The sequence below is a fragment of the Paenibacillus sp. FSL L8-0644 genome (genome assembly GCF_038008165.1).
GTDB lineage: Bacteria > Bacillota > Bacilli > Paenibacillales > Paenibacillaceae > Paenibacillus > Paenibacillus polymyxa_D.
In genome coordinates this window covers 2,132,745-2,190,415 of record NZ_JBBOYN010000001.1, presented here as the reverse complement: position 1 = coordinate 2,190,415, position 57,671 = coordinate 2,132,745, and the positions used below count along the sequence as shown (strand labels likewise).

55 protein-coding genes (2 of these 55 cut by a window edge) are annotated in these 57,671 nt (G+C 45.8%); 18 read left to right on the top strand and 37 right to left on the bottom strand.

From position 1 onward, the window contains the following. The 6 genes from fabD to NSS94_RS10015 all read right to left on the bottom strand — a co-directional run. Positions 1 to 267: the 5' portion of an ACP S-malonyltransferase gene (fabD, locus tag NSS94_RS10040; RefSeq protein ID WP_165147628.1), read on the bottom strand. 678 nt of this gene lie to the left of the window's left edge; only the first 267 of its 945 coding nucleotides appear in the window; its start codon is at positions 265 to 267; its stop codon lies beyond the left edge, outside the window. Positions 268 to 348: 81 nt separating this feature from the next. Next, positions 349 to 1,338 carry a beta-ketoacyl-ACP synthase III gene (locus NSS94_RS10035; RefSeq protein ID WP_029515009.1) on the bottom strand — a complete coding sequence of 330 codons (990 nt, stop codon included), beginning with the start codon at positions 1,336 to 1,338 and terminating at the stop codon, positions 349 to 351. 8 nt (positions 1,339 to 1,346) lie between these two features. Next, positions 1,347 to 2,339 carry a phosphate acyltransferase PlsX gene (gene plsX / locus NSS94_RS10030; protein WP_029515010.1) on the bottom strand — a complete coding sequence of 331 codons (993 nt, stop codon included), beginning with the start codon at positions 2,337 to 2,339 and terminating at the stop codon, positions 1,347 to 1,349. After that, on the bottom strand, positions 2,323 to 2,919 hold the full coding sequence (gene fapR / locus NSS94_RS10025; RefSeq protein WP_039274761.1) for a transcription factor FapR: 597 nt from the start codon (positions 2,917 to 2,919) through the stop codon (positions 2,323 to 2,325). The genes plsX and fapR overlap by 17 nt, the downstream gene beginning before the upstream one ends. 281 nt (positions 2,920 to 3,200) lie before the next feature. Beyond that, positions 3,201 to 3,374, bottom strand: coding sequence for a 50S ribosomal protein L32 (gene rpmF / locus NSS94_RS10020; RefSeq protein WP_007429979.1), 174 nt, complete (start codon positions 3,372 to 3,374; stop codon positions 3,201 to 3,203). Positions 3,375 to 3,560: 186 nt separating this feature from the next. After that, positions 3,561 to 4,079 carry a YceD family protein gene (locus NSS94_RS10015; RefSeq protein WP_029515015.1) on the bottom strand — a complete coding sequence of 173 codons (519 nt, stop codon included), beginning with the start codon at positions 4,077 to 4,079 and terminating at the stop codon, positions 3,561 to 3,563. Positions 4,080 to 4,435: 356 nt separating this feature from the next. Here NSS94_RS10015 and NSS94_RS10010 point away from each other — a divergent pair, with 356 nt between their 5' ends. Further along, entirely contained in the window at positions 4,436 to 5,662 is a 1,227-nt protein-coding gene (locus NSS94_RS10010) for a nucleotidyltransferase (protein WP_341039241.1), read from the top strand. Here the strand turns inward: NSS94_RS10010 and NSS94_RS10005 are convergent. Beyond that, positions 5,652 to 6,683: a YlbL family protein gene (locus NSS94_RS10005; RefSeq protein WP_029514737.1), complete on the bottom strand. Its 1,032-nt coding sequence runs from the start codon at positions 6,681 to 6,683 to the stop codon at positions 5,652 to 5,654. The genes NSS94_RS10010 and NSS94_RS10005 overlap by 11 nt on opposite strands. Positions 6,684 to 6,880: 197 nt before the next feature. On the opposite strand from NSS94_RS10005, the gene NSS94_RS10000 reads away from it, so the two are divergent. Beyond that, positions 6,881 to 8,164, top strand: coding sequence for a nucleoside recognition domain-containing protein (locus NSS94_RS10000; protein ID WP_069011387.1), 1,284 nt, complete (start codon positions 6,881 to 6,883; stop codon positions 8,162 to 8,164). Here NSS94_RS10000 and coaD read toward each other — a convergent pair. The 8 genes from coaD to NSS94_RS09960 form a co-directional block, all read right to left on the bottom strand. After that, the gene (gene coaD, locus NSS94_RS09995) at positions 8,127 to 8,648 is read right to left on the bottom strand and encodes a pantetheine-phosphate adenylyltransferase (protein WP_029514739.1); all 522 of its coding nucleotides are present in this window, start codon (positions 8,646 to 8,648) and stop codon (positions 8,127 to 8,129) included. The genes NSS94_RS10000 and coaD overlap by 38 nt on opposite strands. Beyond that, positions 8,641 to 9,282: a 16S rRNA (guanine(966)-N(2))-methyltransferase RsmD gene (gene rsmD, locus NSS94_RS09990; RefSeq protein WP_029514740.1), complete on the bottom strand. Its 642-nt coding sequence runs from the start codon at positions 9,280 to 9,282 to the stop codon at positions 8,641 to 8,643. Before rsmD ends, coaD begins: the two co-directional genes overlap by 8 nt. A 312-nt stretch (positions 9,283 to 9,594) precedes the next feature. Then, positions 9,595 to 9,717, bottom strand: coding sequence for a cyclic lactone autoinducer peptide (locus tag NSS94_RS09985; RefSeq protein ID WP_023988155.1), 123 nt, complete (start codon positions 9,715 to 9,717; stop codon positions 9,595 to 9,597). 5 nt (positions 9,718 to 9,722) lie between these two features. Further along, on the bottom strand, positions 9,723 to 10,238 hold the full coding sequence (locus NSS94_RS09980) for an accessory gene regulator ArgB-like protein (RefSeq protein WP_029514741.1): 516 nt from the start codon (positions 10,236 to 10,238) through the stop codon (positions 9,723 to 9,725). After that, the gene (locus tag NSS94_RS09975; RefSeq protein ID WP_341039240.1) at positions 10,231 to 10,863 is read right to left on the bottom strand and encodes a hypothetical protein; all 633 of its coding nucleotides are present in this window, start codon (positions 10,861 to 10,863) and stop codon (positions 10,231 to 10,233) included. Before NSS94_RS09975 ends, NSS94_RS09980 begins: the two co-directional genes overlap by 8 nt. A gap of 171 nt (positions 10,864 to 11,034) precedes the next feature. Further along, positions 11,035 to 12,153, bottom strand: coding sequence for an acyltransferase family protein (locus tag NSS94_RS09970; protein WP_069011385.1), 1,119 nt, complete (start codon positions 12,151 to 12,153; stop codon positions 11,035 to 11,037). A 138-nt stretch (positions 12,154 to 12,291) separates the two neighbouring features. Further along, a complete protein-coding gene (locus NSS94_RS09965) occupies positions 12,292 to 14,109 on the bottom strand; it encodes an APC family permease (protein WP_029514744.1) in 1,818 nt (605 codons plus the stop codon). A gap of 193 nt (positions 14,110 to 14,302) precedes the next feature. After that, positions 14,303 to 15,139: an AraC family transcriptional regulator gene (locus NSS94_RS09960; RefSeq protein ID WP_029514745.1), complete on the bottom strand. Its 837-nt coding sequence runs from the start codon at positions 15,137 to 15,139 to the stop codon at positions 14,303 to 14,305. Positions 15,140 to 15,277: 138 nt separating this feature from the next. Here NSS94_RS09960 and NSS94_RS09955 point away from each other — a divergent pair, with 138 nt between their 5' ends. The 3 genes from NSS94_RS09955 (at position 15,278) to NSS94_RS09945 (ending at position 19,448) form a co-directional block, all read left to right on the top strand. After that, positions 15,278 to 17,305, top strand: coding sequence for a beta-galactosidase (locus NSS94_RS09955; RefSeq protein ID WP_029514746.1), 2,028 nt, complete (start codon positions 15,278 to 15,280; stop codon positions 17,303 to 17,305). A gap of 69 nt (positions 17,306 to 17,374) precedes the next feature. Continuing rightward, positions 17,375 to 18,601 carry an MFS transporter gene (locus NSS94_RS09950; protein ID WP_341039239.1) on the top strand — a complete coding sequence of 409 codons (1,227 nt, stop codon included), beginning with the start codon at positions 17,375 to 17,377 and terminating at the stop codon, positions 18,599 to 18,601. Positions 18,602 to 18,812: 211 nt separating this feature from the next. Next, positions 18,813 to 19,448, top strand: a complete 636-nt coding sequence (locus tag NSS94_RS09945; RefSeq protein WP_341039238.1) for a hypothetical protein — start codon at positions 18,813 to 18,815, stop codon at positions 19,446 to 19,448. A 74-nt stretch (positions 19,449 to 19,522) separates the two neighbouring features. Here the strand turns inward: NSS94_RS09945 and NSS94_RS09940 are convergent, their stop codons facing one another. The 5 genes from NSS94_RS09940 to NSS94_RS09920 form a co-directional block, all read right to left on the bottom strand. Continuing rightward, positions 19,523 to 20,353 (bottom strand): DegV family protein, encoded by an 831-nt coding sequence (locus NSS94_RS09940; protein WP_341039236.1) that lies wholly within the window; start codon positions 20,351 to 20,353, stop codon positions 19,523 to 19,525. A 21-nt stretch (positions 20,354 to 20,374) separates the two neighbouring features. After that, complete coding sequence (locus NSS94_RS09935) at positions 20,375 to 20,812, bottom strand: MarR family winged helix-turn-helix transcriptional regulator (protein ID WP_029514750.1); 438 nt, start codon at positions 20,810 to 20,812, stop codon at positions 20,375 to 20,377. A gap of 387 nt (positions 20,813 to 21,199) precedes the next feature. Beyond that, a complete protein-coding gene (locus NSS94_RS09930) occupies positions 21,200 to 21,781 on the bottom strand; it encodes an NAD(P)H-dependent oxidoreductase (protein WP_341039234.1) in 582 nt (193 codons plus the stop codon). Positions 21,782 to 21,859: 78 nt separating this feature from the next. Further along, a complete protein-coding gene (locus NSS94_RS09925) occupies positions 21,860 to 22,282 on the bottom strand; it encodes a MarR family winged helix-turn-helix transcriptional regulator (RefSeq protein ID WP_039274799.1) in 423 nt (140 codons plus the stop codon). Between the two features lie 212 nt (positions 22,283 to 22,494). Further along, the gene (locus NSS94_RS09920; protein ID WP_341039233.1) at positions 22,495 to 23,616 is read right to left on the bottom strand and encodes an NADH:flavin oxidoreductase; all 1,122 of its coding nucleotides are present in this window, start codon (positions 23,614 to 23,616) and stop codon (positions 22,495 to 22,497) included. 180 nt (positions 23,617 to 23,796) lie between these two features. On the opposite strand from NSS94_RS09920, the gene NSS94_RS09915 reads away from it, so the two are divergent. Further along, the gene (locus NSS94_RS09915; protein ID WP_080710762.1) at positions 23,797 to 24,459 is read left to right on the top strand and encodes a TetR family transcriptional regulator; all 663 of its coding nucleotides are present in this window, start codon (positions 23,797 to 23,799) and stop codon (positions 24,457 to 24,459) included. A 95-nt stretch (positions 24,460 to 24,554) separates the two neighbouring features. Here NSS94_RS09915 and NSS94_RS09910 read toward each other — a convergent pair whose 3' ends face one another. After that, positions 24,555 to 25,706: an iron-containing alcohol dehydrogenase gene (locus NSS94_RS09910; protein WP_341039231.1), complete on the bottom strand. Its 1,152-nt coding sequence runs from the start codon at positions 25,704 to 25,706 to the stop codon at positions 24,555 to 24,557. A 253-nt stretch (positions 25,707 to 25,959) separates the two neighbouring features. Here NSS94_RS09910 and NSS94_RS09905 point away from each other — a divergent pair, with 253 nt between their 5' ends. The 4 genes from NSS94_RS09905 to NSS94_RS09890 all read left to right on the top strand — a co-directional run bounded on the left by NSS94_RS09905 (position 25,960) and on the right by NSS94_RS09890 (position 29,219). Next, the gene (locus tag NSS94_RS09905; protein WP_318626687.1) at positions 25,960 to 26,994 is read left to right on the top strand and encodes a C40 family peptidase; all 1,035 of its coding nucleotides are present in this window, start codon (positions 25,960 to 25,962) and stop codon (positions 26,992 to 26,994) included. A 270-nt stretch (positions 26,995 to 27,264) separates the two neighbouring features. Continuing rightward, entirely contained in the window at positions 27,265 to 27,795 is a 531-nt protein-coding gene (locus NSS94_RS09900) for a GNAT family N-acetyltransferase (protein WP_340885064.1), read from the top strand. 202 nt (positions 27,796 to 27,997) lie between these two features. Further along, positions 27,998 to 28,369, top strand: a complete 372-nt coding sequence (locus NSS94_RS09895; protein WP_029514757.1) for an iron chaperone — start codon at positions 27,998 to 28,000, stop codon at positions 28,367 to 28,369. A gap of 172 nt (positions 28,370 to 28,541) precedes the next feature. Beyond that, on the top strand, positions 28,542 to 29,219 hold the full coding sequence (locus tag NSS94_RS09890) for a tetratricopeptide repeat protein (protein WP_029514758.1): 678 nt from the start codon (positions 28,542 to 28,544) through the stop codon (positions 29,217 to 29,219). 102 nt (positions 29,220 to 29,321) lie between these two features. Here the strand turns inward: NSS94_RS09890 and NSS94_RS09885 are convergent, their stop codons facing one another. The 10 genes from NSS94_RS09885 to NSS94_RS09840 form a co-directional block, all read right to left on the bottom strand. Then, positions 29,322 to 29,966, bottom strand: coding sequence for a GDSL-type esterase/lipase family protein (locus NSS94_RS09885; RefSeq protein ID WP_039274815.1), 645 nt, complete (start codon positions 29,964 to 29,966; stop codon positions 29,322 to 29,324). A 71-nt stretch (positions 29,967 to 30,037) separates the two neighbouring features. Then, positions 30,038 to 30,460, bottom strand: coding sequence for a GNAT family N-acetyltransferase (locus NSS94_RS09880; RefSeq protein ID WP_039274816.1), 423 nt, complete (start codon positions 30,458 to 30,460; stop codon positions 30,038 to 30,040). A gap of 43 nt (positions 30,461 to 30,503) precedes the next feature. Next, complete coding sequence (locus NSS94_RS09875; protein WP_039274819.1) at positions 30,504 to 31,058, bottom strand: nucleotidyltransferase family protein; 555 nt, start codon at positions 31,056 to 31,058, stop codon at positions 30,504 to 30,506. A 19-nt stretch (positions 31,059 to 31,077) separates the two neighbouring features. Further along, the gene (locus NSS94_RS09870; protein ID WP_029514763.1) at positions 31,078 to 32,331 is read right to left on the bottom strand and encodes an MDR family MFS transporter; all 1,254 of its coding nucleotides are present in this window, start codon (positions 32,329 to 32,331) and stop codon (positions 31,078 to 31,080) included. 56 nt (positions 32,332 to 32,387) lie between these two features. Then, the gene (locus NSS94_RS09865; protein ID WP_341039230.1) at positions 32,388 to 34,103 is read right to left on the bottom strand and encodes an ATP-binding protein; all 1,716 of its coding nucleotides are present in this window, start codon (positions 34,101 to 34,103) and stop codon (positions 32,388 to 32,390) included. Between the two features lie 49 nt (positions 34,104 to 34,152). Next, entirely contained in the window at positions 34,153 to 35,217 is a 1,065-nt protein-coding gene (locus NSS94_RS09860) for a cobalamin B12-binding domain-containing protein (protein WP_069011378.1), read from the bottom strand. A gap of 192 nt (positions 35,218 to 35,409) precedes the next feature. After that, entirely contained in the window at positions 35,410 to 35,871 is a 462-nt protein-coding gene (locus tag NSS94_RS09855) for a MarR family winged helix-turn-helix transcriptional regulator (RefSeq protein ID WP_029514766.1), read from the bottom strand. 199 nt (positions 35,872 to 36,070) lie between these two features. Beyond that, complete coding sequence (locus NSS94_RS09850; protein ID WP_341039229.1) at positions 36,071 to 36,520, bottom strand: VanZ family protein; 450 nt, start codon at positions 36,518 to 36,520, stop codon at positions 36,071 to 36,073. After that, a complete protein-coding gene (gene rpiA / locus NSS94_RS09845) occupies positions 36,520 to 37,188 on the bottom strand; it encodes a ribose-5-phosphate isomerase RpiA (protein WP_068940619.1) in 669 nt (222 codons plus the stop codon). The genes NSS94_RS09850 and rpiA overlap by 1 nt, the downstream gene beginning before the upstream one ends. A gap of 60 nt (positions 37,189 to 37,248) precedes the next feature. Beyond that, a complete protein-coding gene (locus tag NSS94_RS09840) occupies positions 37,249 to 37,719 on the bottom strand; it encodes a GNAT family N-acetyltransferase (RefSeq protein ID WP_341039228.1) in 471 nt (156 codons plus the stop codon). 466 nt (positions 37,720 to 38,185) lie between these two features. On the opposite strand from NSS94_RS09840, the gene NSS94_RS09835 reads away from it, so the two are divergent. The 3 genes from NSS94_RS09835 (at position 38,186) to NSS94_RS09825 (ending at position 44,914) form a co-directional block, all read left to right on the top strand. Then, a complete protein-coding gene (locus tag NSS94_RS09835) occupies positions 38,186 to 39,955 on the top strand; it encodes a methyl-accepting chemotaxis protein (protein WP_029514770.1) in 1,770 nt (589 codons plus the stop codon). Positions 39,956 to 40,100: 145 nt separating this feature from the next. Beyond that, complete coding sequence (locus NSS94_RS09830) at positions 40,101 to 43,796, top strand: non-ribosomal peptide synthetase family protein (RefSeq protein ID WP_341039227.1); 3,696 nt, start codon at positions 40,101 to 40,103, stop codon at positions 43,794 to 43,796. Positions 43,797 to 43,915: 119 nt separating this feature from the next. After that, positions 43,916 to 44,914 (top strand): polysaccharide deacetylase family protein, encoded by a 999-nt coding sequence (locus NSS94_RS09825; protein ID WP_069011374.1) that lies wholly within the window; start codon positions 43,916 to 43,918, stop codon positions 44,912 to 44,914. A gap of 91 nt (positions 44,915 to 45,005) precedes the next feature. Here NSS94_RS09825 and NSS94_RS09820 read toward each other — a convergent pair whose 3' ends face one another. Both NSS94_RS09820 and NSS94_RS09815 read right to left on the bottom strand, forming a co-directional pair. Next, on the bottom strand, positions 45,006 to 45,626 hold the full coding sequence (locus NSS94_RS09820; protein ID WP_209948001.1) for a TraX family protein: 621 nt from the start codon (positions 45,624 to 45,626) through the stop codon (positions 45,006 to 45,008). A 22-nt stretch (positions 45,627 to 45,648) separates the two neighbouring features. Then, positions 45,649 to 46,326, bottom strand: coding sequence for a CBS domain-containing protein (locus NSS94_RS09815; protein WP_049816861.1), 678 nt, complete (start codon positions 46,324 to 46,326; stop codon positions 45,649 to 45,651). A 219-nt stretch (positions 46,327 to 46,545) separates the two neighbouring features. On the opposite strand from NSS94_RS09815, the gene fsa reads away from it, so the two are divergent. From fsa to NSS94_RS09800, 3 genes are all read left to right on the top strand, one after another. Then, on the top strand, positions 46,546 to 47,193 hold the full coding sequence (gene fsa / locus NSS94_RS09810; protein ID WP_013309811.1) for a fructose-6-phosphate aldolase: 648 nt from the start codon (positions 46,546 to 46,548) through the stop codon (positions 47,191 to 47,193). 197 nt (positions 47,194 to 47,390) lie between these two features. Further along, on the top strand, positions 47,391 to 47,846 hold the full coding sequence (locus tag NSS94_RS09805; protein ID WP_029516787.1) for a MarR family winged helix-turn-helix transcriptional regulator: 456 nt from the start codon (positions 47,391 to 47,393) through the stop codon (positions 47,844 to 47,846). Between the two features lies 1 nt (position 47,847). Beyond that, entirely contained in the window at positions 47,848 to 49,047 is a 1,200-nt protein-coding gene (locus NSS94_RS09800; protein WP_029516786.1) for an MFS transporter, read from the top strand. Positions 49,048 to 49,139: 92 nt separating this feature from the next. Here the strand turns inward: NSS94_RS09800 and NSS94_RS09795 are convergent, their stop codons facing one another. Together NSS94_RS09795 and NSS94_RS09790 are read right to left on the bottom strand one after the other, a co-directional pair. Next, positions 49,140 to 50,450 (bottom strand): MFS transporter, encoded by a 1,311-nt coding sequence (locus NSS94_RS09795; RefSeq protein WP_029516785.1) that lies wholly within the window; start codon positions 50,448 to 50,450, stop codon positions 49,140 to 49,142. A 90-nt stretch (positions 50,451 to 50,540) separates the two neighbouring features. Further along, a complete protein-coding gene (locus NSS94_RS09790) occupies positions 50,541 to 52,259 on the bottom strand; it encodes a methyl-accepting chemotaxis protein (RefSeq protein ID WP_069011371.1) in 1,719 nt (572 codons plus the stop codon). Positions 52,260 to 52,531: 272 nt separating this feature from the next. On the opposite strand from NSS94_RS09790, the gene NSS94_RS09785 reads away from it, so the two are divergent. Continuing rightward, positions 52,532 to 53,485: a serine hydrolase domain-containing protein gene (locus NSS94_RS09785; protein WP_341039226.1), complete on the top strand. Its 954-nt coding sequence runs from the start codon at positions 52,532 to 52,534 to the stop codon at positions 53,483 to 53,485. Positions 53,486 to 53,629: 144 nt separating this feature from the next. Here NSS94_RS09785 and yicI read toward each other — a convergent pair whose 3' ends face one another. Continuing rightward, on the bottom strand, positions 53,630 to 55,954 hold the full coding sequence (gene yicI / locus NSS94_RS09780; RefSeq protein WP_341039225.1) for an alpha-xylosidase: 2,325 nt from the start codon (positions 55,952 to 55,954) through the stop codon (positions 53,630 to 53,632). 180 nt (positions 55,955 to 56,134) lie between these two features. On the opposite strand from yicI, the gene NSS94_RS09775 reads away from it, so the two are divergent. Continuing rightward, a complete protein-coding gene (locus NSS94_RS09775; RefSeq protein WP_029516781.1) occupies positions 56,135 to 57,055 on the top strand; it encodes an AraC family transcriptional regulator in 921 nt (306 codons plus the stop codon). Positions 57,056 to 57,070: 15 nt separating this feature from the next. Here the strand turns inward: NSS94_RS09775 and brnQ are convergent, their stop codons facing one another. Continuing rightward, positions 57,071 to 57,671: the final stretch of a branched-chain amino acid transport system II carrier protein gene (brnQ, locus tag NSS94_RS09770; protein ID WP_069011368.1), read on the bottom strand. It continues 758 nt past the right edge of the window; the window shows 601 of its 1,359 coding nt (coding positions 759-1,359); its start codon lies beyond the right edge, outside the window — the gene reads right to left on this strand; its stop codon occupies positions 57,071 to 57,073.

The window sequence follows — 57,671 nt, the reverse complement described above, 5'->3', positions numbered from 1 at the left end:
AGCTACATAATCGGGATGAATGTCCATTTTTTCCTTGAACGCTTCATACAGCGCAATGCTCGCCGTTAACAGTGCAGGCTGCGTATTGGATGTTTGCTTCAAAGCTGTGTCTGGCCCTTCAAAAACCAGTGTGCTTAGTGCGAACCCTAACCGTTCGTCCGCTTGGCGAAATACTTCTGTTGCAGCTGGAACTGCTTCATAAGCATCTTTAGCCATACCTACAGCTTGTGAACCCTGACCGGGGAATATAAATGCCGTTTTGCCCATCGTGTATGCACCTCTCTATATCCAATGCTTGTCCTGTAAAACACTACACAAATTCAATATTATATCAAAAATTCCATCTTATTACCAGACAAGAACCGACGCTCCCCAGGTCAAGCCACCGCCAAAGCCCACCATTAATACACGGTCGCCTTCCTTCATGCGGCCTTCCTCAGCTGCTTCTACTAGGGCGAGAGGGATTGATGCTGCGGATGTATTCGCATATTTATGAACATTAACAACTACCTTTTCCTCTGGCAAATCCAGACGTTGCATCGCCGATTGGATGATGCGAACATTGGCTTGATGTGGAACGAACAGATCAATATCATCTTTGGACAGCCCTGCTTTTTCCAACACATCAACCGTTGCCGTTCCCATAACACGAACCGCGAACTTGAACACTTCGCGTCCGTTCATGTAAATATAGTGCTGTTTATTCTCCAGTGTGTCTGCACTCGCAGGCAAACGCGAGCCACCAGCTTCCAGCTTAAGCAAGGTTCCACCTGCACCTTCAGCCCCGAGATCAAAGGATTGGAATCCTCTGCCTTCAGGCACTTCGCCAATCACTACAGCTCCTGCACCATCTCCGAATAGGACACAGGTATTGCGGTCGGTATAATCTGTAATCCGAGAAAGACAGTCTGCCCCAATGATTAACGCATTATTATAAATACCTGTCTTAATGAAGCTCGTTGCCGTAGCCAGTCCGTATACAAAACCCGAGCATGCCGCAGACAAATCGAAAGCCGCTGCGCCTTTGGCTCCCAGTTTGTCCTGAAGAATGCAGGCAGTTGACGGAAACGCCATATCCGGTGTAACCGTAGCTACAATAATTAAATCCAGATCCTGTGCCGTCATACCCGCGGACTCCAACGCCTTAATTGCTGCTTCATAAGCTAAATCAGATGTAGCCTGCTCTGGAGCTGCAATATGGCGCTCCTGAATCCCTGTACGGCTGACAATCCATTCATCACTTGTTTCTACGATTGCTTCCAAATCTTTATTCGTCAGAATTTTCTCAGGTACGTATTTCCCTGTTCCGATAACACCAACCGGCCGTAATTTATTCATATCGTCACTCACTTCCTGCTGATTTCCTTGGATATACTTTCCACCAACCGGTTTTGCAGGGCCGTACGAGCCTGCCTTACCGCATTTTTGACGGCAACGCCGTCAGACGAACCGTGACTTTTCAGGACGAGTCCACTCAAACCCAGCAAAGGAGCCCCACCATGCTCTTTATAATCCAATTTACCTTTCAGACTGCGGAGCTCAGGCATAATCAAGGCTGCCGCAAGCTTGGTCTTCAAGGATTTGGTGAATTGCTCTTTTAAGAGAGAAAATATGGCCCCCGCTGTACCCTCTAGTGATTTTAGCATGATATTTCCAGCAAATCCATCACACACCAGTACGTCGCAATTCCCAGTTAACACATCTCTCGATTCAACATTACCCACAAAATGGACAGGTAACTGCTCAATAAGTGGAAATGCCAACTTCGTCAGTTCATTGCCCTTCCCAGCTTCGGTCCCCACATTCAGCAGACCCACCCTTGGAGAAGCCACACCGTGAACTTTCTGACGATACAAGCTCCCCATCAGTGCATACTGGGCAAGATGCTCAGGCTTGGCATCCATATTGGCTCCCAAGTCAAGCGCCAGAATACCCTGATCGTCAATCGTCGGTATCATCGGCGCGAGAGCCGGACGTTCAATGCCCTCCATTCTTCCAACCACCAACAACCCCGTGGTCATTAGCGCGCCTGTATTACCTGCAGATATCATGGCATCCGCTTCGCCTTCTCTGACCATTCGACCAGCTACGACCATTGAAGCATCCTTTTTGCGGCGCACTGCCTTTACAGGCTCGTCCTGCGCATCTATCGTTTCGGATGCATGGCGAATGCTGAGGTTCGTCGGCAACGCTCTACCGTTCAGAACCGATTCAATTCGTTCCCGGTCACCAACCAGCGTAATGTCCGTATCCTTCCATTCCGCCGCCGCAGATAGCGCGCCCTCTACTGTCGCCTCAGGAGCATTATCTCCCCCCATGGCATCAATGGCGATCCGCATGCTGACTTCCTCCTTCGCTATACTCTTCCTCCGTGGAGCGATAAATGACAAAGTTGCCTTGGAACACCATTTCTTCTCCTACGTAGGCGAAAACTTCCACTTTAGCCTTCCCTTTTTGTTCTGGATTTGAACGTACATATGCCTTGGCAATGCACTTTTCACCTAAATGAACCGGGCGGACAAAGCGTATATCCGCTGATGCAGTCAATGCTATCTCATCATTAATCACAGCAACGGCCAATGAATTGGCCTGAGCAAATACATAATGCCCCCGCGCAATGCCAGTACGCGAAAAAACATGTTCCTCTTTAATCTCAAAAATCGAAATACCGCTTCGATCCAACTGCAGATCAACGATATCCCCGATCACTTCATGCAAAGGCAAGGAACGAACCTGGTCGTAGGAGCGCTCAGCCATCAGCTTTAGCCGTTCCCGCAATTCCGGGATTCCCAGCTCCATCCGGTCCAGCCGAATAGTCTGAATACTCACCTTCAGCTGTCTTGTCAATTCCTGATCCGTTACGAATGGATTATCATCAATTAATTGAGTCAGCCGCTGCTGTCTCTGTCTCTTCGGCAAACGTTCGATGTCAGTGACGCCTCCTTTCCCTACAATAAACCATCGTTCAGACGACAGTTCGGGTTACTTTACTTCACTTTCTAACGGCGAAACTTCAAGCCGATTTGTCTTCTTGTATGTATAAAGGAACCCCTTCGGCCCTTCTTTCTTAGAACCTGGTACTAAAACAGTATATAGCATGCTGACGTAAAAAGGAAGCATGCAGACAAAAAAAGTAGCGCCTCACTGAAGTGAAGCGCTACTTTTTCTGCGAAGATTCCAAAGAATCCGCTTATCGGACATTATTGAGAGATGATCTCTCTAGCTTTGTACGTTCCGCAAACTTTGCACACATGGTGAGCAAGTTTCAATTCGCCGCATTCGGAGCATTTCACCATACCTGGTACTGCCAGTTTAAAGTGAGTACGACGTTTGTCGCGACGAGTTTTGGATGTTCTCCGTTGAGGTACTGCCATTATTCCCACCTCCTTAACCAGATCAACCCCGCATAACGGGTATGACTTCTTATCTCATTCAAGACTGAAGAAAATGCCAGAAGCAATTATCTTACAGCCGGTGAATCAAGCCTGCAACATCCACGCATCGGTTCTGTAACTTTCCGGCACAAGCGGATGATGATTTTTCAGAATTGAACTCAATTCTCATTTAAAAAAATCCTTAAGCCCTGCCAGACGCGGATCAATCTTTTCCGTATCGCCATCGCTACTGTCATCGGAGCCAATACTCCAGTTTTGTCCGGTCTTTGGTGCGATTCCCTGACAATCCTCACTGCACAAAGGCGCAAACGGCACATGCAGTACAAACAGTTCTTCACAATACGGTGCAATGTCGAAGGAGTCCTCCGTCACTGCGATAAAATCGCCATCTTCATCCTCCTCTTCAACACTCGAAGAGGTTTGCTTGAACCGTTCACGGAATTCAATCTTTAAATCCTCGTGCATCGGGCTTAAACAGCGTGAGCAGAGCATGTCCAGACCTGCGGTCAACGTGCCTTCCACGCTCATCAACCCTTGACCCAGACTAACGGCGACCAAGTCGGTCTCCAGCGGGGAAACGGCCGTAACATCAGCACGATCATCCACCAATTCACTCACATTAAGAGATTCACGGATAGGAAAAGGACCGTCACTTGTTGCTACTTTGCGAAAAAATAGTTGCATCACTATCACTCCAAACAAACAAAAATTATTATACCGACTGATCGAGTCGTTTGTCAACACCTTTCACTTTACACCACTCACAAATCCACCGGTTTTCCAATGGTTCGACAAGTTTTATGCAGAAGCAAAAATGCATTGTGCTAAACATGTACTGATGAGTATTCGTACCCCCGCCACTCTTCGTGTACAATAATGCGAGTATAAAGCTTTTTCGTCCAGGTCTCAATGGTCTTGTTCATGCCGATGCTGAAAAATCAGTATAGCTGCCCTGAAAACAATCATTCACGGGTACTTAACCATTATTGTCAAAATAGTTATCCAATAAGCTACTATAAGAAAGGAGCCGACATACGGTCTTGAAAACACTCGGTATGATTGTAGAGTACAATCCCCTGCATAACGGACATGTCCATCACTGGGAGGAATCTCTTCGCATCACTGGTGCACAGCGCACAGTGGCTGTGATGAGTGGTCCTTTCCTTCAGCGAGGTGAACCCGCGATTACAGACAAATGGTCCCGCACCGAAATGGCACTCGCCATGGGTGTGGACCTCGTTCTGGAGCTGCCTGTGGCCTATGCCGTCCAGCCTGCAGAATGGTTTGCCCGCGGAGCAATCGCCCTGCTCCATGCGACAGGCATCGTAGACGCGCTCTGCTTCGGCAGCGAGAGCGGAGACATCGCCCCGCTGCGCGCGCTGGCCCGCGTGCTGGCGGCAGAGCCGGCCGAGCTCAAGGCCGGCATCGCGCAGCGCCTGAGTAGCGGCGCGAGCTATCCCGCTGCCTACGCGGGAGCCGCAGCCGCGCTCGCGGCCGAAGGAGCGGACGGCGCTGCGCTCATGCAGCAGCCCAACAATACGTTGGGGCTGCATTACTTGATTGCGCTGGAACGGCTGGGCAGCACAATCAAGCCCTTCACGGTAGCCCGCACGGGATCGGGCTACCATGAAGCCGTGGCCCCTGCGGACGGAGTCATCGCCAGTGCCACGGCCATTCGCCGTCTGCTGCTGGACGGCGGGCCGGAGGCCGCGTCGCCATACATACCTGCGGCGACACTGGGGATTTTGCGGCGCGAGTGGCAAGCCGGACGCGCACCGCTGCATTGGGAAGCGTTCAGCCAGCCGCTGCTGAACGCCCTGATCACACGTAGCTCGCAGCAGCTGGCGGAGCTGCACGAGGTCACCGAAGGGCTGGAGCATCGTCTGCGACAATCGCTGTACACGCTGCCCCAGCCCTCTGTGGAGGCCCTGCTCGCCGCGATCAAGACAAGGCGCTATACTCGTACGAAGCTTCAGCGGATGTGTGCACATATTTTGCTGAATCATGCCAAAGCCGATATGACTCCGGCTGAGCTGGCGAAAGGTCCGGGCTATATCCGCGTGCTTGGCTTTAACAGGGCTGGACGCGAACTGCTTGCACGTATGAAGCAGACAGCTACCCTTCCGGTATGGGTCAAGCTGTCTACCGGATCACATCCTCATCTGGACTGGGATACCGCCGCAGCCGCCATACATGCAGCCGGGATGCCACGCCCCGCCATCCGCGACATGTATGCTGATTACTTGCGACCGCCCATTATGGTTTGATGGGCAGCTTTTCCATATAATTCAGCGCATCGCCAAGCTTGCGAACCGGAACAAGCTTCATCCGGGTTCCAATTTGCTCAGCTTTGGTCTTGGCCTCTTTATAATTATCCGCAGGGACGAAAAACAAATCCGCACCCTGACGGTCAGCAGCAACTATTTTATACTTTGCACCACCAATCGCTCCAACCTGACCGTCCTTATCAATGGTACCCGTACCGGCTACACGATATCCCTTACTCAAATCACCTGGTGTCAGTTGGTTATAGATTTCCATGGTAAACATCAAACCTGCCGAAGGACCACCAACATCCGTAGATGTAAAATGAATCGTTTTACGTCCATCCTTCGGCTCTACCTTCTGTACCGTGGCAATACTGACGCCAAATCCGGAACGTTGCTTGCCCGTCTCACTGTCCGTAATGGTCGTTAAAGGAGCTTGCACGGACAGCAACTTTCCATCGCGCTTTAGCTTCACTTTAGCCATTATTCCCGGTTTTTCGTCCTCCAAAGCCTTCCGAATGGAACGATTATCGGTCACCCTCACGCCGTTCAGCTCCAATATTTCATCCCCGGGGTCAAACACGCTGCTCGATCCCGGGACCTTAAATACATACACGTAATCCGGCACAATGCGATAGGGGACATGGGCACGGGTGTAGGCAGCCTCCATCGCGGAAGATTGGGAATCCCCCATATACCATAACTGTTCTGCCGCATACTCGTCTTCACTTTTTCCATGCAGACGATCCTCTTTGCGCTGAATCTCCGAATTGCGGTCCAACTTGGACAGACCCAACATGATAACATTGGCATAACGCGCCGATACCGTCGTCATCATAAAGGCCCCCCGTTCGATGCTGTCACCCTCCCGGACTCTAACCATCGGTTTGATCTCATTTGCCCCACCTGGTCCGTAGATCAGATAAGGGGTTGGCATATAGACCAGCACATAGACCATTGCAGCCAGCATTAAGACATAACCGGTTGTAAAAAAAGCTCTTTTCCGGTTTATTCGTTTCATTGCTTCTCCCCCCTTCCAGCCTAACTTCTCCCATCTTATCCAAGTGCCTCTGTGCACCTGTTCTCAAGCCTTTCAAAAAAGCATACATTATTTACGACAACGTATACGAACAACCTATCCCAAGACAACGAACGTGAATAAACGCTGGAGATAGCATCCGACTCTCCTTAGCATATTTATGAGAGGTGAATTTTTTGATGCAAAAGGAAGCCCATTCCGCTCCTTATTGGACAACCGTACTGCTTGGCCTCGGAGCCATTTTGCTTGTACTGGCTGTTGTCGCCTCACCAGAAAAAGTATTTCAAGCCTCTACTCAAGGCCTTAAGCTATGGTGGAGTATTATTTTCCCAGCTATGCTACCTTTTTTGATGCTGTCCGAAATGCTCATCGCCTTTGGTCTAGTACATGGACTAGGTGTCCTGCTGGAGCCGTTTATGCGATTCTGGTTCCGTCTACCCGGACGAAGTGGCTGGGTGTTGGCCCTCGGCCTGACCGCGGGATTCCCGGCTGCTGCGGAAGCAGTACGCCAATGGTCACAACAGGAAGATATGACCGCGCTTCAGCTTCGACGTCTAACCGCCATCGCTCATTTCTGCAATCCGATTACCATCCTGCTCGTCATCGGGACAGGGCTACTGCACAATGCTGCCGTAGGCGTGATGTTACTTGCCGTTCACTGGATTTCCGGGCTGCTGGCAGGCTGGATCACCGCCAGACTACCTGTATCGTCCAAAGAATTGCAAAAACGGGAAACGCCAGCTGCCCTTCGGCGCACCTCAGTTTCCCGTACTTCTCCCTCCCTGATCCGATCCGCATGGGAAGCTACCCGTTCTGCCAGAGAACGGGACGGCCGCAGCTTCGGAAAACTGTTGGGCGAAACCGTATCCCATGCTGTACAGACGCTGATGGTGACAGGTGGATTCATTATTTTCTTTTCCGTACTGATTCGACTGCTGTCCATATACACAGGCCAAGGATCGCTTTCTTTCATATGGCCTGCTTGGATGGAAATCCATCTGGGTTCCTATGAAACCAGCCGTCTGCCCTACGATCTCCGTACACAAGCAGCGCTGATCAGTGCTGTGTTGGGCTGGGGCGGCCTGTGCGGCTGGCTTCAAATTACCGCCGTCACCAGACCTTCCGACAAGGGTATCACCTTCACCTTGTCACGAGTGCTCCATGGGATCATTGCTTTTGGACTTACCTTGGCGACATGGGTCCCGCTTAACCGCATCGTCAGCAATACAATTCCCGCTTACGTCAGTCGCAGTTCTGTGTCTTCTTTTGCGGAAAGCGTAAATGAATCCGGCACGCATCCTGTCATGGCCGAAGCCAGCAGCTTACTAACACAAATAGAAGGAACATCTATGTACCCCTGGCAACTAACCGTACTGTCCATTGCGCTGCTGGGTACAATTATAGTTACCCTGCTGGCCTTTTCCTTTATGACTTCATGGTGGAGCCGCCGCGATTTGCGTTGACCTTTGCACGCAGCGCGTCTTCCACCTCCGGTGCCACCAGATCTACAACCTTGCCATCAAAATGCGCAATTTCCTTCACCATACTGGAACTCAGATATGAATAAGCCGGATTGGTCATCATAAAGATCGTTTCCGCATCCGGGTTCAGCTTATGATTTGTAGAGGCTAATTGCAGCTCATATTCAAAATCAGTCACCGACCGGATTCCTCTGACAATAACTTGGGCCCCTTTTTGACGTACATAATTAGCTGTCAAATCACGGAAGCTGTCCACCTCAACGTTCGGGATATTGCGAGTTACCGTTCGCAGCAGCTCCATTCGTTCCTCAAGTGAAAACAGCGGATTTTTACTAATATTGTTAAGAACCGCGACAATCAATAGATCAAACTGTCTGGCTGCTCTTTGAATAATATCCTGGTGCCCCATTGTCACAGGATCAAAGGTTCCCGGATATACGGCAATACGTGGTTTGTGCTCAATCATGATGGTCCTCCCCGTCTGATTCGATGATGCCGAACTTGACCACTCCGGCTTCTGTATGTTCTTCGACATCCGATAAAGCATCGGCTGCAAAATGATAAATGGATAACGCCGTTTCCCCATAGACTGCTTTTCTAACCTGTTCGAACGGCCCGAAGCTTTCCGGATATTCATGTCCCGATTCATACTCCAGCACGATGATTGCATCTGAACGAAGCAAGTTCAATTCAACCATACGGCTCATCAATTCATCTCCGTGTTTGAGACGATAGGGCGGATCCAGAAAAACAGCATCAAAAAGAGCTCCACGTTTTGCCAGCGCCTTGAGCGCTCGTCCGGCATCATTGCGGAACACTTCGGCCTGTCCTTCCAATCCAGTTTTTCGCAAATTTTCTTTAATGACATCAATGCTTTTGGATTCCATATCAATAAAAACAGCCTTGTCCATCCCCCGGCTAAGCGCCTCTATACCCAGGCCGCCACTGCCAGCAAACAGATCAAGTGCGACTCCCCCATCAAAATAAGGACCTATCATGCTAAATAGCGCTTCCTTGACCTTATCCGTGGTTGGCCGCGTCCCTGTGCCGGGAACTGCCTTTAACGGCCTTCCTTTGGCACTACCTGATACCACTCTCACGCTGAAACTCACCTATTTTCTATATGTGTTCATAACCATAGATTATGACGCTATCGTACCACATGCACCGCCGTTTGAAAAACTTAGGATGAGGCAGGTATAAAAAACCATTCCCTGGGCATCCTTAGGATATCGGCATTCAACCAATGTCGTAGACAACCGCGGAGAAGACTTACGTTTCCCCATAAGCTCTTCGTCCGGTTTCTCCTCTCCCATTCGGGCGCTCTTTAAATGGAGCGCCTGATTTTTTCGCATAAAAAGAAGCTGCTTAATAGCAGCTCTATGTATCATTTTTCTATCTCGGCATTTTGTTTATTTCAGTAGTTCCTCGGGTGTATCCCCTTGATAAACATACACGTAACTCGCCACTGATACAGCAAATGTAGCAAACATAGACAACGATGTGGCTAACCCATATACCATTTTTCTCATCATTCCACTCACCTCCTTCCCCGGATCAATGTTAGGCTTTGGACCAAAAAAGCAACAGCCACTACAGAGGAACCGATTACAAAATTAGTACATACAAGCAAGGAGGATAACAGCCGCAAGAAGGGATAAAACCGTACTGGAATGCGCGACTGCTTTTCAATTCTGGACGGGGCAAAACATAAAACGAAAATGAGAGCTATTCCGGTAAACAGGTTTGTCCACCCACTATTTAAGGCAATGCAGGATATGTAAGTAAAAGCTGCTGAGGTCACCAACACACATGTCATGCCCGTTTTCAAATGAATGCCTCCTGACATTTGGCGCAGTAGGGCGAAAGCGACGAGAATCGTAACAGCCTCTACCATACGCCCCGTGAAGAATGAGGCGAATAGTGTCAACACAATGATCAGGGACGCATTCAGAATGAGAGCAAGTGCGTATTTAAGTACCGCGACAGAGGCCGGATGATCAGGCACAGTACGTTTGATCTGGTTAGCAAGTTTGAAAGCCATCGCTTCAATCATCCCGGTATTCCTTTCCGATTGCATAATAGATGAAAAATCCCGAAACCAGTGCAAAAAATATCATACTTAACCATACCTCGTTATAGTAGAGCACAATAGAAGTTGAAATGAGAGACAGGATAATCAGCGTGATGACAATGCCATATTCCTCTTTGAACTTAAGCTTCTTGAAATTAGGGGAAAAGCCGATCCCTTTTCGATACAACATCAATGAAATAAGCAGTCCTACTGCTGCGCTTACCACTTGTAGCAGATAGCCCTTCAAGGACCCATCCTGCAGCTCAGAAACCGGAAGATTGCCGAACATGACTTTTAAGAGTACCGACTGAACAACGGCATATGCAAAATAACCTGTAACCGTCATAATACCGGACCACACAATCGGAATCTTCACGACCGTAGCGAGTAAAAAAATAAAAAGCAGCATATTTACGACAGGCACCAAATACGAAAGGGAAAACTCTTCTCTAAGCATATAACTTTGCATATTCATAATCAGGTTAACAAAAATGGTCTGCCATAGATAAGGGGTCATTTTAACTTTAAAAATACTCAAAATAAGCGCAAAAACAGCGACTCCCTCAAGTGTGGAGAAAAGCAAAAAGCCGATTGGCTTCAAAAGCATGCGTGCATCTCCTTTACAATTCCAACAAACCTCATCGGTGTATTCAAAAACTTGGATGTACATCGAATATAAAGGGCTGGGAGCTACTTTTCAAGAGGTCTTTTCAATTATTTCATAAATTTATTCAAGCACTTCAACCAAATGTTATCGGATGCTGCTTCAAGTTGTAGCTTAGGCAACACTTTCTTTGACCGAATCTCCCTGCTTGCGCACAGGCTTCATACGTGATATAAGCTTTTTCCCCCAACGGATACCGGGCTGTTCAATCCACGAGTAGGTAAACCAAGATAGTCCGATGGTGACTAGCAACGTCATGATAAACATAAGTGTGAGGCTGACTAGGGGAGCAAAAGGTATTTTAACCTGTACGATTAGTCCCAGAGCCAGCATATGCGTTAAATACATGCTGTAGCTAAGGCGGCCGATCCATGACCATACCCGATTAAGCAGCCATATCGGCTGCCAGTGATACAAAGCATACGCTCCCAGCAGCAACCCGACACCTATGAGAACATCGGTCATGCCTTCTAAAAATGAAAATAGCACAGAAACAAGCAGCAAACCTCCACTGACTCGGTCTATACTTTTCCAATGCCGCTCGTCTTTCCAAATGAAAAACAACAATATACCTAGCCCAAAGACAGGCAATTGATTCGGAAACCATAAATACAGATAGTGCCCCCATAAAGAGTGATCACTAATCCATGGATATTGAACACTTACCGTATTTAGCCCCAAGCTTACCACAAGCGCCATCACGACAAACCACGTCGCATGGCGGACGGATCGGATCAGCTTAAATAATAGAGGGATAAACAGATAAAACATACATTCCACCGCAATGGACCATTCCACACCGATAATGCTGTTGATCCAGTACGGATTCAGACCATTCAAAAACAGGACATGAGCTGCGATATTGGCGGCAGTGACTCCCTCCTGATCCCCAAGCCAAAATCGTGGACCTGTCCCGTTCACAACTAAATAGATTCCTAACATCACGTAATACAAAGGAGCAATCCGAAAAAAACGACGCATCAGGTAAGCTGAAATTCTTTCACTCTTGTTACCCGAACGTCTGCTTAAGGACAAAAATAGCGTAAAAGCGCTGGCCATATAAAATAAAGCGACACCTTTGGCTCCTATACTCAAGCCTTTTTGCAACCAACCGTTTAATCCGTCCACATGCTGGCTGACATGCACAAGTAAAACTCCAATAATAGCCAGCGCCCTTAGCGTATCTACAAATTGCAGCTTGTCATCTTCCATTTTCCCCTTAGCTTCGGGCATCGTATCCCTCCATAACAGCCTCAAATGATACATTTTGTATCTATAATACACAAAATGTATCACTAAAGTAAATATCCTCGTTATGCAAAAAAACACCTTCCGACCGCAAAGAAATGCGGCCAAAAGATGTTCATTTTGTCATTTGTTTAAATGAAAAGGTACGGTCGTTACGATCACGTCTTTATAATTAATTAAATAAGCTCTCATCAGTAAGCTGGTCTGATTGTGTAGAATATTTTCCCACCAGTGCTTGGTGATGAATTGTGGAATGAGAACAGTGATATGGTCCTCGTCTGCTTTTTTCCACTCTACTGTATCGATGAACTTGCGAAGCGGATTAATAATGCTGCGATAACGGGATTTCAGTACGACCAAACGTATACCGACATCCCACTCTTCCCATTTCTGTTCCATTTTGCGAATTGCATCATCATCCACACCCACATATACGGCAACCACATTGTCCGACAAGGTTTTGGCATAGCTGATCGTATTCATGACGACTCGCGTAATGCCTGCCACCGGAATAATAATCGTATTGCCTTTCACCATAGGTTTATCCTTGGTAATATCAATGCGCAGTTGTTCAGCCGTATTTTTGTAATGCCTGTTGATCTTCATAAAGAAATACAGAACCAAAGGCAGGAAGATAAAGACTACCCACACCTGGCTAAACTTGGTGAAGATAAAGATGAGCGTAATCGACAGCGTGGTCAGCATCCCAACCGTATTAATAGCAAGTTTGACAATCCAGCCTGGCGGTTTGAGCTTGATCCAGCGAATCATCATACCAAGCTGTGAAAGGGTAAACGGGATAAATACCCCTACTGCATAAAGCGGGATCAGATTTTCTGTGTTGCCGCCAAATACGATGACCAGCAATGCCGAGAAGATACTCAGAAACAAAATACCATTAGAGTATCCGAGCCGATCTCCACGAACCATGAACATGTGCGGCATGTATTTGTCCTTCGCGAGCATAAAAGCAAGCAATGGAAAGGCCGAATAGGCTGTATTCGCCGCCAAAAACAAGATGAGCGCCGTTACACCCTGAATGATGTAATACATCACACCGCGCCCGAAAGTGGCGTTCGCAATTTGCGAAATGACCGTTTCATGCGGATTAGGACGAACACCGTACCAATAAGCCAGCAAACTGATTCCGATAAACATACACCCGAGAATCAAACCCATCATCATTAGTGTAGTTGCTGCATTTTTGGCAGCTGGCTTGCGGAAGTTCGGAATGGCATTCGAGACAGCTTCTACCCCAGTTAACGCCGAGCAACCCGAGCTGAACGCCTTCAGTAACAGGAACAGGCTGACGTTGGATACCGTAGCTCCAAATTGCGGTGCTGCAGCATGAGCTCCCCCTGCCACGTAATGAATGATACCGCTAATAATCAAAACAAATATGGCAACAACAAATAAGTAAATCGGTACAGCCAGCACTGAGGCAGATTCTGTTACTCCGCGCAAGTTCATAATCGTCAAAAAGATGATCATAATTAGAGCAATGGCGATCCGATGATCATGTAACGATGGGAACGCCGATGTAATGGCATCTGTACCTGCTGATGAGCTAACTGCTACCGTCAGAATATAATCGACCAGCAAAGAACCGCCTGCAATCAGACTCGGACTCTTTCCCAAATTGTCCTGTGCAACAATGTACGCTCCTCCGCCACCAGGATAGGAAAAAATGGTCTGTCTATAAGACAGGATCAGAATGATCAGCAAACCCAATACCGCAATGGATATAGGAATGGAATACCATAGGGCAGCAAAGCCGGCTGTAATTAAAACCAGCAGAATTTGCTCCGTTCCATAAGCTACAGAGGATAAGGCATCTGAGGACAGAATGGCCAGTGCCTTGAGCTTATTCAGCTTCTCATCTTCAAGGGCCGTCGACTTTCGCGGACGACCGATTAATAATCTTTTGACTTTGCTCAGCATTTCGTTGACTCCTTCTTTGGATGAGGGTTTTGCAAAAGAATTATGGATCTTATGTTTATTATGTCACCTGCACATCAGATTGATGAAACAAATGAACTATTATTTTATACTCCCTCTTCCTGAAAAAAACAATAAGGAATGCTCCCTAAAAAGAGCATTCCCGAGTAAGAAAGAGCATTTCGATAAAATACCTTTATGTATACAGTAATTTGAACCTTTCCGGGGTAATTCCTTCAGCTCGGCGAAAAGTTGCCACAAAATGACTGGTATCTCGGAAGCCCACTCGCTCCGAAATCTCCTTTACTGTTAATTGCGGATATTCCGCCATCATTTCCTTGGCCTTCCGCAGCCGAATCACAATCAGATAAGCATACGAAGTCACACCAAACGCTTGCTTAAATAATGTATTTAAATGACGGGAGCTGACATTCATCATAACTGCCATATCACCTAGGCCCACATCTGGACTGGCATAATTTTGCTCCATAAAGGCCAGTACAGGGGTTAATCGTTCCACATTATGGGATAGGGAAGGCATCGAGCTATGTTGTCCATGTTTACGCAGCAGAGTCAGAAAACGATACATATTGGCCGAAGCATCTAATCCAGACAAATCACGTTCACTAACCATGGAATGAAGCATCGTTTCCCCAAAACTGTGCAGCTCGCTATCCGGGTCCCAATGATACCCACGCGTATGCTTCAACCCCAGTGCAGTCAGTACAGCAGCGGCGATGGGGCCGTCAAATGTAATGTATAACGTTCGCCATACCTTGGTCGCCCGTCTGTATGCATGGGATTCCCCAGGTAGCAGCAGAACTCCAGACTGCTCCCCCAGACGAAAGGTCCCCCCTTTAAATGTAAACATCCCTTCACCAGACACCGTCTGAATCCAGTGAAAGCACGGATAGCCCTCTGGACGGGACACATCTTCCTGCCTGCTGTTAAATCCGATACTTTCAATAAAAAGGGGTAAAGAGTGCTCACGCGTAGTCAGGAAAAATCGCAAATGATGGGGAGTTAAAATCATAAAAAGCACCTCCGGCGTATGCGGGTATGTATTTCTCATGTAGATCCATATTGTTATATACACGTTCATTTTATTATATTTAAAAGCAGTTATTTGTATTATAAGATAGAATTATTCTTATATACAGAGGTGATTGGCATGATAAGCAGTAAACTACCTAAAGTATTTTACGGTGGAGATTATAATCCTGAACAATGGGATGAGGCCACGCATCAGGAAGATTTACGGATGTTCAGGCAGGCAGGGATTGATATCGCCACGGTCAACGTATTCTCATGGGCCAAAATTCAATCCGACGAAATCACATATCATTTTGAATGGCTGGATCAATTGATTGACAGTCTTTATGAAAGCGATATCTTCGTTTGTCTAGCTACTAGCACGGCAGCGCATCCTGCTTGGATGGCTACTCGCTACCCCGACGTTCTCCGGGTGGACGCTGACGGACGGAAGCGGAAGTTCGGTGGTCGCCACAATTCTTGTCCGAACAGTCCTACGTATCGAAAATTTGCGGAGCAGATGGCTGGCCAACTTGCAGAACGATACAAAAACCATCCCGCGATCCTCGTGTGGCACGTGTCCAATGAGTACGGTGGGGATTGCTATTGTGATAACTGTGCGGCCGCATTCCGGGTGTGGCTCAAGCAAAAATACGGATCACTGGAAGAGCTAAACCGGGTGTGGAATACTTCCTTCTGGGGTCATACCTTCTATGATTGGGATGAAATCGTGCCACCAAATAATTTGAGCGAGCATTGGGGAGAAAATCACTCCTCCTTTCAGGGCATATCCCTCGATTATGCACGTTTTAATTCAGACAGTATGCTGGATTGCTATCTGCTGGAATACAACGCGATTAAAAAACATATTCCCCATGCCGTGATAACGACCAATCTGATGGGATTTTTCAAACAACTGGACTATTTTAAATGGGCTAAGCACATGGATATTGTATCTTGGGATAGTTATCCTGCGGCTAATACCCCGCCAAGCTATACCGCGATGGCACACGATCTGATGCGCGGCTTGAAGGATGGGCAACCCTTTATGCTGATGGAGCAAACACCGAGCCAGCAGAACTGGCAGGCGTATAATTCGCTTAAACGGCCCGGCGTTATGCGGTTATGGAGTTATCAGGCAGTCGCGCATGGCGCGGACACGGTCATGTTCTTCCAGCTTCGCCGCTCAATCGGCGCATGTGAGAAATTCCACGGGGCTGTTATTGAGCATGCCGGGCATGAGAACACACGTGTATTTCGCGAGGTGGCACAGCTTGGCAGTGAGCTTGGCGCATTAGGCAACACGCTACTTGACGCGACCGTCAATGCCAAAGTAGCCATTTTGTTTGATTGGGATAATTGGTGGGCATTGGAAAAATCAAGCGGTCCTTCTGTCGCCTTGAAATATGTGGATCAGGTGCATAAGTATTATGCGACCCTCTTCCGGCGTAACGTACAGATAGACCTGATTTCCGTTGATGCAAATTTCCAGAAATATGATCTCATTATCGCGCCTGTACTCTATATGGTCAAGCCAGGTACCGCCGAGAAGCTGGAACAATTCACAGAGCATGGAGGCACCTTCGTAACGACCTTTTTCAGTGGCATTGTAAATGAAAACGATTTGGTCACAACCGGAGGATATCCTGGTAAACTGCGTAACTTGCTCGGGATCTGGGTGGAGGAAATTGACGCGCTTCTGCCGGAATCATACAATCGCATTGTATTAAAAGAAAAGGTGGGCGTATTACAAGGTGAATATCAATGTGGTCTGCTCTGCGACCTGTTGCATAGCGAAGGTGCCGAGGTGCTGGCGGAATACGGCGATGATTTCTATCAGGGCATGCCAGTGCTGACACGCAATCGTTTCGGTCAAGGCGAGGCATGGTACGTTGCTTCAGATCCTGAAGAGACTTTCCTTGATGGCCTGCTGGGCTACATTTGTGAGCAAAAAGGGATTCCATCCCTGCTGCGTGCTCCTGCGGGTGTAGAAACCACTGTACGGACCAAAGATGGAAAATCATATCTGTTCATTCTGAATCATAACGCCCAGACGCAGCAATATCATCTGGATGATCAGAAAGGGAATGAGCTAATCAGCGGTAAATACCTGGAAGGAGATATTTCTATTGAAGGCTACGGCTTTCAGGTACTGGAGCTATCATAATCACTCAGATTTGACACATACAGTTCACTTTGCTGCATGAGTATAATCTAGGTATCAAAGGAGTTCATCATGAAACGACTGCTATGGATCGGCAGCTTGTCTTATTTTTTAATCGGCCTGGCACACGTGGTTGTAGGCTCCCTACTGCCTGTGTTGTTAGAGCATTACGGTAGAAACTATACGGATGGCGGTAGTCTAATCTTCGCTCAATTTTCCGGTTTTCTGGTTGGAGTCCTGCTGTCACCGTGGCTTGCCCGAAGTTTCGGCAAACGCCGAAGCCTGGTATTCGCCCTACTCTTGCTGTGCGCGGCTGAAGTGCTATACTCATTGCTGCCGCCTTGGGATTGGCTATATGTCGTCGGTGCAGCAGCGGGGTTTGGCTTCGGCATGGTAGAAACACTCATTGGCACGATTATTATCAGCGGTATTACTCAAGGAACGGGCGCGGCGATGAGCCGTCTGGAAGTCTTTTTTGGGATTGGCGCTTTGGCTATGCCCGCTATCGCCAGCCAACTTATCGCTCTCGGTTGGTGGCGATTGGCCTTTCCCATCATTTCCATGTTTGCAGCCGTGACCATTATAGCTTGGTTGCGCGGGTCCTTCGGCACGCTGGACACTGTATTGGACCCACAGGAACACCGAGATAACAGCCTTAAGCATTCGACTAATTCTCTGAGGTCACCCACGGAGAAGGCTTCTGAAGGTAGCCCTATTGGCAATCGGAAGCTACTTACACTATTTATCGTTTTTTTCTTTATCTATGTAGGAACAGAGATGAGCTTGGCCAATTTCCTGCCCTCCATGTTCATCGAACGGCTGGGCCTCACTCAAGCGGAGGCAGCACTCAGTGTCACCTGCTTCTGGCTAGCAATGGCTACCGGACGGTTGTTCGCAGGAAGTATTGCTGATCGGTACGGCTATGGTGTCTTTGTAGCCCTAAGCTCGCTGGCGACGACCGTACTGCTGTGCGTGTTCCCACTGATCAAGGGAACTACCGTTGCCTTTGTACTTATCGCACTGCTGGGGCTGGGCATGTCGGGCATTTTTTCCATCGCACTTGTTTTTGCCAGCAAAATGATGCCAGGCACCGAAGAATCTACCACCAGCCTGCTTATAGGCGCAGGTGGAGTTGGGGGAGCTCTGCTGCCTTTATGGCTCGGAAATAGCATGGATCGTGGTGGAGCAGTCTCATCGGCGTGGTTGCTGGCAGGCTTCACATGTATCCTGTGCCTGCTTGGGGGCATCTTGTACGTCCTATATGTGCGCAAAAAGCGGCTTCAAACCGCCTCATCATGATATACACCTCTACTGGTGCCTTTGTCTGTTCCTTGGTTGTCATCCAAGTGCACATTCAAAGGTGCTTTTTTTACATACTAGACGAATGTACCTTGTACAGTAGCCTGTTTTTAGTCAAAATAGATCGTTTCCTATGAATCAGAGGACAGATATCCATGCCTCCTCTAGATGAATGGAGTAGTATACAACAAACCATATGGAGGTGTTTGTATTGGGTCATCCTGAATTAAAACGAAAAAAAGGCCGTAAAAAAAATGTTTTTGTCCGTGCCTGGTTTGATAAGTTAGAAAAAAAGTTTGAGGAGAAGCCCCCAAAGAGAAAGAGCCGCTCAAAACGGAAAGGGTTTGGGAAAGACATTATCGTCAAAAAGCAACTTGTAAGTGTGAATATTAATCAGGGTGCTTTAGGACCTGAAGGGGATTCTGGAACCATAGGTGATTTAGCGCAGTTTGGTTATATTTACAATGTAAAGCCCCAAGTTGTTCCGATTGAAGGGGATGTCATTTGGGATACGAACGGTATACTTACACCTGGAATTGCTCATGTTCCAGGAACTACACAGATTGCTGTATCCGATGCTGGAAAATATGAAGTTCACTTTTCGGTGTCCGGTGTGGAACCTAACCAATTCGCCATCTTTATTAATGGCGCACTGGCTGTGGGAACTGTATACGGCTCAGGAGCCGGGACACAACAGAACACAGGGCAAGCCATCCTTGCTCTGGCATGCGGTGACGTCCTTACTCTGCGAAACCATAGCTCTACTACTGCTGTTACCCTGCAAACACAAGCCGGAGGAACTCAAGCCAGCATAAACGCTTCTGTCCTCATTAGAAAATTGAGATAGGCTTGAACTCCCGCAAAGCCTCAGTGTACTAAAAAAGGGTTTATCCATACAGCGAGGATAAACCCTGAATATTTTTAAAAGGCCATAATGATCCCTTTGTCATTGGCATACATTGAACTAATCCCTCTGGTGGACACAATATGAATATCTTTAAATTGATAGCGTTTCCTCAGCGCATTCATTAATTTTTCCGCCAGCCCAGGATTATTGCAGTGAGTAATGACAATGCTTTCTCCTTCGGTAGCCCGGCCACTTTTTTCAATAGTATCTGCGAGCTTTTCGATAATTTGATTCTGACCGCGTGCTTGAGTAAAAAATGCGATATTACCGTCACCATCCGAGCCTAAAATAGGCCTGATATGCAAGAGTGAAAGTATCTTTCCAGTGATTTTATTCATCCGCCCGTTCTTAACCAAATTATCCAGATTTTCTAAAACAAAGTAGGTTTTCATCTTGCTGATAAAGCTCTCCAAGGATGAAATAATTTCGCTTTTATGATATCCCTCGTCAATCAACTTGCGCAGTTTTAGAGCTAACAAGAGCTGTCCAGCCGAAGCGCTTTTCGAATCAAATACATGAACATCCGCCCCCTCTTCTTCCGCCATATCTTTTCCTACCAATGCACTGGAATACGAACTGGACAGGTTGCTGGATAATGTAATGGCAAAAGAAGTATGCGCACCTTGAAAGGCTTCCTTATATAGCATAGGTGACGGTGATGCGGATCCAATTTTGGTTGTACAGGCTTTCATTTCTTCCATAAACTGAGGTAAGTCCAATGTGTCATCATCTACGAAGCATTTATCTCCCAGCGTCATATTTAACGGGATCGTAGTAATCTGCATCTCTTCTCTAAGCTCTCTCGTTAAATCACAGCAGCTATCTGCTATTATTTTATATCTCACCCGGTACACCCTCACATTATGTTATTTTTCAATAGAACGCGCGTTCATAATACTCAAAGAAAGCTCAATTAACCGTATAAATTCTTTCACATTCTTCTCACCCAAACCTACTACAAGCGCTTCAAAATAACCTTCAATTCTCTCTTGCTTCTGTCTGATCAAGGATTCACCATTTACTGTGAGCCTTACACACATTCGTCGTCTGTCATGCTCAGACATTTCCATAGTCACATAGCCTTTTTTCCTTAATCCCGTAAGCGCTGCCGTAATTCTTGATCTGGATACATGCAGATCATCGCTGAGCAAGGAAGGATTAATTTCATCATCCCGGTGCTGAACTAAATATTGAAGCACATGGTTTTCCCCCTGAACAAGCTCCGTCAGGCTACTGAATAATTCCATGTCATAAATCCGGTTAACGGATTCTCTCAATTCGTCCCTTAGTTCATAATCTTTCATAGTGAACCTCCGCAACACACATAATACATACAGTTAACTATTAATACTATGTACTATAATGAATTGCCCACGATAATAACAATGAAATATTTGTGAATTTTTATACTTTATCCCCCCCTTGAATGTCCAGTAACAGGAGGTTTTATACCGTGGACTGTGAGACACCCAGAGGAGACAACAAGGAGGGTTTTATTTTATGAGGTTCTGGAAATGTGTTATATCATAGAATTTCAAGGAAAAGGGGGATTTGAGCAGCTCCAAATGAGATTGTTGTTTGGACTATATTAGAGAAGTATTAACATTTACAAGAAAAGGCCAACCACTAAATACGGGTTGACCTCATCATTTAAAGACTGTCTTACGTTTCTAAGAGAAAATGGACTAACTTTACAGCACCGTTTTAACCGTGTGTTGGACTTGCTTCAGCAGTCCTTTATAGCCATCTTCATCGAGATAACCAATACTTCCAAGCAGTAAGTGACCGACGGATTCAATTCCAACGAAATCAAAAATCCCCGTATCGGATGTGAGCTTCAATCCTGCGGTCATACCGATTTCATCGTAGATCGCGTTGGGAGTACCATGTGTATTCACGATAAAACCTTTTTTACCTGTAAGCAGCTTATTAATCCCTTCCGCACCAGCCGTATATGCAAAGCCGTATGCAAATACACGATCAACGTAACCTTTCAGGATAGCCGGAAGACCTGTCCACCAAATGGGAGAAATAAAAGTAATCGTATCCGATTGTGAGATGTATTCCTGCTCCACTTTGATATCAGCCGGAGTTTGCCCTGCTCTCATAGCGGCAGTATCCTCAGGTTTTAATACAGGTTGAAAATTAAGGGCATAAAGATCGCGTACAACGACTTCATCACCTTTTTCTTTCAAGGTATTTACAACCGTTTCGAGTATCGCGTGATTGAAGCTTTCTGCGTTTGAGTGAGCATAGATAATAAGATGTTTCATTTTAATAACCTCCAGATGTTTTATTGTTATTTTGATATTAATATTAATATAGATATCTATACATTTACTTAAAAAAATTTATAATCTGTTTTTGACATGCTCCAGCAAATATTCCAGTTGTTCTTTTTCTTCATCTTTGAGACCACCATAGATGGTTTCTTGTAATCTATTGGAGATCATCTCAAATACAGGCTCTATCTCTCTTCCCTTATCGGTCAGAAATATCAGGGTAACTCGGCTATCCTCCCTTTCTTTTTTTCTTTCGACATATCCCAACTTCACTAGCTTGTCGATCAAGACAGTGACCGTGGGTTGCTGACGAGAAATTTTTTGCGTCAATTCCTTAATGGAAAGCCCGTCGTTTTGATAAAGGAACATTAGGATTCCGCCATGAGTAGGAACAATCCCTTCAATTCCATTCGATTCGAGCTCAGACACAATCAATTTATTGATCGAGTCTCTAATGGTTCCTATCAGTGCAGCTGCATTATTTTTTAACATACAAGCATTATTACATAGACATCTATATATATCAAGTATTGATACCAGTCTGAACTAAAAGCAAATATGACTTAATCTATAATGGTTCATGGTGGACTACTATCGCAGACGCATAAAAAAGCCAAAATACCCAAGTTCCTTACCTGACTTTGAGTATTTTGGCTTACAGTATTTATTTATGAAATGAAGAGATGTTCAAAGTATGATATGTTTTAGTTGAGCGTTTGAAGTATCTCAGGTGTAAAGGTTTGAAGATCATGAATTCGGCCTTCACGTATTTTCGTAGCCCATGCAGGATCGCCCAGAAGCGCACGCCCAACAGCTACCAGATCAAATTCATTGTTGTCGAGCCGTTCCAGAAGTTCATTAATATCTTGGTGTCCTGCCCCTTTCCCTTCGATATAACTTACAAAATCCTCATCCAGACCTACAGAGCCAACCGTAATCGTAGTTTTTCCAGTCAGCTTCTTCACCCATCCGGCAAAGCTCAAATCGGAGCCTTCAAATTCAGGTACCCAAAAGCGACGTGTCGAGCAATGGAAGATGTCCACGCCCGCTTCTACTAATACATTCAGGAATTGCTCCAGTTTATCCGGTGTATCGAACGGCTTTGCGTTGTAATCATTCATTTTCCATTGGGATAGGCGCATGGCAATAGGGTAGTCAGGGCCAACCTCAGCACGAATAGCTTCCACAAGCTCAATGGCGAATTGAGCACGTTTTATGATATCGCCACCATAGCGATCCGTACGTTGGTTCGTTTTCTCCCAAAAGAATTGATCAACCAGATAGCCGTGCGCTCCGTGAATTTCAACGCCGTCAAAACCCAGTCGTTTTGCATTCGCAGCTGCATCGACATAGGCGCGAATGACCTTGACAATTTCTTCTTCTGTCATCGGCTCGGTCACTTTATTGCCTTCCAGATCCAGCCCCGATGGACCAATCGATAGCGCTTCGGGATTCGGCTGAGATCCCAAAGGACGAGCCATCCCCATATGCCAAAGCTGTGGGAAAATTTTACTACCAGCTTCATGAACCTGTCTGACCACTTCAGCCCAACCGTTTAAAGCCGCTTCCCCATAAAAATTAGGTATCCTCGGCTCACTTGTTCCAGCCGGATGGTCAATCACTGCGCCTTCAGTAATAATAAGACCTACATCATTCTCTGCGCGACGGCGATAATAAGCGGCTACATCCGGTCCTGGCACACCATTTGGTGAAAAAGCGCGGCCCATTGACGGCATTACAATACGAGTCTGTAGGGTTAGATTATGAATGGTATAAGGTTGAAATAAAGCTTCTGTTGAATGAACATTTTGCGGTTGATTACTCAAGGATTGTACCTCCTCATTTTCTTTTATTCTTTTAAAGGATTATATATAAGGCTCGTGCATCATCAAACGGGGTGCAAGTGAAATGTTAGCAATGTTTAATTTATCATTCAACCGACAAAATGTTCATTCTGTTGCTTAACCAAAAGGGTTATGAAATTGTTGTATATCTAAATTCACTTGTTGACAAAACAACACATGTTTATAATGGGGGAATCATTTGATTTACCTGAAAGGAGTGTCTTTAGGATGCCTGGTGTAACTTCACCCAACCCAAACGATCCTCGCGTCATTCGAACACGTAGATTAATTCTCGACGCATTCGTTGACCAATTAAATAAGAAAGACTTCTACACGATTACGATCAATGACATTACCCAAAAAGCCACCATTAACCGCGCCACGTTCTATGCACATTTTCAAGATAAATATGCACTGCTTGAAACCCTTTTGTCAGATGCATTTTTGGAGTATGTTATCAAGAGGATTGATGCTGAGGCACGTTTGTCGGAGGAGATCATTCAGAAACTTATTCTTTCGTTATGTGACTATCACGACTCAAGTAACCAATGCGTTCATAAATATAATTCAGTGGCACCGATCCTGGAAGAACATATTAAGAATCAATTACAGCAATTCATACTTCAACTCATAACAAGAGAAGCCAATAATACAGACCAAAGAACGTTAGAACTTGCCGCGACCATTTTAAGCTGGTCCATTTATGGTGTAACCTTTCGCTGGAATGTGGAAGGAAAAAAAGAGTCTCCTACAGATTTAGCCGAGAGAGCTGTGCCTTTAATCTTCAATGGGGTTGTCTTATCTCTAGTCTCACAAATCTCTTAGTAGAAAATGCGAATAAAAAGGGCCGTTCCCAGTATACTTCGATCAGTTCCTGGGACAGCCCTTATAGTATTTAGTAAAATAATTGCCTCTTTTATTTAAAAAATTTTCTTAAACATCTCGATAACTTGTTCTTTGCTAGGTATAAACGGATTGCCCGGAGCGCAAGCATCCTTCATTGAGTTCTCGGCAAGCAGATCCAAATCCACTTCATTTACACCTAGTTCAGAAAGTTTGGAAGGAATCCCTACTTCCTTCGACAGGTCTTTGATTCTTTGGAGTACATAGTCTGCGCATTCCTTATCCGTTTTCCCCTTATCTTCAAAACCGATGGCTTTAGCGATGGCACGAAACTTCTCCGGTACATGCTTGGCATTCTCCTCCTCCACGATTGGCAGCAGCATGGCATTACAAACACCATGAGGCAAATCGTAAACGCCGCCAAGCTGATGCGCCATCGCATGAACGTAACCCAATCCGGCATTATTAAATGCAAGTCCTCCCAAGAAAATAGCGTATACCATTTGCTCACGCGCTTCTATATCATGACCGTTTCTCACTGTACGAGCTAAATGTTTAAAAATAATTTCTACTGCTGCCAACGCAGTTGCATCCGTTACAGGATAAGCACCTGGCGTAACCAAAGCTTCAATGGCATGGGTCAAAGCATCTAGCCCTGTAGCTGCCGTTAATGCGGCGGGTTTATCTACCATCAGTTCAGGATCATTTACTGAAATCGTAGCTACACTATTCTTATCAACCATAACCATCTTGACCTTGCGCTCTTCGTCCGTAATGACATAATTGATCGTGATTTCAGCAGATGTTCCTGCTGTGGTATTAATGGCGACAATAGGAAGCGATTTATGCTTGGATTTATGAACGCCCTCATACTCGGTTATATGTCCCCTATTGGTGGCAATAATGCCGATTCCCTTAGCCGTATCCTGTGGTGATCCTCCGCCAATCGAAATTAAAAAGTCACATTCATTTTCTTGCAGAAACTGAACACCATCATGTACATTTTTACAGGTCGGATTTGGTTTTACTTCATCGTATACCGCATAGTTCAATCCAATATCATCCAGCAAAGATGTAACCTTGCCTGCAATACCACTCTTCATCAAAAATTTATCCGTCACGACTAGAGCTTTGTTTAAATTCAGTTCTTTTATATACGGCCCAACTTCTTGCAAACAGCCTGTTCCCATAAGATTGATAGATGGTACAAAAAATACATGTGCGCTCATATAAAATCGGCCTCCTAAAGGATTCACTTCTTGTTGCCTCGCTAAATATAAGGGTATTTCTCAAAAGTGAAATATTTCACATGTATAATGTTATCTTTATTTTATTTTGGTGTTAACAATTAAACACAGATATTTATTGGTTTTATTTTTGTTTGTTTACGTTTTTCGAATCAGTCCAATATTTGGTACACAACTAATCGGAGGCAGCCTCGTACAACTTAGATGAACATATTCACAATGAGGTGATGACAGCATGACAATCAACAAGAAAGCATTGCTAGCTCTGCTAGCAGTATCACTGCTCCAAGCAAACCCGTCGTATGCGAAGTCGGTACCGCTGACTCCGGTGACGACCGTTTATGTAGATGACCGCCCACTTCAGCTTGCTGCCCAGCCGCTGCTGCTAGAAGGAACAGCGCTCGTCCCGATGCGCCAGTTGTTTGAGGCACAAGGAGCCGAGCTTTCCTGGAACGCATCCAGCAAAACCGTAACAGCTACCAAAAATGAAGCGGTGCTGACCTACCGTATGGGGGAACTTGCTGCCACCTTAAACGGCAAAACGCTGTCCCTGAATGTTCCTGGACAAATTGTTGAGGGCAACACAATGATTCCACTACGTTTTGTGAGCGAGGCACTTGGGAGCACAGTGAAGTGGGATGCCCTGACCCGAGCGATTCGGATTGTCTCCAGTAACGATTTTTTTACAACGGTTCTTTCGGGAGTCAACCTGCGCAGCAAACCGGATTCGTCGGGAGCTTCCCCTTCCCTGCGGCTTATTCCAGCCAACGAAAAGGTTCATGTCATCCGTGAGATCAATGCCCTCTGGTTGGAAGTGCGCACTAAAGACAACCTGACCGGATACATATCGGCTAAACCCAAATACAGCGATTATACCAGCTCATCCCTGGTGGAACGGCAGGGAGATGAACTCATCGCCTACGGAGAGAAATTCCTTGGTACTCCTTATGAATTCGGCGCAGCAAGCGGCCAGACATCGACCTTTGATTGTTCTTCTTTTGTGGGGGAAGTGTTCCGACATACGCTCTCCATCGACCTCCCCCGTGTCTCTTACGATCAGGCTAAAGAAGGCCAGAAGGTCGGGCTAAACGAGCTACGTAAAGGCGACCTGCTGTTCTTCAGCGCACGCGACCTGGAGATCGGCCATGTGGCGATCTATGCAGGGAACAACAAATTGTTGCATACATTCTCCAAAGAACGTGGCGTTCATTTTGACACGCTTGATGGTAAATGGCAGAATCGTTTCGTAACAGCCCGCAGGCTGTTTTAAGACAAACTGGATGGCTAATAATAGCGGGCTATTCCAGTACCACATTCAATATTTTCTGTTTGCATTTTTGCCGGACGCCTCCCTTGCGGTTTGCGTTCAGGTGGCAAAAGGTATTGATTCGTTCCCATTGTTCAACACGTAATTCGATCCTCTTCTCTAGCACTTTCTCTCAAAATCTTGGATCTTCCCCATCAGATCTGCTTAAATAGGATTAATAGAATGTGCAGAAAACACGAATATGTATGCTAATTATAGACAGGAGGAATCGTTATGCAATTTGAGACAAAACGGCTCATCATTCGTGATATTTGTACATCCGATTGGGGAAGTATACATACCTACACGTCATTGCCTGAAGTTACTAGGCACACAGCATGGGGACCCAATACAGAAGAAGATACAAAGGCATATATAGAACAAGTTCTAGCCTCACAGCAGGAAAAGCCACGACAAGACTACGAACTAGCCATATGTCTGAAAAACACTGGAATCCTGATCGGCGGTGTTGGTATTCATGTCAAAGATACTAATGCAGAAATGGGCTATATTCTAAACCCAGATTATCAAGGAAAGGGTTATGCAACAGAAGCGGCACGAGCCCTGCTAGGCTTTGGATTTAGCACACTTGATGTCCATCGTATTTATGCAACATGTCGTCCAGAAAATAAGGCTTCTGAGAAGATTATGCAACAGATCGGAATGCAACGTGAAGGTATAATGCGAGAACACTGGTACTACAAAGGCGAATTTCACGATTCATATTTGTACTCTATTCTTTCTGAGGAATATAACAGGACATAAAAGGTATTGTTTACATCTTGGGAAGCATGTTGCTGCGATAAATTGATAGTAAACCATTTTGACTATCTAGTTTGAAAATATATATCGTTGGAAATAGGTGTTGTTAAGAACGTGTCTGAGCCATTCTATGAGGAGTTTTAACGACAAATAGGTTCGAGGAACTTCTCTGAACGATACAATTTTTAATTAAGGAGGGAACAACATGGAAGCTTTTGCAGAATATTTAGCGCATATTGATAACCCCCAACATCGGGCTCGAACGCAAGAAGTATTGGCTTGGGTAACCAAGAAATTTCCAAATTTAATGCCAAAAATTGCGTGGAATCAGCCTATGTTTACGGATCACAGCACATTTATTATTGGCTTTAGCGTAGCCAAACATCATTTGGCCGTTGCCCCTGAAAAGGCAGGGATTAATCATTTTTCTGAGTTAATTGTGCAGGCTGGCTATGATCACACCAAGCAGTTGGTACGTATCCAGTGGGATAGTCCAGTTGATTTCTCATTACTTGAGAAAATGATCGAGTTTAATATTTTGGATAAGGCAGACTGTTCAACCTTTTGGCGGGAATAAAAAAAGGTTCCTTTTCTCGTAAAACTATACACCGAGCATCACAAATAAGTGTTTTTCTTCTCACCCCCTCTACCATCCTTCGAAATCTCATCAGGCTAATGCCCCTTAAAGCGGCTTTATGCTATAATGTGGAAAGTATGGATTGTTACATGCACAGGAGGATTGGAGAAAAATGATTGGGAAATTTTTAATTTTCTCTCTACTATGGAGTTTGCTCGGCAACCCGTTTCTGGCACTGCTCGTACTCTTAATCGTGATCTATATATTGGATCGTAGCTTTGTCGGTGTATTGCCCAGCATCAGCAAACCATGGAAAAGAAGACGCAATGCCGCTCGATTGCGCCAACAGATTGCGCTAAACACCAACGATGTGGCTGCTAGGTTCGATTTGGCTCGTATCTGGATCGAAAGCAAGAAATATCCGCAGGCTTTGGAGCTCTTATTGGAAATTCAATCCCGTTATGAAGACTCAGCAGACTATTGGAACGCACGGGGAACGGCTGAAGTACATACAAACCATCTGGAGGATGGAGAACAACATTTACTAAAAGCACTGGATATTAACCCGCGGGTACAGTACGGTGAGCCTTATTTGCATTTAGCCGCTGCTTTCAAGGAACGTGACGTCAATAAGTCGCTTCATTATCTGCAGCAATTTCAGGAGATTCAGTCTTCTTCCAGCGAGGGTTATTATCTGACAGGCTTGATGTACCGTATGCTGGGACGCAAGGATGAAGCCACTATAGCCTTTAACCAGTCCATTGCCGTCTATCGCTCTCTACCCAAATACCGCAAACGAAGTGAGCGCAAGTGGGCTGCGCGTAGCTTATTTCGTAAATCAATCGGCTAAACAGCGCCTACTAACGCAAACAAAGAGGTTCATAATGGTCAGTTTCTACTGTCATCATGAACCTCTTTCTTTAATATACTTTGTCTGATCCAAAGCATCCTCTCACGCTCGCCTTAATGGCGCATAACCAAGCCGATTCAACTCTTCCGCAATCACACGATAACCACGACTGTTCGGATGCACCCGGTCTAACGAAAGTAGTGCCCGTTCATAGCCCTCAAATGCGGGATAAATATTCGCCACCCGGTAATTCGGTCCGCCTAATGTATAGAGAAACGAGTTGTACTGACGCACATATACTCCCGCCTCCCTTACTTCTGGAAAAGGATTATATAATCCCACCATTCGAATGATAAATGGCTCACGCTGACCGGACTTTATCTGATACAGGGCATGTACAATTTGGCGTACATGTTCTTTTGTGTGATTCAACGCTTGTGGAATGGAAGAACCCGATAAGCCGGACCCTCCAGCAAGGGCGCTGATGTATGGGCGCAGATCATTCCCGCCGATCGTTACCGTTATAAGTTCAGCCCGGCTGATCGCCGACCGAAAAAGTGGATTGTTGCGGACCATGGACAGCAACTCCTGCGATGTCAGCCCGTTAATTCCCAGATTCTCGTAACTGACTGGCGTACGCAGATGTCTTTCTGCCATTCGCCGATAGATAGGTACAAATCCGCCGCTCAGCAACGTCCCTGCACCTGTTGTTAAAGAATCTCCAATCGCTGTGTAGTGGTACGCCAATGAAACCCACCTCCCTCTTTCTGCATAACATATCTTATGTAGAAAGAGGGACGCGGGACCCGGAGATTCGCTTATTCTTCGTCTATTTCATATACACAATGGAATTGCCCACCATCCGGCAAATCCTCTGATCCATACACGGCAAAGCCCACGTTGCGGAAAAAATCTGCCCCCTCCGCATCCGTGTCCACAGTAAGCCGTTTTGGATTACGCTCCTGAATGAGCGTAAGTAGCATACCTCTGGCATATCCTCTATGACGGTTTTCAGGCAACACGGCCAGATGGCGAATTACAGTTGTTCCATCCTCCTGGTCCTCAAAGCCGACAATACCTACAATAAGTCCTTCATCTTCTACACCGAACAGCTTCCAGTCATCCGAGGCTTGATAGGTACGTAAAACTGCTTCTCCGCGTTCAGGGTGATCCAGCACGGCGTAGGTTAACAGCTCCAGAACTTCCTCACGATCTGAATCTATTTTTATATTTTTAAACATTGTTTGTCGTCTCTCCTTAATATCCTAAAATTAGGATTTCACTCTAATTCTCCATAATAAGCAACGGCCAGTTATCAAGCCATTGCTTCTCAAATACACGCTGACGATAAGCCGTTGTGTGACGAAACAAAGGGCTTTGTCGTACCCGCATATCCAGCAGATCTTCCAATCCATGCGGACAAATGACCTCTATTTGATCCTTGTCATTCAATCTAACCGCCACCGCCGTTGCCGTCTCTGGCCAGCGGCTCATCGCATCCTCTACCGAGGAATAAGGAGCCTCCCCGTTGCGAAAATGCATCCGAGCCTGATTTTTGACAGACCAATTACGTCCGGCCTGCTTACGGTTCAAGGACAACTCTAGATACTCATCTCGTTCCTCTAGCGTGTTTTTCGGGTCAAAATAGATAACATCTATATCGTTTAAAGGTGTAGCCGTTGTATACCCATGGAGCTTGTCCCAAACGCGGTTACGTACATAGCCTGCGGCAATACATCCTTGCGGCAACTTCAGCTCTCGCACATAGCGCAAGTCTTCCAGTACCTGCGGATCATTCATATATTGTATGACTCGTAGCACATCTTCTTCCGACTTCATCCTGCACTCAACTCCCTTTTTATGATGACAGTTGCTGCACCGATTCTCCTCCTTGAGCCGCGATCCGTGCTGTACGCTGCACCAGGCGGCGGCGTGCGACCAGAAGGAACGGAATGCCAATCACAACCGACAGGGCAACCGGAACAAAAACAACAAGCGGCGCCGTTTGACCATAGATATCCAGCAACCAGCCACCAAATAAAGGAGCCAGCACGCTTCCCAAATTATTAAAGCCGATTGTACCGAAGTAGGTCCCTTTATATTGAGCATCTGCAATTTGGTCAATCAATACGTCCAGCATCGTGAACAATAACACTTCACCAACCGTAAACAGCACCATATCCAGTATAAACATCCAGCCTGAGTTTAGCATACCGCACAGCAACAGGCTGACCGCAATACATATATTCCCTGCAATCAGAGAATTCACCGGGGAAAATCGGCTTGCCAGCCGCACCAGCGGATATTGAAATGCCAATACACAAACCGCGTTGACCGTCAGCATATATGTAAACCATCGAGTTCCTTCCGCGAAGGATAAGGACAAGAATTGAGGCATTGTGGAATTGGAATGCGCATAGCCCATCACACAAAATACCGTTCCCAGCAAAATCGGCATAAACACCGGATCACGGCTGGCTGTACGGAATGCCTCAGCCATTCGCAGTGGAGCCTCTCTCGCCGTTGTACCTATATGCAGATCCGATGCATAACGGGCAAATTGGATCAACAACAGTACTCCGTATAGTGCGTACACACCAGCAGCTACCATGAACGGCGTACCATTGGATGCAGATCCTAACATCAAACCAAGCAACGGCCCTGCCACTACCCCAACATTAATGGCCGCATATCTCATATTATAGATAAGCAGTCTTTTCTCCTTGGGGGTTACATCTGATAACAGCGCCCGCGAGGTTGGCTCGAACAAGGACCTGCACAGTCCATTTAGAGCATTAATGACAAAAAAGGCCCAGGCCGCTTCCGCCAACGCAAAAGCAACGAATACAAGCGCCCAGCTCGCAATGGACACCAACATCACCTTACGCCGTCCGATTCGATCTGAAATATATCCACCGTAAAAGCTGGCAAAAATGCCGACCAACGAGCTTACCGACACGATCACCCCCGTATGAAAGGGGGACACTCCTAAACGGGTGGTAAGGTAAATTGACAAAAACGGGATACTCATGGATGTCGCCATCCGCCCGAAAATAGTACCGACAATAATCGTCCAGGCCAGCGGGTGAATGGAACGCAACTGTTCTTTCATATATGCCTTTACGTTCTCCTTCCGCGTGCAAGTCTAATAAAGGGGGGGGAAACGGTCTAGCACTGGTGAATATAGCGTTCCAGTTCTAAACACGTTGCTTGATAGACAGATTGGAGCGCAGACAACTTCGCTTTCGCATTCTCGAGTCGGTTCTCCCGTGCAAGCTGTTCAATATCGGACAGTAACGAGGACAAACGCCCGACACCCAGACTCACGCTGCCTGATTTCAACTCATGAGCAGCCTCTACTACTTTTGTGGCTTCGCCCGCAGCAGCCAGTTCTCTTAACTTATTGATTTTGGCAGGTGTATCACTTGTATACATTTCGACCAATGACTCCAGTAGTCCCGTGCTGCCATCCTCGTCCAGCAGCATAATTTCACGTATAACTTCCTCAGCCAAAATCGGCTCGGTTTCCGGCTTTGGAAGCCATTTGACAAGCTTTTCAGAGAGCTTTTCAATCGTTACTGGCTTTATCAAGTAATCGTTCACTCCAACCTCCCGGCCCCGTGCCTGATCCTCCTCAGACACATTTCCAGTCAAAGAAATGATCGGTACAGGTGGTTGCTGGTTTTCTGCTTCCCTCTGGCGGATCGCTTTTGCCGCATCATGACCATTTAGCAGAGGCATGTAATGATCCATTAGAATACAAGCGTAGGATTGTTCGGAGGCCGCTCTTACTGCGGCTTGTCCATCCTCAGCAAAATCAATATGCTGGAATCCCAAGTGGTTAAGCTGTAATTGCACCACCTGCCGATTCACCCGATTATCTTCAGCCACCAAAATAGTTTGAGAATGACTATGCTCACGCAGCAACTCGCTAAATGCCTTCAAATCACCATTTTCATGCTTCTCCATTTCGCCTGCCTGCTCCAATCCTTTCATGAGGGGAATTTCAAACCAGAACGTGGAGCCTTGGCCTTCTGTACTGACGACCCCAATTTCTCCCTGCATGAGTTCCACAAATGAACTGCATATCCATAGCCCTAGACCCGTTCCTCCATATTGGGAGGCGCTGCCTTCACCGGCTTGTACATAAGGCTGAAACAGCTTATTCTGATCCTCCGGTGAAATCCCAATACCCGAATCTTGCACCTCAAACCGAACACGTTGGGAGTCTTTTGTTTCCTCCACTAATTTTGTTCGAATGATGAGCAATCCTTCACTCGTAAATTTATTCGCATTGTTCAACAGATTGAGCAAGATCTGCATGATCCTTGCCGAATCTCCCTCCAGATGCTCTGCCACACCGGTATCGGTCTCTATACTCAACCGGTTACCCATCTGATAGATTTGCGGCTCCAACAACTGAGCAACATGGCTCATAATCGCCTGAACTCTGACGTTTCCGATCTCCAGTTCCATCTGTCCTGCTTCCACTTTGGATATATCAAGCAGATTATTAATCATGTTCAATAACAGGGAGGCTGACTCACGTATCACACCGATGGCCTGCCGTTGATCCGGGGAAAGTTTGGATGAACCTAACATTTCGATCATTCCAAGTATTCCGTTCATTGGCGTTCTGAATTCATGACTAACCACAGCCAGAAAAGTGCTCTTTAGGTCATTAGCCCGTACCGCTTCTTCCTTCGTCCGTGATAATTCCGCATTGCTTTTGGCAAGCTGACGCTGCAGATTAACCAGCTCGTTGTTCATCGCTGAAAATTCATTCAGCAGCTTTTCTTCCTCAGCCTTGCTTTTCACTATCTCATCCGTTAATTGTTCGACCGTTTTCCGCAGAACAGCCATTTCTGCTGTCGGTTCCTTCATATTAAAAGGCCCCCTTTACAAAATGACTTACAGGTTCACAAAACCAACCTTATTTCCTGAGCGAAAGTAAGTCACCCGCAACCTCCAGCGCTTCTTCCGCACCTGGTGCGTATCCGTCCGCCCCTACTTCTTGCCACAAGAGGGAATCGAGATTAAAAGGCAAGCCTCCGACCATAATTTTCACATGGCTAGTCGTTGGGTCTTGCCGAATGAGAGCAATCAACTCTTTCACTAGATGGACATGGTAAGCCATGGTAGCTGAGATAGCCACTACATCCGCCTTGTAACTCACAATGGCCTGAAGCAAACTCCGGTTAGGTACATTGGCGCCTAAATAATACGTATCCCAACCATCCATTTCAAATATATCAGCCAGCATACGCACTCCAATTTCATGCTGCTCGCTGCCTACACACGCCGCCACCAGGCAGCGTTCCTTACTTCCACTCCCCATCCATCTGGGATACAGGCTTGAAATAATAAATTGAGTCACGGCAGTGCAAAAATGCTCTTGACCGACGGTGATTTTGCCTTCATGCCATAGACGGCCTATTTCATATTGCGAAATTTGAAAAATATATTTATACGTATGTTGAATAGAGATACCCTCATCCAGCAAGCGAACGATCCAATCCAAAGCCTGTCTGCGATTACCTGAGAGTAAATATTCCAAATATTGAGCCACGTCAGCAGCATAGGGATTATCACCTGTAATAAAAGAGGCATACTCCTCTTTCTTCCCAATTTGCTGTATCCCCAAATCCAGGTGCTCCAGCACCATGACTTTATTCGTATGATCGAAGTGCTCTACCAACGTCTCCTGGATTAATCTGAAATTGATGCTCAAATCTTCTTGGGTTATCCCGAAACCCTCCAGAAGCTTTTTTAACCAAGAAACATACTGTGTAAATAAAATAGGGCTGTTCATGATTACACTTTCAGCCAAATAGTTCAAACTATATATGGAATCCTGTTTTGTCTTTATTTTACCGTTATCCCCAAAACGCTGCAAAAGATCGGGCTGTAATTCGTATTGCTTATGGGTAACTAATTCAGCCAAAGCTCCTGCTTGCATCAATAGCGATTCACCTGCGGTGTATTGCTGTATACTCATGTACAGCTCCTTCCCCGACAAGGTTTTGTATTCGAAACAGGTACTGGGAATTTGTTCCGGACGTGACTATTAGACAATTATACCTGATTTGCGTCCCTACATTAACCCTACTCCCCCATAATACGACAAAAAAATAAAATACCGAAAAGTCGGTATTTTATCTAAAGCAGATTTAACCTGTACATGCACCGTTTATGATCCGTTACTCTTCTGCCCCTCAGCCGTTAGTCCAAGCTTTTTTAACAGATGAATAGCCTGCTCCTTCTCTTCCACAGATAAGCCATCCACGGTCTCCATAATGACACGATGATGCTGCGGGAATATTTGCTCAAAGAAGTGACGTCCCTCATCAGTCAATTCTGCATAAATCACACGCCGATCATCTTGCGAAGCACGACGGGTAAGCAAGTTTTTCTTCTGAAGTTTATCGACCACGTACGTAATATTCCCACTAGAGATTAGTACCTTTTCTCCAATTTTCTGTAAAGGCTGTGGCCCCCGATAATACAGCAGATCAAGCACACCAAATTCTGTTGTATTTAATCCATGACTATGAATGTCCCGATTCGTACGAGACGTGACCGAATTATAAGCACGAGCCAGAACAACGAACAAGTTAAGTGCTAGGTCCTGATCATCTGGTTTTACAGACATATTAACAGCCTCCGTTACTCATATCTTTATTCCAAGATATCTTAATTGTGCGCTTTTGTCAAGTTTAAGCGTTCCTCCCCCTACTCCTACGGCCTAAAAATGGAGGAATTGTCGTCTATTATGTGAAGATTACAGTTCATTATGTAAAAAAAGTCCGCTCTCAGCCAGTCTTAACACACTGATTCAGAGAGCAGGACGATTATATTGCAATCCCTAACTTCTTACGTAAAAATACGTAGGCAATACGGCCGCATAATACTCCCAGAACATTCAGTATGATGTCATCCACATCCATTGTACCTGCGCCCAGCAGCATTTGGGACACCTCAAGAATGACCAGTGCGATCACTATCGTTAACAACAGACTGCCTATACTTCGCATGGACATCCAAATGATAGGCACAAGGATACCGAAGGGAATGAATACGCCAATATTACCGAGCAAATTAACACCCCATACCCGAAAAGGAAACGACTCCATTGCCCGCCAGTATTGCCTGATCGTATCAAACGGCACAATATTATACGAATACGGGGGTCCTGGCCGTAATGTACGACCAAAACCGAGAAACATCCAATATAATAGAAGTCCTGTATATAAAATCAATAACACCAATGCCACATGATGAAGCAGACGGGTCCTAGACATTACTTGTTACGGACGTCGATCTGTCCATTGGCCCGTGCGATAATCACCTGGTCCGCCATATTAATGAACAGTCCGTTATCGACTACTCCCGGAATTTGGTTCAAGCGGATTTCCAACTCCTGCGGATTCTCAATCGTACCATAGCGACAATCGGCAATATAATTACCGTTATCCGTAAGGAAGCGCTCGCCGTCTTTCATACGCCACTCCGCTTTGCAGCCCGTCTGCCGCAAGGCCTCCAACGTCCATTCACTGGCAAAGGGTACGACCTCAACGGGTAAAGGAAATGCACCCAGTACCTTCACATCCTTGGACTCATCGACAATAATAATTAATCGGTCGCTATTGCTTTCCACAATTTTCTCTCTCAGCAGGGCTCCGCCTCCACCTTTCACCAGTACCAGTTGCTCGTTCACTTCATCTGCACCGTCGATGGTAACATCAAGCCTTCCAATCTGATCAAACGGAATGATGGGAATTCCCAGCTCCCTGGCCTGATCTTCCGAGGCTTGGGATGTAGCTACAGCCTGTATATGTAATCCTTGCGCTACACGCTCACCAATTTTTTGAATAGCCCAAAAGGCTGTCGAGCCTGTACCAAGTCCTACTTTCATACCGTCCTGAATCGCCTCAACTGCTTTTTCAGCCGCTTTTTGCTTCAAATTCATTATCATCTCTCCCGCTATATAGGCTAGTATTGATCATCATCCATTTTATAAGAGAACGCTTTATATTAACAGAGACAGCTTTTTACCATAACAAAGGCTGTTTTCATCGTGTTCATACTCCCCAAATCGTTCAATAGGTTCGTATCCCCGCTTGGTATAGAGAGCAATCGCTTCAGGTTGAGCCGCTCCGGTCTCCAGTTTAATCCTTACCACTCCCCGTTTGCTGGCTTCCTCTTCCAAAAAAGATAATAGGTTCACCGCAATTCCTTGTCTGCGATAAGAGGAATCGACATAAAATCTTTTAAGTTCCATTTCTTCCGCACCTATAGGCCTAAGCCCTCCACAAGCCACCGGTTTTTCGTCCACATACACAACAGCGAAAAACATTTCTTTAACTTTCGGATTGGAAAAATCAACCAAGTAAATTTCATCGGCAGGATACCTTTCCAGCAAGTCCTCATCCAGCCTTTGAATCAACTTATGCAGATCCTCGTGATTACTCTCAACCTTTAAAATCGTAAGCTTGGACATTCTTCTTATCCCTCTTCTCTTTGCATGGATATAAAGACTCATTTGCAAACAATTCACAAAAACCGCGATAAATCAAGCATTTCCAACGTTAAATATGAAAAATGTCCCAAATTGATAAGTGCATTTGACTCTATTATAAAGTATGATGGTTTCTGTTGAATAGTTGCTTATGGACTGTAATGAATTCAAATCTCAAGTTGAAGTATAAATTGGAATATACTGAAACACAGACAGCGTTTACCTATTAAAATTAATTTTTTATTGTGTAAGGTATTCATTTCAAGGGCTTTTCGTACGACATATATATAGGGATATCATACTTGTCTGTAAAAGGACTTAAGACCTATTACATAAAATTCAAGGGTCTATGATCTCGATTATTTTGTTTGTAAGGGGGACTTGATTATCTCATTCGATAAGCGGTTCAACACCATATACAAAAAATACAACCAGGGAGTGGAACATTTTGAAAAAGTGGAGTAGCTTATCATTCTTCACCAAAAACCTATTATTATCCTTCTTCAACATCGTATTGATTGGGCTAGTTCTTATTGTGTCCAGCTATTTGATCCAACGTACGATTTTGATAGACCAATTGCATGGGCAAGTGGAAAAAATCACATTGAAGTGGGCCCAGGGCATTAATTCCGATGAAGTAACCCAAGCGGTTCAAGAGAAAAATTATGATGGACCTATTCAAACCAAACTCCGCGCGTACCTAGATAACATCATGGCGACGAATCCAAATATCTCTCATGCCTATATTTTCGGGACGGAGCTCGAAAATGGCAATCTGACATCTATTGTGGCGATGCCAACGGATCTCAGAGAAGCATTTGAAAAAGATAAGATGCTCGTTGGCTCTATGTATGAGCAACCCAATGTCGTGGCAGTAGGCGTAACCGGTATGCTGGACAGTGGCAAACCAACATTCACCAGCTTCTACGATGATACTTTTGGTACATGGACGACTTTGATGACTCCGATTAAAGATCCAAGTGGCAAAATCTTTGCATATTTTGCAGTCGATGCAGATGCCGGTGCCGTACCTGCTGGATTGACCAAGCTGCTCATTAGCGGCGCTACCATTTTAGTGATTTTCCTACTGATCTGCCTGGCGCTTCAATATTGGGTTGTGAAACGTACGCTGTCCCCGATTAAGCAATTGATGTACGGTATCAGCGAAGTAAGCAGAGGAAATCTGGATGTTCAAATTCATGCAGGTCATGATGATTTGGGACTCGTAAATCAGAATTTCAACGATATGGTAAGTCATATTAACAGCATTATGACTAAAGTGAAGCAGACAACTGATGAAGTCAATGAATCCGCCAAAGAATTACTCGCAATCTGCGAACAAAACGGAATCAATTCCAACATCATCAATCAAAACATCAGTGAAATCACGGAGAATATCCGTTCGCAGGAAAAAGCAACAGGCGATAGTGCACGTGCCATGGCTGAAATGGCTTCGGTCATTCAAAATATTGCCACGAGTTCTTCCAATGTTGCGGAAGAAGCCAATTCGGTAGAGAAACGCTCTAACGAAGGCAACGAGATTGTAAGTAAGGTATCATCCCAAATGCACTTGATTACCGATACAGTAACCAATACTTCCCGTATCATCAAGTTGCTCGACAGTCGTTCGCAGGAAATTGGCAATATCATCAGTACCATTTCAGGCATCTCCAGTCAAACCAACCTGCTCGCTCTGAACGCTTCTATTGAAGCTGCGCGCGTTGGTGAAGAAGGTAAAGGCTTTGCCGTCGTTGCCAGTGAAGTACGTAAGCTGGCAGAACAATCTGCGGAGGCAACCAAACAGATTACATCACTGATTGAAGAAATTCAAAATGAAATCGGACAAGCTGTGAAATCGATGGAGCAAGGAAACGTTGAAGTTCAAAACGGAATCGTCGTTGCTGGACAAGCAGGCGTGCTGTTCAATGATATTCTTCAAGCAACTAAAAATGTAGCATGGCAAATCCAAGAAGTATCCAGCGCTACTGAGCAAATATCTGCGGGTACACAGGAAATGACAGCGACAGCAGACGATCTTTCTTCCACTGTAACCAAAACAGCCAATAACAGTGTTCACATTGTGCAAACGGTGGAGGAACAAAAAGCTTCTTTGGATTCGATTATTGATTCATCCCATAAATTGACATCCATGTCTGAAGAGCTTCAAGAAATTACATCTTATTTCAAAATTGCAGACACCAACCGTAGCAAATCATAATAGCCATTTATCGACTTAAAGTTAATTTCATAGTTAATCATTCATTCGGTAATGCCTCCCTCCTGTTCATGCATTTGAAGGGAGCGAGGCATTTACTGAGTTTACCATTTATATTAAGACATCATACATTCAGGAGGTTAGCGTAATGGCTTCATTACTACAAAACAGTACACAGACAACCCCTTCCCCATTCCTAGTTCCCTTGGATTATGCACGTATACAACGCAAGCATACATCCTCTACTTATCAAGTAGAGTTAGAAGCGTCCATCTCGGAACAATTAAATCAGCAAAAAACTGCGGGAGACAAACAAGCGTTGCTCTTATCAGCATATACTGCATGGGTATATCGCCTTTCCGCAGAAGAAGAAGTTTCTTTTTCTACTTTCGTGCCACAAACTGGTCTGCTTACAGCTTCGCTGACAGTCGAAAAGGAAACGACTTTTCATGAACTAGCAGACTTATTTCAGGAGATGCTCCGTGAGCCAAGTGCATACCTTGCGGAACCACAAGCCGATACTTCATTTTCGACAAATCTGCCTACGGACAGCGGTGTAGAATCCCGTATTATGGATTGGGCTGTCAGTGAACACAATGGCGCTTATCAAATACAGATACGATATGATCAATCACTCTTGCTGGAAACAACGGTTGTCCGATACGCAGAATACTTTGAAACCCTTTTGCGTGGCGCGCTAACCAACAGCCATGCACCTGTGAATTCAATTGATATATTATCGGATGCAGATCGAGCTGCTCACGAAGCTTTAAATAATACAGTCGTGAAATATCCTGAGCATCAAACTATTCATGGAATGTTTGAGGAGGCGGCTTCACAATACCCTGATCGTCCGGCTATTGCTTCCCACACTGGAGAGTACACGTACCGTGAGTTGAACGAACGCGCTAACCAAGTCGCACGTGTCTTGTTATCCAAAGGTCTTACCAAAGGTGAATTCGTGACCATCTTCATGGAACGGAGCTTAGAGACCGTTATTTCACTGCTTGGTATCCTAAAAGCCGGAGGCGTATATGTACCTGTTGATCCCGCCCACCCCGCTGACCGGAGTAGCTACATTGTCGAAGACACGCGTTCTCCTTTTGTATTAACAACTTCCGCACTTATGGAACAAGCGACTGAACTGTGCGGTTCTATTGAAACGGTAAAAGAAATTTTAGCTATTAACGGGCCGCTGGCAGGCTATGCTGCAAGCAATCCGAACGTTCGTGTAAGTCCGGATGATCTAGCTTATGTCATCTATACATCCGGCTCTACAGGCAAACCGAAAGGTGCCCTGATCGCTCACCGCGGTGTTGTTAACCTAGGAGCTGTCGTGCAACGCGATTGCGACATTACACCTCAGGATGTATTGACCCAATTTGCAACCTACAGCTTTGATGCATCCGTTTGGGATACCATTGGAGCCTTGTTTTACGGTGCAAAATTGTACTTGCTGTCTTCTGAAGAGCGTGTATCTGTTGAAGAATTCGCTGAAGCCATTGCACGTACAGGCACGACGATTATTACCATTTTGCCAACTGTATTCTTTAATCAGCTATCTACGTACTTGTCAGACGAAGGCTATCGCAAACTCGCTAAGGTACGGATTGTTACTGTAGCAGGCGAAGCGCTGTACGGCTCCCAAGTTCGAGCGTTCCAAAGCAAGTTCGGTACAGATACCGACATCGTAAACGTATACGGACCGACCGAATGCACCGTAGCGACAACGACCCATCGGGTCCGTGGTGCCGTGCCTGAGCATGTCGTCAATATCCCGATCGGCAAGCCGATTTACAATTACAAAGTGTATATCGTTAACGATGATAACAAGCTCTGCCCAGTCAATATTCCGGGTGAAGTATGTATTGCTACTCCTGCATTGGCCCATGGTTATCTCCATCAGCCAGAACGTACAGCGCAATCGTTCGTGGACAATCCTTTTGTTCCGGGTGAAAAAATGTACCGCTCGGGTGATATCGCCAAGTTGCTGCCAGACGGTACGATTGAATACGTAAGCCGCAAGGATTCGCAGCTCAAAATTCGTGGAAATCGGATTGAAATCGGAGAAATTGAAGACCATTTTTCCAAACATCCAGGTGTTCAGGACGTCGCTGTGGTAGCCGTCAAAGATCACACAGATCAGAACATGCTAGTTGGCTATTTCACCACTTCGGATGGACAATCTATTCCACAGGACGTTATTCAGTCTTATATTGGGGGCAAGCTGCCTTCTTATTTTGTACCGAGTCATGTCGTTCATTTGGAAGCTATGCCAATTTCACCAACTGGCAAGATCGATCGCAAAAAGCTGGCCCTGCGACCACTACCGGAAGCGTCTGATCTTTCATTTGGCGGGGAACCTCTCCGAGAAGGAACCGAAACACTCATTGCCGAAGCATGGACTCAAGTGCTTGGTAAAAATAACATTGGCGCTACCGATGATTTCTTCCTGATCGGGGGCGATTCGCTTCGTGTCATCCATGTGCTGGCTATTTTGAAGCCGCGTTATGGCGCGCTGCGCATCGGAGATTTTTTCCGCTACAAAACCGTTCGTGAGCTTGCTGAATACGTGGAACAATTAGGTACGGAACAAATGCCGCAACGCAAGCCACTCGCGATTTCTCAAGAAAAAATGGACTTGAATGAGCATCCTATTGAGTTATCTGGTGCTTCTGACTTAGCTGAAGTCCGCGACTTGCGCGTGATTTTGTTGACCGGTGCTACAGGCTATCTGGGCTCGCACATTTTGTATGACCTACTTCAACGAACAGAAGCCAAAGTATACGCGATGGTACGCCCTTCTCAGAACGGTCCATCCGGTATTGAGCGTATTCAGTCCGTATTGACAGGATATTTTGGACAAGATGTCTCCAGCCTGATCGAAGGACGGGTAAAGGCTGTCTATGGGGATCTGGAGCAAGCTGATCTGGGTCTCTCTTCCCTCGACCGCCATATGCTGGAGCACCAAATCGACGGCATCATTCACAGCGCCGCTGACGTTCGCCATTTTGGTGATTCTGCAGCCTTCGATCGCACGAATGTGACCGGAACACTGGAACTGTTGAAAATCGCTCAAGCCAAGCCAGGAGTATCCTTCCATCATGTCTCCACTATGGGAATACCGGAGGATCTTGCTAACGAAGGAAAATGGGAGTCGGCATTGGAGCTTTCTGCCTTCCCAGACGAACTGAATGTGGACAACCTGTACACGAATAGTAAACTGGCTGCGGAGAAGCTGTTGTTCCAAGCAACTCAAGCGGGTACGCCTGTCTCGATCTATCGCGCGGGTAATTTGACAGCCCATTCGGCCAACGGACGCTTCCAGCGAAATATTGATAGCAATGCTTATTATCGTATGATGAAGGCGATGCTGCTGCTGGGCAAAGCGCCACAAGCCGATTGGCATACGGACTTCACACCGATTGATTACGCCAGCCGTGCTATCGTAGAGCTGTCTGTTCATCAAAAAAGCGCAAACCGTATTTTCCATATCTGCAATCCGAACCCACTGCCATATGATGAACTGATCGCTATGGTAAACCAACTCGGTTACGCAGTAGAAACCCTGCCTTTTGACGATTACAGCGCCTGGTTGCTAAATCCGTCTTCCGGCATTCAGGAGGATGCACTTCACCTTGCTATGGGACAACTGGAAGGTGACGGAGCCAAGGATTCAGCTTACCGTTACGGATGCTCTGTAACCACAGCTCTGCTGGAACAAGCTGGCGTTCAATGCCCGGCAACCGACCTGAATTTTATTCGGAACATGATCCAGCATGCCGTCGAGATCGGTTACTTCCCGACCTCTTCACCGGTATCTGTAAAAGCTACACAGAGGTAACAAAGTTGTGATATTTCCCCCGCGTGTTTTCGGTATGATAGACTAGATTTTGCTAGTTTCATATCTAGTATAAACCTCTATACTTTCAGAATTTTTTTGCATGCGGGGGATGTCATTCAATGAAACACACTTTTTTTAAAAGAACGTTGCTGATCATAAGTTTGTTGGCTATTTTAGGAATTTTGGTGTATGAAGCACGTAGCATATACCACACACCTACAGTTAAAGGGGCTCATCGTACACGCACAGCTAATGCAGATCGACTGGTACGCCATTTATTTTCAATGACGCCTACACCAGATAAAGTATATTACCAAAACAAAGTAATTGTCCTGATGTATCATGAGGTGACCAAGACTCCACCTGATCCCGGTGCTCTCAAGCTTAGTAATTTAACGAGGCAGTTGGACGAAATGAAAGCTAACGGCTTCCACTGGATCACGATGAAAGAGTATACGGATTTTATTTTACATAAAGCCAAGGTTCCTGATAATGCGGTACTTATGACATTCGACGATGGCTACGAGTCCTTTTATACGGACACTTTTCCTGTGTTGAAAAAGTACCAGGTACCGGCAACCAATTTTCTCATCACGTCCACGATCAGCAATCCCAAACATATTGGTATTCCAAAGCTGACATGGGATCAAATTCATCAGATGCATGCTGAAGGCATTGATTTCTACAATCATACCAATGACCAGCATGCTTACGGATACTCCAACACAGCGCGCACCCAACAAAAGCCGCTTCTGATGGCTCCAGTGTATTCGAAAAAGCTGGGGCGAATGGAAACCGAGGATGAGTTCAAACAGCGAGTTTCTACCGATTTGGACATGGCTGACAAGAAGCTGTTCAAGCATCTACACAATGATCAGAATGTACTTGCCTTCCCTTATGGTGGGTATACCAAGGAGACGATGGAAATTTGCCGTTCCTTGGGTATTGACGTTACGTTTACGGTGAAACGCGGGATTAACTCGCCAGGGCAAACGAACGGCTATCGCGTCAATGCAGGTGGAATACACAATATTCCCGAAGTATTGGTGCAATACATGAAGGAAGGTGCTCCCCTTCGCCCACTTCCTTTTGCTCAAGGTCCCAACAAGGTATCCTAAACGTTGGCTAGCTTATTGAAGGATAAAAAAGAACCTTTAAAACCATTTTATGTCGTGGTTTTAAAGGTTTTTTTAATGTATGAGATGTAGATTAGGGCCAGATGCGAATTGCCGCGATAACAGCCAGATGTACCGGGTAAAAGCTACGCCACAACCAACGCGGTACCCGACTATAAAATCCGCTTTCTCCAGTTGCAAAACATACGATCAGAATACTGGACAGCAGACTAAAGTGCTGAAGATTCGCGTGATGCACCATATCATACACTACGTTCAAAACAAAATGGGCTGCAATCATCATATATGAACGGGTGTATCGATAAATCAGAACCAACAGCAGTCCATAGGCTCCGTAATCCATCTGGCTGAGCTCCATAACCAGAGCTGAGACGACGTACAGGCACGTTACAGCCGTCCAATGCTTTAAGCGGGATGCAGCAGCCAACGCAAGCAACGAGGCCAATAGCGTCCAGATTACGTTCGGTCTAAGCACATCAAACGCCAGCATATAGGGCACCTGAGAAATCAGAGCCAGTCCGAGTAGACGGAGCATGTAGCTCTGCATGTCTCGGGTATGAGTATATCCCGCATACAGCGCGTACGCGTAGATTGGAAAAGCAAGCCTGCCGGCAATTCTCCAAGCCGGATCCGTCGGAAAAAACACAAGTCCGACATGGTCAATCAGCATCGTCAGCATGGCCAACCAGTACATACAAGGCCCCCTTATTTATGTTTTACGTTTTATCTTCTGTCAAGCTCAGAATGGCGTTCATGATGTCCGTTTTCGTAACCCGCCCTACCAACTCCCGAATTGGAGTTGAGGAGCTACATTGCTCGTCCAAAACTGGAAGACAATTGACCTGATGCCGAATCAGTTTCGATATCGCTTCCAGTAAAGTGTCTTCTGGAGCAAGCGTCGTCATTTGGGCCCGGCGCGTCATTGCCATGGTCACCGGGACGGTGTGAAGATCGGTATGCCCCAGCATGACCTTCAGCAAATCCTTGCGGGTAACAATTCCAATGAGCTCCTGCTCCTCTCCTGTGACCATCAGGGTGCCTGTATTTTGCTGAAACAGCATCAGCACCGCATCATAGGCGGTCGTGTCACCGGAAATCAAAATCGGATCACTAAGTATATCCGCCACCGTCAGCTTTTTGAGCATGTTGCCGATATGACTATCATATTTAGGATGACGCCCTGGCAGGTAGCCTACCTTCGGCTTGGCATCCACCAGTCCGAGCATAACGAGCAGAGCAAGGTCAGAACGGAGAGTCGGACGCGTCAATCCCAGTGTTTCAGCAATTTTATCCCCCGTAACAGGTGCCAGACGCTGGACAATATCAACAATTTCCCGCTGTCTTTCAGACAGTTGAATAATGATTACCTCCTTATGGAGTGGGGTAGAATACATTATAAAGAGTATAGATCGGTAAATTTCAGGCATCTTCCGACAATTCATCAAATTTTAATCATACACCGCTTGTTTTCAAATTTAAAATGTGTCACAATTAAGAATGTAATACATACTAATTATAAGTTTAACGTGTGCAATATGCTACATTTATAATGAACTATTGTACATCGCGTGTGATATGTATTATGTATTATATAAACCTGAGGAGGAAATCAAATGAAATTTTTCTTGGATACTGGTAACATTGAAGAAATCAAACGTATTGAACGTTTGGGTCTGGTTGATGGTGTAACAACGAACCCTTCACTGATCGCTAAGGAAGGTCGAGTGTTCAAGGAAGTCATTCAGGAGATTTGCAGTATCGTTGAAGGTCCCGTAAGTGCTGAGGTTATTGGTCTGAAGGCTGAAGATATGCTCAAAGAAGCTTATGATATCGCCAAGTGGGCACCGAACGTGGTTATCAAGCTTCCTATGACTGAAGATGGCTTGTATGCTTGTAACGAGCTGACCAAGAACGGAATCAAAACGAATGTAACACTGATTTTCTCCGCGGCTCAAGGTTTGATGGCAGCCAAAGCTGGCGCTACTTTTATCAGCCCGTTCGTAGGACGTCTGGATGATATCGCTGTTGATGGTATGAAGCTGATTCGTGAACTGAGACAAATTTTGGACATTCATGGTCTGAAATCTGAAATCATCGCCGCATCCATCCGCAATATTAAGCATGTAGAAGATGCTGCTCTGTCTGGTGCACATATTGCCACCATTCCAGGTTCCTTGCTCCCTTCTCTGTGGAAACATCCGCTGACAGACAGCGGTATCGAACGCTTCCTGAAGGACTGGGAAACTGTACCAAAAGCTTAATTCGCCAGTCATGGCAAACGATATTATATCAACCCAAACAGCCCGTATTTTACGGGCTGTTTTTTTTGCTGTAGTGATAGCAGAACCCAAAACGCTGAACAACTTTTTTTGACAAAATAACTTGTTGTTCATATAATTGTTATAACAACTAATTAATTTCAAAGTAATTTATGTACGGGAAACAGAAAGGAGTACCTATGAATAACTTGCCTCCCGATTGTTCCATTGGGATGTTGCTCGGGATTACTCACCGCAAAATGAGTCAGCAGCTCTTGCAGCGCCTCAAACCTTATGATATTTCCCCAGAGCAATGGTCGGTTCTGTTCCAAATCTATCAGGCTGAGGGTTTAAATCAGAAAGAAATTGCAGCTAAGGCCGTGAAGGACCAGCCTACCACGACTCGAATTATTGATTTGTTGGACAAGAAGGGCTGGGTACGGCGTGTAAATAGCCCACAGGATCGTCGGGCCTATTTGCTTCATCTGACTGAAACAGGCCGACAGCTTGTGGAGAAGACTCTTCCTGTCGAACTTGATACCAATCACGATTTTGTAAAAGGAATTTCCTCGGCCGATCTGAAGCAATTCCGCCGGACTCTTTTACAAATTCACGCCAACATGACCGAATCAGAAAAACAAGGAGAGAACGATTAATATGCAACAAGGCAAGCAACCTCTTTGGACCAAGGAATTTATCGTTCTTACGGTTTCCAATTTATTTTTGTTTCTGGAATTACAGATGATCCTATCTTCCATTCCTTCTTATGTGAAAAATACATTCCACGCTAGTTCCGTTCAGGTGAGTCTCGTTACCACCTTATTCGCTTTAAGTGCGATTGCAGCACGACTCTTTTCAGCCCGTATGCTGGAAAAGGGACATCGCAGTACCCTGATCTTCGTGGGACTGCTGTTTGCATTGGCAGGAACGCTGGGGTACAGTGTTTCGCCAACGATTACAGTGCTTCTGCTCATGCGGATGTTATTTGGGATTGGCTTCGGTATGAGTAGCACGGCCTTTCCAACGATGGCCTCTGACGTCATCCCGCCCAAACGTCTCGGTGAAGGAATGGGCTTCTTTAGTCTGTCCACTAGTCTAGCGATGTCGATTGGGCCGACCATCGGCATTTCGATGCTTCAATACGGGAGTTTCAACCTGCTTGCCTATACGACAGCAGCTGTAATTGTTGTGATATTCCCGTTGGCTTACTGGCTGATTCGTACACTACCCAAAGGGCACATCGAACCACCTATGGTTCCTTTGGAAGAAGGGCGAAAACCGGCATTTAACCGTAAATTGTGGGTTCCCGCCTTGTTGAACATGCTGATGTCTATCACATATGGTGGATTACTCGGCTTTATGGCGCTTTACGGGGATGAAGCAAATCTGGCACATCCGGCCTACTTTTTCCTGTTTAATGCGGTATCCGTGCTGATCGTGCGTCCCTTCTCGGGCCGTATTTATGACAAAAAAGGGGCAAAAGCACTGCTCATCCCTGGCTCCCTGTTTTTAATTGGCGGTCTGATCCTGCTTTCCTACGCACACAGTGATGTCTTCATGTATATGTCTGCTCTTTGCTACGGTATCGGGTTTGGTGTCATGCAGCCGACCCTCCAAACCTGGATGATTCAGGTCGTGTCTCCTAAACAGAGGGGCATGGCAAACGGTATGTTTCTCAATTCCCTCGATTTCGGGGTTGCAGCCGGAGCGCTTATACTTGGCATTATCGCCAAAGCAAGTGATTATGCGTGGATGTACCGTCTTTCCTCGCTGTTTGTTGTACTGTTCTTACTAATCTATGTCATACAAATCGTTGTGAGCCGCAAGCCTAAGACGCATCTCCCTCTAGAAGGGTAGACTATATTTTACAAATGAACATTAGCTCTTACTTGCTTAGTTATCAAAAACACCCGTTGCCATGGTTTCATGGACAATGGGTGCTTTTTCATTTATTTCGCAGGAGTTTTGCGTCTTAGCTTGGGAGAACGAGGCTTTTCCCGGGACACGCTTGTTTGCTCCTCATTTACACTCATACGGTCCGTGGATTTGTCATCTGTGGGTTCATCCTGCTTGGGTCTGACCGCAAACAGCATCAGCAGAGCTGCAATGCCTCCCACTGCGGCCATCACGCCAAAGAGCAGACCATGTCCACTGCTGCCCAGCAGCAAGGATACAACCGGAGGGCCTAGTGACACCCCGACAAAGCGCATGCTGCTATACAGGGCAGTAATGGTTCCGCGTTCCTCTTTTTCAATTCCCTTTGTAATGAGAGAATCCAAACAAGGCAGCGCAAGCCCAATTCCGCCGCCCCCTAACGTAAACAGTCCGATCACCGCATAAATATTTTGGATAAATCCGAGAATGGCAAAGCTGATCGTCAATATGGCCAAACCACTAAAACCGATCCACTTCATACGCTTTTTGTGCTTGCCGATGATCTTGCCTCCTACATAAGAACACAGACAGAGGGAAATCAGCGGAATGGCTAACACAAAACCTTTCCACACTCCATGGAGGTTGTAACGACTTTCCAAGATGTCGGATAAGTAGAACAAGACGCCAAAAATGACAAACATACAAATGCCGCCCATAGCGAAAATAGCATAGAGCCAACGTCCTTTTTCGGCAAGCACCCGCTTCACATTTCCCACAAACTCCCGAAACATAATCGGTTGGTTCTTACGCTTAGGCACATGGATCAGCCAAAGCACCAAAATGAGCGAAATCAGACAGAGGCCTGGAATTACGGCCAGTGGCAAAAACCATAGAACAGCTCCCAATGCGGCACCGAGTATCGGACTTAGCACTTTGCCAAATGTGTTGTAAGTCTCGACGACCCCCAGGTTCTTACTGGCCTCATCCTCATTCTCGTACAGATCACCCACAAGCGGAATGACTATAGGAAAAGCCCCTGCCGCTCCCGCACCCTGAAGTAGACGGCCTGCAATAATGGTCCAGTATGCTGCCGAATCGTGAAGCAGCCATGCTCCCGCTGCAGAAATCCCCCCACCAATCACTGTCAGAATCAGACAGGGAACAATCACCGCCTTACGGCCAAATCGGTCGGAGAGATAGCCCGCAATCGGTATCAGTAAAATGGCCACCACCGCATATACTGTAATCAACATGCTAATCCGAAAAGAGCTTACATGTAGCTTACGTCCGATTTCCGGTAACACAGGAATCAGCATGGAATTACCCAGCGTCATCATCAGCGGGATGGAACCTAACGCAAGCAGATTCCCCTTATTTTGTTGCATCCCGTTACCACCTTTGCAAAAGTAATAACACAGCTGTTCAGATTTGTTCAACAGATGTTATTGTGTTTACATTGGTGGGGATTTATACGGCTACACTTTAAATCCACCGACCCTTGCATTCAGCAGTTGCGACATATCCGCCAGTGTATGAATAGATGATGCAATTTCCTCCATGGAAGCCAGTTGCTCTTCAGCCGCCGCACTGACGCTCTGGGTTCCTCCTGCCGACTGCTCTGCTACTTCACGAATACGTTCTACTGCTTCCACCATTCGCTCTGATCCGCCGGACATTTGTTCTACGGACCGGTTTACATTGTGAATCTGTTCGCTGACCTGTTGAATGGAACTTCCAATCTGACGAAATGCGGTTTCTGCGGATTGCATGACCTTTACGCCAGACTGCACTTCAACCGTCCCTGTCTGCATACTGGAAGCGACATTTCCAACATGCTCCTGAATATTTTGCACAAATTGTGTGATTTCTGCTGCTGAAACCGATACCTGCTCGGCCAATCTTCTTACCTCAGAGGCTACAACTGCAAATCCTTTGCCCTGCTCTCCGGCTCTTGCCGCTTCAATCGACGCATTGAGCGCCAGCATTCCTGTCTGTTTAGCAATTCCAGTAATAACAGCTCCAATCATGCCAATCTGTTCGGCCTGTTCACTAAGTGAACGTACAGCACGTGCAGAGCTGTCTACACTTTCGCTTACCTTCTCCATCTGACGCATAGCCTGACCTATAGATTGTTCCCCTGCTTCTGCATCTTTAGCGGCTGTATCAGACAACTCATATACCTGCTGGCTCGTAGCTGCAATATGCTCCAGTTCGTGGGCAAGCTCTTTCACAGTATCTGTAGTTTGTGTAATATCGTCGACCTGATGCTCCATACCAGCCGCTAATTCTTCCATTACACCGGAAGTATGACGATTGGCCTGATTCATTTCCTCTGTACTTACGCTAACCCGTTCTGCGGTTACGGTTAATGTACGCGCCGTATCCTGAGCATCCACTATAATACTGCGGAATCCCTCAATAAGCTTGTTGTAGGAGCTTGCAATCATACCGATTTCGTCTTTGGACGTAATATCCAGTCGGCTACGCAAATCTCCCCCACCTTCAGACATTTCCAACAGTTGCTCATTCATATGGTGTAATGGACGAATTGAACGAATCAGAACGATGGATTGAAAAATACTGTAAATGATAACCAGAAGCCCTACAATACTCGTAATCAAGGATGTATTCGTCATCGTTTGGTGCGCTTGCTGTACTTTCACCGTCACCATATCCTCTTGAGCTTTGACGAAGGCTACTACCTTGGTATCAAGTTGCTTGCGCAACACCCGTTCGTTTTCAAAATCATCGAGCAAATCAGAAAATGGCGGGAAAGCGTCATCTCTTGTACTCTGATACCCCGCTGTAGTCAGTAAACGATGAACTTGATTCATATAGGTATTAATCCCCGTCTTGAGATCAGTCATCTTTTTACTAGAATCCTCATTGCCTGTACTAAGCAGAGCTTCTGTCTCCTGTAGCAACTTTGCAACTTCACTTTGCTTGTTTCCGATCTCTTTCCCATACTGTTCGTCACGAGTTAGCAAATATGCCCGCTCATCATTAGATATGCCGTTTAACAAAAATTGAAGAGACTTCGAGTTATACGCAATAGCCTCTTCACGATTCATAATATCCTTGTACTCATTCTCACTATGTACGCTTAAAATGTAATTGGTCAGCAGCATTGCTGCAATCACACTCGGGATCAGTATCGCGCTAAGAATCATTTTGGCCTTAATCGTTAAATTCATGAATCGGTCCCCCAGTTATTTCTGAATAAAATGTCCAACTTACTATATATCGTTTTATTCGATTGTTTTTTTGAATGAAATAGAAAATAGTGTATAGATTTTTAAATATATTTATGTCTATTCAGTGAACATATATATCTTTTTTAATATCAAAAAACAAAAAAATTCAAAATTAGGTAAATGAACTGTTTTCAATTTGTACTCTTCGAATTTCAGACTATTTAAATGATATACTATGTATTGGTATAGCATAAGCCTCAAGGAGGATCTGCATGAACAGTCTGGAGCTCAAACCGCTTATTCACGTGCTTAACGAGTTGGAAACCCGCAGCTGCCTTATTGAGCAGCAGGGTAACATGATCTTGAATTACTATCGTGAACCTCAAATTGCTAACGAACTCTATAAAATAAATTCCTGCACCAAAAGCGTGATTTCTGCATTAGTTAGTATCGCTATGAACCAGCAACAGGGACCGAAACCGGAGACGCCGATCCTCGAATTCTTTCCCCAGTTGGCCACAGATAGTGATTCTCGAAAACATGATATTACGATTGAACATCTGCTGACGATGTCCGCAGGCTTTAACTGGACGGAGTTTGGCGGACAAAACTCTTTTCCTACCATGAGCAAAACGTCAGACTGGGTGCAATTTGTACTTTCACAGCCATTATCGGATGTGCCAGGCACGCGAATGGAGTACAGTTCTGGCTGTTCTCAACTTTTGGCCACCATACTACGTCATGTTTCTGGACAAACAGTTGCTGAATTTGCCGAACAGCAATTATTCCAACCGCTCGGTATCGAAAGCTACCATTGGGAAACCGATCCTCAGGGCACTCATACGGGAGGCTTCGGACTGCATCTCAGGCCAATGGACATGCTCAAATTCGGGCAGCTTTACCTGAATGAAGGAGGCTGGGAAGGACGGCAGATCATCCAAGCAGAGACGGTTCGATATTCAACCCGTCCGTTTCTCCCTGCTGCCAAACCACAAAAAGCATTTTACGGATGGCACTGGTGGACTTCTTCCTTTTCAGATGGAACAGATACAGGAGGTGAAACGGACTATTTTTACGCTCTCGGCTTTGGTGGGCAATATATTGTTGTCGTCCCGTCGTATGACATGGTTGTTGTCGTTACCGCCGATAAATTCAAAAAGAAACGGACTCCTGTGGATATTTTCCGGCAGTATATTGTACCGCTACTACTCCAGCAGAATGGATAGGAGTAGATAACCAATGCTAAAAGTTGCAACTGATTCTATCAAAAATCTGCATCAAAAAGGGCTTGCCTGTTGGATCAGGCAAGCCCTTTCTTTACATATAATCGCTACATTGTGACATACTTCATCCACTTTCTAGCGCCTTACCTAGCCCAAGTGAATCGTAAGCTCTTGCTGTCCACTGGAAGCTGGTGTAATAATTACACCCTGTTCTCCCGACTGGCTGCTGCCTTGCTCCACTTGAACAACCTCGTGGATACCGCGCAGGACGATCGACCATGGTTTAACAGCACCTTCTGCCTTCACTGTAATGACAGAATCCTTGCGGCTGGCAATAACCGTTAACTCTTCTTCACCTGACGTATTCACGATAACCGTTCGAGCCTGTTGCCCCTCACCAAGCTCAAACAAATGAAGCGCCACTTGATCAGCATAATCATAATCCGGACGACTGTCCTCATGACCGATTGCCAACAGTGTGTTCGGCTTCACGAGCAAAGGCAAAGTTGTAAAATCATGATGCTCGTTGACCCAACGACCACCTGACACGCTCTCATTCGTAAGTAAATTTGTCCACTGACCTTCTGGTACATAATACTGTACATTGCCTTCTTTATTAAAGATTGGGGCTACCAAAATGGAATCCCCCAGCATGTATTGCAGATCCAGTGTTGCACAGGTTGGGTCCTGCGGGAATTCCAATACCATAGCCCGCATCATCGGCAGTCCCTTTACCGAGGATTCCACAGCAGAAGGATACAGGTATGGCATTAGCGAGCATTTGAGTTTTGTAAAGCTACGCACCACATCCACTGATTCTTCGTCAAATAGCCAAGGCACGCGATAGGATTCGTTTCCGTGCAGACGGCTATGGGAGGACAGAAGTCCAAATTGTACCCACCGTTTGTATACGTCCGGCGCAGCCGTTAACTCAAAGCCGCTAATATCATGGCTCCAGAAACCGAAGCCGCTCAAACCAAGCGACAAACCGCCTCGTAAGGATTCCGCCATCGACTCATACGTCGACGAGCAGTCTCCTCCCCAGTGAACCGGGAACTGTTGCCCCCCGGCTGTAGCGGAACGTGCAAATAACGCGGCTTCATTTTTACCCAGCTTTTCCTCCAGCACATCAAATACAGCCTTGTTGTACAAATGCGTATAATAGTTATGCATTTTCATCGGATCAGATCCGTCATGATATACCACATGGGTAGGGATGCGCTCGCCAAAATCAGTTTTGAAGCAATCTACCCCCTGATCTACTAACACCTTCAGCTTATCCTGGTACCAGGCGACTGCAGCCGGATTCGTGAAGTCAACCAGCCCCATCCCCGCCTGCCACATATCCCATTGCCACACGCCACCATCGGCGGTTTTGACCAGATAACCATTCTCCATGCCTTCATCAAACAAAATGGATTTCTCAGCAATATACGGATTGATCCATGCACAAATTTTGAGCCCCTTTGCCTTCAATCTTTGCAGCATGCCTTCCGGGTCTGGGAACATGTCTTGATCCCACTGGAAATCGCACCATTGGTATTCCTTCATCCAGAAGCAGTCAAAATGGAATACCGAGAGTGGCAGATCTCGCTCAGCCATCCCGTCCACAAAATGATTCACTGTGGCTTCATCGTAATCTGTTGTGAACGAAGTGGTCAGCCACAAACCAAAAGTCCAGGCTGGTGGTAATGCAGGCTTACCCGTCAGCTTGGTGTAATTGTCCAGTACCTCTTTAGGGTTAGCTCCTCCAATAATAAAATACTCTAACGATTCGCCGGAGACGCTAAACTGAACCTTTGATACATTTTCCGATGCAATCTCATAGGATACCTTTTCCGGATGGTTGACGAACACACCATACCCTTTATTAGATAGATAAAATGGAATGTTTTTATAGGCCTGCTCACTGCTGGTCCCGCCATCTTCATTCCAGATATCGACCACTTGGCCATTTTTTACGAACGGAGTGAAACGCTCTCCGAGTCCGTATACGTACTCACCGATGCCCAGCTCCAGCTGTTCCCGAAAAAAAGGCTGATCCTGCGGGTCTGTAATATAGCCTGGTCCCCGATGTCCGCTACCTGTGACTCTGCGATCCTCGACATAAAAGCCTACGTCCCAGCTCTTTCCACGACCGACTCGCACACTCAGATCGCCGCTTTTCAGTACCGCTGCGTCCTCATCCACCGTAATGCCTACCTCTGTTGGCAAGGTGTGAATTTCAAAATCCGGTCCCTGATGCACCCGTCCCTTATGGTGGTTTAGACGTACCCGAATGACATTCGGCATAGGCGAGCTGTAGGTCGCTTTCAGCAACGCTCCGTTCAGTGTATCTCCTTTATGCTCGATCCGGTGGGTTGCTGCATATACCGTCATGGAAGCATCGTCCGTCACGATATCACGGATTTCAGCAGGATTTTGTATTTCATAGCCCTTGCGAACCAACCAATAGCCATCAGTAAATTTCATCTATTCCTTCCTCCGTCTCAATCTTTATATTCTTGATTCCAAATCGCTTGTTGGATTTTTTCGAAATCCTTACTATAATAATATTGATTTATGTAAGGGTTTACTTCTTTTATTTTGACGTTTTGTATCAATATTTTGATGTTTTCTATATAAATCAGTTTGCCGAAAGGAATCATTGAAATGCAAAGGGAAATGTTACGAGAAAACCGCATTCACGGCAATCCCATGTATCCAGTCAGCGTATATCCGAGCGTAGAGCAATTGAACGGAAATAGTATATTGGAGTCCCATTGGCATGAGGAAATGGAGTTTATCGTAGTGGAACAAGGGACCGCTGTATTTCAGACGGATATGGTCTATACGGAGGTTAGCGAAGGTGAAGCCCTTTTTGTAAACAGTGGCGAGCTTCACGCCGGTTATTTACAAAAAAGTCCTCGCTGTGTATTTTCTGCGGTGGTGTTTCACCCCGACATACTGCACAGCCGCACGCAGGATACGGTGCAGACGCAGTTTATTGACCCATTTATCAGTAAAAAGCTTGTCCCTCCCCCCCACATTCGCGGCGTGCAGCTCTGGGAGCAAGAGGTGCTGGCTGCATTGCGATACATTATCACCAGCCATGAAAAGAATGCGCCTGCCCGTGAACTGGCGACCAAGGCACAGCTCTATAGCATGATCGCCTGCCTGTACCCACACATGACTCCCGCTAACGGAGAGGATGTGATTATGGCGGGTCAGCGCAACAAAGTTGAACGGATCAAAAAAGCGTTGGCGTATATCAACAGTCATGCTCATGAGCCTATACGTTTACGGGAAATCGCAGATGAGATTGGAATGAGCGAGGGACATTTCTGCCGTTTTTTTAAGCAGATGGTTCAGAAAAGCCCGGTAGAATATATCAACTATCATCGGATTCAAAAGGCTTGCAGGTTGTTGGAGCAAAGTGATCGAAAAGTGGTTGATATTGCGCTGGATGTTGGATTTGACAATCTAAGCTACTTTATTGCGACCTTTAAAAAATGGAAAGGCCTGACCCCTTCGCAGTACCGTAAGCAGCACGAAGCAGATCAGGCGCTTGCTGTCCCTTATATAACAGACTGATATGCATAGGATAAATTATTTGTTTTTTTTGGGCTTCATAAGTACTAAAATTATTTTTCTTCCTCTTAATTTAGTAAATATGTAGCCAGCTACACCTCCTAAAACAGAGGGAATTAACCACCCTAACCCTACATTATATAATGGGAGAAAATGGGTGAAAAAATCATTAATTACATTAATTTTTATTCCAGCAGCATTCAAGCCATCAAATAAACTAATGATAAAGGTTAATATCAAACTGCCTTGATATACTTCTGACTTTCCTTTAAATACGGGATGTAAAAAAGTTAAAAATATTAGAGAAATAGCAATAGGATATATTGCCATTAATACTGGCGTTGAAACCTTAATGAGCTGTGTTAAACCTATGTTGGCTACAAGGATACTAAATATAGATAACATGAGAGCGACTCTTTTGTAAGAGACTTTTGGAAATAATCCATGAAAAAAGGAAGAGCAGGAAGTGATAAGCCCCACACTTGTCGTTAAACACGCTACTGTAATCATTAAGCCTAATAGAATAGATCCATAAGATCCAAAATAATAGGAGGAAACCTTAGCTAACACCTCAGCACCATTTCCTAAAATGCCCAGTTTTTCAACACTAGAAGCTCCC

Bases quoted from the DNA above. Each gene is read 5' to 3' on its own strand.
- NSS94_RS09905 (WP_318626687.1), top strand. From the start codon at position 25,960: ATGACAATCAACAAGAAAGCATTGCTAGCTCTGCTAGCAGTATCACTG.
- NSS94_RS10005 (WP_029514737.1), bottom strand. From the start codon at position 6,683: ATGAAACGAATAAACCGGAAAAGAGCTTTTTTTACAACCGGTTATGTC.
- NSS94_RS09790 (WP_069011371.1), bottom strand. From the start codon at position 52,259: ATGAATTTAACGATTAAGGCCAAAATGATTCTTAGCGCGATACTGATC.
- NSS94_RS09895 (WP_029514757.1), top strand. From the start codon at position 27,998: ATGGAAGCTTTTGCAGAATATTTAGCGCATATTGATAACCCCCAACAT.
- NSS94_RS09985 (WP_023988155.1), bottom strand. From the start codon at position 9,717: ATGATGAGAAAAATGGTATATGGGTTAGCCACATCGTTGTCTATGTTT.
- NSS94_RS09840 (WP_341039228.1), bottom strand. From the start codon at position 37,719: ATGTCCAAGCTTACGATTTTAAAGGTTGAGAGTAATCACGAGGATCTG.
- fsa (WP_013309811.1), top strand. From the start codon at position 46,546: ATGAAATTTTTCTTGGATACTGGTAACATTGAAGAAATCAAACGTATT.
- NSS94_RS09890 (WP_029514758.1), top strand. From the start codon at position 28,542: ATGATTGGGAAATTTTTAATTTTCTCTCTACTATGGAGTTTGCTCGGC.
- NSS94_RS09910 (WP_341039231.1), bottom strand. From the start codon at position 25,706: ATGAGCGCACATGTATTTTTTGTACCATCTATCAATCTTATGGGAACA.
- NSS94_RS09975 (WP_341039240.1), bottom strand. From the start codon at position 10,863: ATGCTTTTGAAGCCAATCGGCTTTTTGCTTTTCTCCACACTTGAGGGA.
- NSS94_RS09855 (WP_029514766.1), bottom strand. From the start codon at position 35,871: ATGTCTGTAAAACCAGATGATCAGGACCTAGCACTTAACTTGTTCGTT.
- NSS94_RS10015 (WP_029515015.1), bottom strand. From the start codon at position 4,079: ATGCAACTATTTTTTCGCAAAGTAGCAACAAGTGACGGTCCTTTTCCT.
- coaD (WP_029514739.1), bottom strand. From the start codon at position 8,648: ATGATTGAGCACAAACCACGTATTGCCGTATATCCGGGAACCTTTGAT.
- NSS94_RS09900 (WP_340885064.1), top strand. From the start codon at position 27,265: ATGCAATTTGAGACAAAACGGCTCATCATTCGTGATATTTGTACATCC.
- NSS94_RS09850 (WP_341039229.1), bottom strand. From the start codon at position 36,520: ATGTCTAGGACCCGTCTGCTTCATCATGTGGCATTGGTGTTATTGATT.
- NSS94_RS09785 (WP_341039226.1), top strand. From the start codon at position 52,532: ATGAACAGTCTGGAGCTCAAACCGCTTATTCACGTGCTTAACGAGTTG.
- yicI (WP_341039225.1), bottom strand. From the start codon at position 55,954: ATGAAATTTACTGATGGCTATTGGTTGGTTCGCAAGGGCTATGAAATA.
- NSS94_RS09815 (WP_049816861.1), bottom strand. From the start codon at position 46,326: ATGTATTCTACCCCACTCCATAAGGAGGTAATCATTATTCAACTGTCT.
- NSS94_RS09880 (WP_039274816.1), bottom strand. From the start codon at position 30,460: ATGTTTAAAAATATAAAAATAGATTCAGATCGTGAGGAAGTTCTGGAG.
- NSS94_RS09925 (WP_039274799.1), bottom strand. From the start codon at position 22,282: ATGTTAAAAAATAATGCAGCTGCACTGATAGGAACCATTAGAGACTCG.
- NSS94_RS09860 (WP_069011378.1), bottom strand. From the start codon at position 35,217: ATGAGTATACAGCAATACACCGCAGGTGAATCGCTATTGATGCAAGCA.
- NSS94_RS09800 (WP_029516786.1), top strand. From the start codon at position 47,848: ATGCAACAAGGCAAGCAACCTCTTTGGACCAAGGAATTTATCGTTCTT.
- NSS94_RS09865 (WP_341039230.1), bottom strand. From the start codon at position 34,103: ATGAAGGAACCGACAGCAGAAATGGCTGTTCTGCGGAAAACGGTCGAA.
- NSS94_RS09830 (WP_341039227.1), top strand. From the start codon at position 40,101: ATGGCTTCATTACTACAAAACAGTACACAGACAACCCCTTCCCCATTC.
- NSS94_RS09950 (WP_341039239.1), top strand. From the start codon at position 17,375: ATGAAACGACTGCTATGGATCGGCAGCTTGTCTTATTTTTTAATCGGC.
- NSS94_RS09870 (WP_029514763.1), bottom strand. From the start codon at position 32,331: ATGAAAGAACAGTTGCGTTCCATTCACCCGCTGGCCTGGACGATTATT.
- NSS94_RS09805 (WP_029516787.1), top strand. From the start codon at position 47,391: ATGAATAACTTGCCTCCCGATTGTTCCATTGGGATGTTGCTCGGGATT.
- NSS94_RS09820 (WP_209948001.1), bottom strand. From the start codon at position 45,626: ATGTACTGGTTGGCCATGCTGACGATGCTGATTGACCATGTCGGACTT.
- NSS94_RS09970 (WP_069011385.1), bottom strand. From the start codon at position 12,153: ATGCCCGAAGCTAAGGGGAAAATGGAAGATGACAAGCTGCAATTTGTA.
- NSS94_RS09795 (WP_029516785.1), bottom strand. From the start codon at position 50,450: ATGCAACAAAATAAGGGGAATCTGCTTGCGTTAGGTTCCATCCCGCTG.
- NSS94_RS09775 (WP_029516781.1), top strand. From the start codon at position 56,135: ATGCAAAGGGAAATGTTACGAGAAAACCGCATTCACGGCAATCCCATG.
- rpmF (WP_007429979.1), bottom strand. From the start codon at position 3,374: ATGGCAGTACCTCAACGGAGAACATCCAAAACTCGTCGCGACAAACGT.
- NSS94_RS09935 (WP_029514750.1), bottom strand. From the start codon at position 20,812: ATGAAAGATTATGAACTAAGGGACGAATTGAGAGAATCCGTTAACCGG.
- NSS94_RS09825 (WP_069011374.1), top strand. From the start codon at position 43,916: ATGAAACACACTTTTTTTAAAAGAACGTTGCTGATCATAAGTTTGTTG.
- NSS94_RS09960 (WP_029514745.1), bottom strand. From the start codon at position 15,139: ATGATTTTAACTCCCCATCATTTGCGATTTTTCCTGACTACGCGTGAG.
- NSS94_RS09955 (WP_029514746.1), top strand. From the start codon at position 15,278: ATGATAAGCAGTAAACTACCTAAAGTATTTTACGGTGGAGATTATAAT.
- rpiA (WP_068940619.1), bottom strand. From the start codon at position 37,188: ATGAATTTGAAGCAAAAAGCGGCTGAAAAAGCAGTTGAGGCGATTCAG.
- NSS94_RS09980 (WP_029514741.1), bottom strand. From the start codon at position 10,238: ATGATTGAAGCGATGGCTTTCAAACTTGCTAACCAGATCAAACGTACT.
- NSS94_RS09875 (WP_039274819.1), bottom strand. From the start codon at position 31,058: ATGAAGTCGGAAGAAGATGTGCTACGAGTCATACAATATATGAATGAT.
- NSS94_RS10035 (WP_029515009.1), bottom strand. From the start codon at position 1,338: ATGAATAAATTACGGCCGGTTGGTGTTATCGGAACAGGGAAATACGTA.
- plsX (WP_029515010.1), bottom strand. From the start codon at position 2,339: ATGCGGATCGCCATTGATGCCATGGGGGGAGATAATGCTCCTGAGGCG.
- NSS94_RS10000 (WP_069011387.1), top strand. From the start codon at position 6,881: ATGCAAAAGGAAGCCCATTCCGCTCCTTATTGGACAACCGTACTGCTT.
- NSS94_RS09930 (WP_341039234.1), bottom strand. From the start codon at position 21,781: ATGAAACATCTTATTATCTATGCTCACTCAAACGCAGAAAGCTTCAAT.
- NSS94_RS09965 (WP_029514744.1), bottom strand. From the start codon at position 14,109: ATGCTGAGCAAAGTCAAAAGATTATTAATCGGTCGTCCGCGAAAGTCG.